Genomic DNA, 55,818 nt, shown 5'->3' on the forward strand with positions numbered 1-55,818 from the left:
GTTCGGCGAGGCGATCGTCAGCATTGCGACCAATTATCCGGCCGCCTTGGGCAGAGCGGTCCCGAAGGTCGCCGCGGGTGACTTCACCGGCGCGGTCGCCGAGTTCACCCCCATCTTCACCGGGCCGGTCTTCCAGGTGCTCGGGGTGTGGCCGCGTATCCCGGCTTATGTGCAAGACCAGTTCGAAGTCGCGGGGCTGGTCACGAGCTATGTCATGGGTACAGCTTGGTCGGCCACCATGGGGCAGGCATTGCGAGTGTTCACCCTGGTGAATGCCGTAACGGGCGTCCTCGATGAGCTCGCAATCGCGATTCCGGCAGGTGATCCCGGTCGGGCGGTCAACGCTGTCCAGCACGGCGTCGCCAATGTCGCCGACGCAGCGCTCAGCATTGCCAACGGGATCAGGGTGCACATCGACCGCGGCCGTATCAAGGTCCGTGACGCCCTCAACCCGCCCCCGCCTCCGTCCGCGACTGCAGAGCAGTCCAGCACACCGGCCCGTACGGATCTTGTGACGCTGTCGCTGCCGGCGGCGGCACCTGCCACGGAATCGCCGGTGGTTTCGGGCGCCGACGCAACCCCGCCATCGTCGCCTGCCGCCGTTGATACGCCCGAATCCGCGGCGTCGACGACGGAACCGGTAGCCGAAAAGGTCAAGGAAACAGTGAAACCCCTTGTCCGGCATAGTCGCATCGCGGTTCCCGGTAAGGGCGGGATCGACCGGGCCGGGTCCGATCGCTCCACCAAGCTGGCTTCCGATGTCAGCGACAAGATCTCATCGACCGTCAAGAAGGTCGATGAGGGGATCAAGAAGGCATTCGCCAAGCCTAAGAAGAAGGCCGCGTCCGGATCCCACGGCAGCGGGACCGGTTCAACCGGCGCGTCGGGGGACTCCAACTAGTTCGGTGAGCAGACGCGCAGGTACCCCAGATTTGCGGTGTGAGGGTACCTGCGCGTCTGCTCGCGCGGGAAAGGGCGACGGCGCGCGGTCACACCTGGTTACACCCTCACCGGAAGCTGAGCTCCCGTCGCCAGTTCTGCATAGCCGCGCATCAGCCGCACAGCGGTGGCGCGGTCGAGGTCCGGATCTCGTGCGACGATGCGGTACCCGAGGTAGTCCTCCATCGCCATGAGCGTCATGGCGATATCGCGGGCGGGGGACGTGAGTGTGAAAGCGCCGCCAGCGCAACCGGATTCGAGTACTTGCACGTAGAGATCCACCTGCCGGTGGTAGATGTGCTGGATGTCGCGGCGCTGGTAAAGCACGAATCCGGCGGCCAGTACAGCCCGCCAGATCGCCCGCCACTCGGCGTCTTCCGGTCCGGACGGCAGGCCGGCGGCGATCATGAACGCGATCTGATCGCGGGCATCCGCGGTGCGCTCCACCACGGCGAGCCGGTCGTCGTAGAACTTGCGGTCGGAGCGTTGCGCGAGCGCCGACAGCAGCTGGTCCATCTCCCGGAAGTAGTACCGCACGGCATTGGGGGTCAGGCCGAGCTCAGCTGCCACGTCGGCGATCCGCACTTTGGTCAGATCACCACGCTCGATCAACGTGATCGCGGCGTCGAGGATCTCCTCGCGTCGTTGAGCTTGTCGATTCGGCCGTCCCACGGGTCACATCCTTACCGGTTTTCGCCGATTAGTTGCGTCGAGCGGCATCCGCGACCATTATTTTCCAATCTTGAAAACAATTTCGCCACTACCTTCCGGGGGATGCATGCCTGACTGCTCCTCACGTCCACGCGCCCGCGACATCGGCGTCGTCATCGGTGAACACCCGACCGGTCCGAACAACGCCATCACCGACGTGGCCGGAGTGTCCGTCGGACACCACACGGTCCAGCGGTCCGGACCCAACCCGGTGAACACCGGTGTCACCGTCGTGGTCCCGCACCCCGGGATCTTCACCGAGCCGGTATTCGCCGGCGCACACCGGCTCAACGGCAGCGGCGAGCTCACCGGACTGGAATGGATCCGCGAATCCGGCGAGCTCACCACGCCCATCGGGCTGACCAACACCCACAGTGTCGGCGTCGTCCGCGACGCACTGGTCAAAGCACAGGTGCAGGCCCGCGGCGATGGGTTGTACTGGTCCCTGCCGGTGGTCGGGGAGACCTACGACGGGCTGCTCAACGACAGCAACGGCCACCACGTCCAGGCCGAGCACGTGTTCGCCGCACTCGCCGATGCCACGGCCGGGCCGGTCGGCGAAGGCAATGTCGGTGGCGGGACCGGAATGATCTGCCACGGCTTCAAGGGCGGCATCGGGACGGCTTCGCGGGTCACCGACACCGTGGCCGGCCCGTACACCGTCGGCGTGCTGGTGCAGGCGAATCACGGTCGGAGGGAACGTCTTCGGGTCAACGGTGTGCCGGTCGGGGAGATGCTGGGCCCCGAGCTCGTGCCCACCCCTGATCTGCCGATGCCCTACCCGGCCGGATCGGGCTCGATCATCGTCGTCGTCGCCACCGATGCGCCGCTGCTGCCGCATCAATGCACCCGGCTCGCGCAACGCTCCGCGCTGGCCGTCGGCCGGGTGGGCGGAACCGGTGAGCAGTACAGCGGCGACATGATGCTGGCCTTCTCCACCGGGAACCGCGGAATTCCGCCGTACGGGTGGGACGAGAACCCCGACGCCAACCGGCCCGAGATCGCAGTGCGCATGGTGGCGCCACAGCTGATGACCCGACTGTTCGACCTGGCGATCGAAGCCACCGAGGAGGCCATCGTCAACGCGTTGGTGGCCGCCGAGACCATGACGGCCGGGGCGGATTGACCGCCCATGCCCTCGACCACAACCTGTTGCACTCGGCGCTGGTACTGGAAGGTCACTGACCCAGATCGGCGGGTCCACACGGCCGGGGCAGGAACAGAGACCAGCACATGTTCGGCGGCTGCCAGGGATAGGGCGGGGGCGGGTTGTCGCCCTCCCACACGGTGGACGACACGTTGCCCTGTCCGCGGTTGACGTAGTGGTAGCTGTGGCAGACATTCCAGTCCCAACTCGGCCGGGCGTCCACCGGTGAGTTGAACCCGCCGCCGTAGCCGCCGAGTTCATCGCCGGGACACCACTGGTACGGGCCGGCGGCGTGGGCGGCACCCGCGCCCACCAGGCCGGTAAGGGCCAGGCCGCCGGATACGAGCGTCGTTGTCGCCAATCGCGAAGCTCGGTTCATGGTGGTCTCGTTTCGTCGGGCGCGGGTCGCTGATGCGCCCATCGTCGCCCCACCCAGGCGGCCCCGTATGGAGTAGCGGACTACCTCACTTCAGCCCCGGACCCGGGCCCGTAGCTCGTCGACGAAGGCGCGGGCCTCGTCCCACGTCGGCAAGAGCCCGGCGGCGCGGACCTGCTCCAGTGTCGGGGCGGCCGCGTCGCGGTCGGACAGCACCGGCTCGCTGACCGGCCAGTCGATCCCCAGATCGGTGGCCAGGATGGTGTGCTCCCGCTCCGGGCTGTACGGCGCCGAACACAGGTACATCACCGTCGAGCCGTCCTCGATCGACAGGAAGGCGTGGCCGAGGCCCTCCGACAGGTAGACCGAACGCCGACTGTGTTCATCGAGCAGCACCGAATCCCACTGCCCGAACGTCGGGGAACCGACCCTGACGTCGACCACCACGTCGAGCACGGCGCCGCGCACACACGTCACATACTTGGCCTGGCTGGGTGGCAGTTGGGCGAAATGCACCCCGCGCAGCACCCCCGCTGCCGACACGGAGCAATTGGCCTGCCGTACGTCGAAGCGGTGCCCGGTCATCTCGGTGAACCCGGCCTCGGTGAACCACTCGAAGAACAGCCCGCGCCCGTCACCGTGGAGTTTGGGCGTGATCTCCCAGGCGCCGGGGATCGTGAGCTCGCGCGCGGTCACTGGCCGCGCTCCGAATACGTGTCTTCAACTTCCTTTTTCAAGGGACCCCACCAGGATTCGTTGTTGCGGTACCAGTCGATCGTGGCTGCGAGGCCCTCGTCGAAATCGGTGTGTTTGGGCGCCCAGCCCAGTTCGTCGTGCAGGGTCGACGGGTCGATGGCGTAGCGCAGGTCGTGGCCCAGCCGATCGGTGACATGGTCGAAATCGTCCGGGTCGCGGTCCATCAACCGCAGCAGCGTGCGCATGACCGTGAGGTTGTTGCGCTCGCATTCTGAGCCGATCAGATACGTCTGCCCGACGCGGCCGTCGGTAAGGATCTGCCACACCGCACGGTTGTGATCGTCGACGTGGATCCAGTCGCGCACATTGGCGCCCGTGCCGTAGAGCTTGGGGCGCCTGCCGGTGAGGACATTGGTGATCTGGCGCGGGATGAACTTCTCGACATGCTGATACGGGCCGTAGTTGTTGGAGCAGTTCGAGATCGTCGCGCGCACGCGATACGACCGCACCCAGGCCCGCACCAACAGATCGGCGGCGGCCTTGGTGGACGAGTACGGGCTCGACGGGTTGTACGGCGTGCTCTCGGTGAACCGGCCCGGATCGTCGAGCTCGAGATCGCCGTACACCTCGTCGGTGGAGATGTGGTGCAACCGGACTCCGTGCGCGCGGACGGCCTCCAACACCGTGAACGTGCCGACGACGTTGCTGTGCAGGAACGGTTGCGGGTCCGCCAAGGCGTTGTCGACGTGCGTTTCCGCGGCGAAATGTACGACGGCATCGGCCTCGGCGACCAACTGATTCACCAGACTGGCGTCGGCGATATCGCCTTGCACCAACCGGATCTGGCCGGCCACCGGCGCCAGGGACTCCCGGCTGCTCGCGTAGGTCATCGCGTCGAGCACGGTCACCGACGTGGTCAGCGCCTCGCGGACAGCGAGGTGCACAAAGTTCGCGCCGATGAACCCGGCGCCGCCGGTGACCAGTAGCCGCATGCGCCAACCCTAACCGGCCGCAGCGTCAGCCTTTCAGGCCCAGCGGCCCGGCCAGCTCGGTCAGTGTCGGAATCAGTTTGTCCGGACCGCCGAGAACCTGGATCGCAACGTGGTCGGCGCCGTTGGCGACGTGTTGTTGCAGGCGTGCGGCGATGTCGTCGGCGGTTCCGTGCGCGACGACCGCGTCGATCAGCTTGTCGCTACCCGGTTTGGCGACATCGTCTTCGGTGAAACCGAGCCGGCGCCAGTTGTTGAGGTAGTTGCTCAGGTTCAGATAGAAGTCGACGGTCTCGCGCCCGATCGCGCGGGCCGCCGCAGCGTCGGTGCTCAGCACCACCTTGTGCTCGGGTGCCAGGAACACCGACTCGCCCAGCACGTCGCGGGCGTGTGCGGTGTGTTCGGGCGTCGTGAGGTAGGGATGCGCCCCGGCACTGCGCTGCGCCGAGAGCTTGAGCACCTTGTCGCCCAGTGCGGCGATCACCAGCCGGCTGGTCGGCACCTTGGCCGCATCCAGCGCATCGAGGTATTCCACCAATGCGTCATACGGCTTGCGGTATTCGTCTGTGTGCTCGGGATGCCCCACGCCGATGCCGAGCAGGAACCGGCCCGGATGCGCGGCCTCGATGCGGTGAAACGATTCGGCGACCGCATTGGCGTCCGCCGTCCAGATGTTGACGATGCCGGTGGCCAGCTGGAGCGTCTGCGTGCGCTCCAGAATGGGCTCGGCGAAAGCGAGGTCGGCGGCCGGGGAGCCGCCCACCCACAACGCGCCGTAACCCAGCTGCTCGATCTCGGCGGCCTGCTCGGGCTGGACTGCCCCGAAGGTCCACACCCCGTAGCGACCCAGATCCGGCTTGAGCGAGAGAGATTCGGTCATCTGAGCGTCCTTTTCCATTGCAGCCTGTCGGCGCTTCTAGGCCAGACCGAGAGGCCCGGCGAGTTCGGCCAGTGCGGGTACCAGTTTGTCCGGTGAGGTCAGCACTTGTACAGGCACGTGGTCGGCGCCGGCGGCGCGATGCTGCCGCAGCCGGGCGGCCACGTCATCCACCCTGCCATGCGCGACGACGGCGTCGATGAACCGGTCACTGCCCGGCTTGGCCAGATCCTCGTCGGTGAAGCCGAGCCGCTTGAAGTTGTTGAGGTAATTGGACAGGCCGAGGTAGATGTCGAGCGCCTTGCGACCGATGGCGCGCGCCTTGTCCTGGTCGGTGGTCAGGACCACCTTGTGCTCGGGGGCGAGAAACGCGTCGGGACCGATCAACTCGCGCGCCTGTGCGGTGTGTTCCGGTGTGGTCAGGTACGGGTGCGCGCCCGCGGAGCGGGCTGCCGACAGTTGCAGCACCTTGGGGCCGAGCGCGGCGACCACCCGGCGGTGCTGTGGCACGCCGTACTCATCCAGCTTGTCGAGATAATCGGTGAGCGCGTCGAGCGGTTTGCGGTACTCGCCGATCGCCTCACGGTGCCCGACCCCGATGCCCAGCAGGAACCGGCCCGGGTAGGCCGCCTCGATGCGGTGGAACGACTCGGCGACCGGGCCGGCCGCCGCGCTCCAGATGTTCACGATGCCGGTGGCCAGCTGCAAAGTGGTGGTGGCAGCCAGGATCGGATCGATCCACTCCAACTCGGCGGGCGGGGATCCGCCGGCCCAGATCGCGCCGTATCCCAGTCCCTCGATGTCGCGCAACTGCTCGGGCGACAGTTGTTGGAACTGCAGGTAGTGGCCGAACGCGCCGAACGTGCCGAGATCGGGCTTGGCGCCCGCCGTGGTCTGGGTCATGAACTCCTCAACTCACCTGTGCGCGGCGGCTATTCCGAACGGATCACGCTGATTCGGGATGCCCGGGGTGCGGGCCGGCCGGGGATACCGCCTCAGCTCGATCAGTCCGAATCCGCCGAGTACAGCGCGTCCGGCTCGGGGGCCTGCAAAGGCAACAGCACGATGAAGCGGGTGTTACCCGGTTCGGACACCACCCGCAGATCCCCGTGGTGCTTCTTCACCACGATCCGCCACGCCAGATCGAGCCCCAGCCCAGTGCCTTCGCCGAACGGCTTGGTGGTGAAGAACGGGGTGAAGATCTGGCCGATGTCCTCGTCGGAGATGCCCGGTCCGTCGTCGCAGATCTCCACTCTGATCATGTCGTCGGTCTCGCGGCCGGTGCGAAGCGTCAGGGTGCCATGACCTGCCATGGCCTGGATCGCGTTGTCGATGATGTTGGTCCACACCTGATTGAGATCGCCTGGGTAGCACTGCAATTCGGGCAGGTTGCGGTCGAGATCCTTGACCAGGGTGACCGGCTTGTCCTTGCCGATCTTGTCGCCGAACATCATCAAGGTGCTGCGCAGCAGTTCGTGGACGTTGGCGCTCTGGTACGACCCCCGGTCCATCTGCGAGTACTGCTTGGCGTCGGCCAGCAACGCGGAGATTCGCCTGCTCGCCTCGGCAATCTCGTTCATGCGCAGCTCGGTGTCGATGGTGTACTTCAGCCAGCCGAGGGCGCTCTGCAACGTCGCAGCGGTCTGCCCGTTTTCGAGGGCGTCGTCGACAGAGGCCGAGATGCGTTCCAGCCAGTCGATGTCGAGTCCGGCTTCGACGAACGTCGGGGCGTACTCCCAGGCGTACGCGATCTCGTGCGCTTCGAGCCAGTCTCCGACCTCGTCCTCACGGTCGGCGGTTTCCAGGGCGGTGAGCTCTAGTGTCTTGTGCTTGGCGACCTGTTCGGCCACCTCGTCCTGGATGGTCACCAGTAACCGCAACGCTTCCGGGGTGAACTTGCCTTCGGCCAGCATCGCCAGCTTGTGCCGCATCTTGCCGGCACCGTCGCGCAGGTCGGCCACGGCACGTGCGGTGGCCGCGGCCGGATTGTTGAGCTGATGGGTCAGTCCCGCGGTGATGTTGCCCAGGGCCAGCAGCTTCTCGCGCTGTTCGATGATCTGGCTCTGCCGGCGCCCGCCGACCTTGTGGCCCTCGAGCAGGTGCACCGCCATCGGGAACTGGGATTGCATGAACCCGGCGAACGCGTTCGCATCCAGGACGAACACCCGGGACGGTTTCGTCAGGCGCACCGACGCCTCGTAGATGTGCTCCTCCCCGGGGATATAGGCCGACCACGCGCCGAAATACACGCCGCGTTGCGAGGTGCGGTTGGTCTGGATGTCGACGCCGCCGGAGCGCTTCGACATCACCAGATCGCCATCGAGCAGCACGTAGAAGCAGGTGGCCGGATCGCCCTCGGTGACGATCGGCCCGGCCGGGAACGTCTCGATGCTGCCGGCCTGACACAACGTGTCGAGTTGAGCGTCGGACAGGTCCTCGAACAGGAACAGCGTCCGCAGTTCGTCCCGTATACAGGTCTCGCCCATATCCGTCCTCAACTCCTCAGACTTCGCCGGTGGTGCCGGCCATCACGCTTCTGCCAGGTAGCGGTGCACCAGCATGACCGCCATCGACCCTTCGCCGACGGCGGCAGCCACCCGCTTGGCGGACTCGGCACGCACGTCTCCTGCAACAAACACACCCGGCACACTTGTTTCCAGGTGATGCGGTGGACGTTCCAGGGTCCAGCCGCACACGTCGCGCAGGTCGGGCCCGGCGAGGATGAAGCCGTGGTCGTCGCGGGCCACCACGCCGTCGAGCCACTCGGTGCGCGGGGTCGCGCCGATGAAGCAGCACAGGCGCGTCGCAGGCACCTCCTCGTGCTCGCCGGTCTGCCGGTTCACCAGCTCGAGTCCCACCAGATGATCGTTCTCACCGATGGCACCGACCACCTCGGTGCAGGTCCGCACGTGGATGTTCGGCGTCTGCTCGATCTGCTGGATCAGGTAGAACGACATCGACGCTGCCAGCGACGGTCCGCGCACCAGCAGAGTGACCGACTTGGCCTCGCGCGACATGAACATCGCGGCCTGCCCGGCGGAGTTGGCGCCGCCGACGATGTACACGTCCTCACCGCGACATTCGGAGGCGTCCGACACCGAGGCGCCGTAGTACACGCCGCGGCCGACGTAGTTGTTCGGATTGTCAGGATCGGCGAAGCATCCTGGCACCGGGAGCTGGCGGTACTCGACGCCGGTGGCCAGGATGACCGCGCGGGCGCCGATGGTCTCGCCGTCGGCGAAGGTGATGGTGCGGGCCGCACCGGCGATGTCGAGAGCGACGGCTTCGCGGGTGGTGATCACCTCGGCCCCGAACCGCTCGGCCTGCCTACGGGCCGAGGTGGCCAGTTCGGCCCCCGACACCCCGGTCGGGAAGCCCAGGTAGTTCTCGATCCGCGAACTGCGACCGGCCTGCCCGCCGGTGGTGGTGCCCTCGATCAGCACCGTCCGCAGCCCCTCCGAGGCCCCGTACACCGCGGCGGCCAGACCGGCCGGGCCGCCGCCGATCACCGCGAGGTCGTACATGGTCAGCGATGGGGTGGTCGACAACCCCAGCATGTCGGCGAGTTCACCGTCACTGGGCTCGACCAGCGTCTCGCCCCCCTCGGTGATCACCACCGGCAGCAGCAGACCGTCCAGTCCGGCAGCGTCCAGGAGCTGACGGCCCATGGGCTCGTCGGTGGTGAACGCGCGGAATGTGTGCTGGTTGCGGGCCAGGAACTGGCGCACCTCCCAGGACCGCGAACTCCACTGGTGCCCGATCACCTTGGTGTGCGGGATGGCCCGGTCGCCGACGGCGTGCCAGGCCTCCAGCAGGCCGTCGACCACCGGGTAGAGCTTCTCCTCGGGCGGATCCCACGGCTTGAGCAGGTAGTGGTCGAGGTCGACCACGTTGATGGCGTCGATCGCGGCGGTGGTGTCGGCGTACGCCGTCAACAGCACACGGCGGGCCATCGGGTAGAGGTCCATCGCCGATTCGAGGAACTCGATGCCGCTCATCTGCGGCATCCGGTAGTCGGCGACGAACACCGCGACGGTGTCTCCGCGCAGCTTCAGCTCGTTGAGGGTCTCCAGGGCGTCCGGGCCGGATTCGGCGCGCACGATCCGGTAGCGCTCGCCGTAGTGGCGGCGCAGATCGCGGGCGACGGCGCGCGAGACCGCGGGATCGTCATCCACGGTCAGGATCACGGGTTTACGGGGCTGGGAGGCGGGGCCAGTCATCGCTACCAATTATGCGCCGCCAGTCCAGCGGATATCGGGCCAGGTCGCCACCTTCGCCCACGTCATCACCGCATCGACCGTGCGGACTTCCCGCCGCGGCGTCGCCCGACCGCCAACGCTCCACTGGTGCAGCACGTCCCGGGCCGGCTCCTAGAATCCGGTTCGTGACTGTTCTCGAATTCTCCGATTCGGTTGTTGTTGCACTTGACCCGGATTCGACCTACGCCCTGGTCTCCGACGTCTCTCGGATGGGGGAGTGGAGTCCGACCTGTAAGTCGTGCTGGTGGGACGACCCCGCGGCGGGTGCGATTGCCGGCGCCTGGTTCACCGGCCGCAACGTGACGCCGCAGCGCACCTGGGACACCCGCAGTCAGGTCGTCGTTGCCGATCCCGGTCGCCAGTTCACCTGGGAGGTCAACGACGGCTGGGTCCGGTGGGGCTTCCATCTCGAACCTGCCGAGGGCGGTACCAGGGTCACTCAAGCCTGGAACTTCTTGCCGAAGGGCATCGCCGGCTTCCACGACCGCTTCGGTGAGCGGGCCGACGACGAGATCGCAGCGCGCAGCGAGGCCGCACTGACCGGGATCCCGGAAACCCTCGCGGCGATCAAGGCCACCGCCGAGGCCGGTTGACCGTCAGTTGTCGGCGGTCTGCCCGTTGTGATTGAGCATCGACGCCACGTCGATGCCGGAGGCCTTGAGCGACTCCAGGATGTTGGCCACCGCCAGCGGGCTGATGCCGAGCAGACCACTGACTGCGTCCTGGGTGTCGCGTGACCCGCCGATGATCGACAGCCGCTCGATTTCAGCCAGGGGAGAGGCGGCCGCCTCGGTCGCCTTGACCACCGAGGCCAGCACGTCGGGCAGCATCAGCAGGCGCGCGGCGTCGGCCGTGTAGCCGTTGAGAGCCGCGGCGATCTCCTTCTTACCGTTGGCCTCGGCGAGCAGCTTGGCCTCGATACCGGCGGCCTCCGCCTGCTGCTCGACGCGCAACGCATCGGCCAGCTCCTTCTTACCGGCGGCCTCGGCAACCAGCTTGGCCTGCAGGCTGTCCGCCTCGGCTTGCTTCTCGACCCGCAGCGCGTCAGCGGCAGCCTTACGGGCGTCGGCCTCGGCCTGACCCTTGCGCCGCTCGGACTCGGCAGCGGCCTCGGCGGCCAGGATCGTGGACTGGCGCTGGCCCTCGGCGATCGCGATGTCGGCCTGTCGCTTCGCCTCGGCGGGGGCGATCACGTCGGCCTGCAACGCGGCCTGGGCCTGCTCGGCACGCCGCTGCTCCACCTCGATGCGGGCCTGCACCCGGGCTGCCTCGGCCTGCTCGGTGGCGATGCCGACGTCCTTCTGCGCGCGGGCGTTCGCCAGCGGGCCGGCCTGGTCGGCCTGGGCGTTCTCGGCTTCCGTCAACGCGCGCAGCCGGGCCAGCTCGACGTCGCGCTTCTGCGTCGCCGTCGCGATGGCGGTGTCGGCCTCGGCCTGAGCGACCGCGCCCTCCTGGCGGGCCTTCGCCGATTGGATCTGCGCATCGCGCTCGGCCTCGGCGGTGCCGACGGTCGCGTCGCGCTTGACCTCGGCGATCCGGCGCTGACCCAGCGACTTCAGGTAGTCGTTGGCGTCGGAGATGCCCGCGATCTTGAGGACGTCGACTTCCATGCCGATGCGCGCGAGGTCGCCGCCGGCCTCCTCGACGACACTGCGCGCCAGGGTGTCGCGGTTGGAGTTCAGGTCCTCGACGGTCATGGTCGCGGTGATGCCGCGCAGGCTGCCGGCAAGGATCTCGTTGATCTGCCGCTGCAACTCGTTGAGGTCGGAGGTCAGGAAGCGTTGCACGGCGGTCTGCACGGCCTCGTCGGCCGAGCCGATACGCACCAGCCCGACGGCTTCGACGTTGACCGGCACACCGTTGTTGGACAGCGCGTTCTGCAGGTTGATGCTGACGTTGAACGGTTCCAGGCTCATGATGTCCACCCGTTCGATGCCAGGCATCCGGAAGCGGGCCCCGCCGCGGACCACCTTGGGTGTGCCGCGCCCGGTGAACACGGCCACCTCGTTGGGCGGGACCTTGATGTAGTTCTTGACGTAGACCAACGGCAGCACCACCAGGATGAGGATCGCGGCGATGGCGACAAGGACGACGATGAACAGCAGGGACACTGTTGTGCCTTTCTCGGTGGGTCAGTGCTCGGGAACAGCTCAGGTTTCTGGAACAGCGACGACGTGGACGTAGTCCGGATCGATATCGGCGATGTAGACGCGGGTGGCCTTGGGCAGCGCATCGGCTTCGTCGCTCTTGGCCCGGGAGAACACGCGGTTGCCGTCGGCGTCGACGAAGGAGACCTCACCCCAGCCACCCGGCGGGACCTCGAGGGTGACCGTGCCGAGCAGACCGACATAGGAAGACCGGCCCCGGTGCGAGTTGGACTGCTGGCGGCGCATGTAGGGCAACAGCAGCCCGTTGAGGGTGAACACCAGCACGACGGCGCAGGCCGCGGCCAGGACTGCGGACCAGACGGCTCCCCGGCCCAGCCAGGTGCCGATCAGGCCTCCGGTGCCGGCACCGAGCAGAGCGACGGAAAGGCCGGTCAAGCTCAGGAAGGGCATCCCATCTCCGTGCCCGACATCGGCGAGCAGAAGCGCGGCCAGTACAGCGATGCCGCCGACGACGAACGCGGACAGGTACACAGCCATCACGTGCTCGTGGTCTCCGTTCTCCGGACGTGTGAATCAGTCCGTACCATTGTCTCCTGAGTCACGGACTCGCCGCGCACCAATCTTCGGCGAAGATCGGGCGGCCAGGGCTGATCAGCCGTGATTTTGGCCGTGGCCGTTGAGCGGGTATCGTGGACCAACGGTGCGACTTTCGCGCCGACTTTTTGCGTGCCCCGTCTTGGAACTGCTGAATATCTGCAATTTCGCTTTGATCCGGCTCACGTTGTGAAGTTGGCCGGCGGCAGCACCACCACGGGCTGCATTGCGACTGATGAAGCTACGAAACGAAAGCAAGGATCGCCGAAAAGTATGGCCAAGAAAGACGGTGCCATCGAGGTCGAGGGTCGCGTGGTCGAACCTCTGCCCAATGCGATGTTCCGCATTGAGCTGGAGAACGGACACAAGGTCTTGGCCCACATCAGCGGCAAGATGCGGCAGCACTACATCCGCATCCTGCCCGAGGACCGCGTCGTGGTGGAGCTCTCTCCCTACGACCTGTCCCGGGGCCGCATCGTGTACCGGTACAAGTGACCCGATAGAAGCCCGACCAGTAACGACGAGACCGGTGACGTGCGTGCCTGCACGCCACCAACAGAGCCAGAAGGATCGAACAGCCGTGAAGGTGAACCCGAGCGTCAAGCCCATCTGCGATAAGTGCAGGGTGATCCGCCGGCATGGGCGGGTCATGGTGATCTGCAGCGATCCCCGCCACAAGCAGCGGCAGGGCTGATGAGCGCTTGCGCGAAGAGCAATTAGTCGCGCTGTCGCCTCATCTCACCACAACTGAATGATGAACCCCCAGCACCACTGAGCGGATCCGCCGCTCATACGCGATGAGCATTCATCCACGTCCGGCACGGAGGCCGGACCCCGGGGAGCCCTTAGGGGCTGATGGGAACGGGCTGGGACCAGACCTCCGCAGAAAAAAGGAATGGCACACAATGGCTCGACTTGTGGGCGTAGATCTTCCGCGCGACAAGCGCATGGAGATCGCGCTGACCTACATTTTCGGCATCGGCCGTACCCGTTCGAACGAGATCCTCGCCGCGACGGGCATTGACAAGGACATGCGCACCAAGGACCTGACCGATGATCAGGTGTCCGTTCTGCGCGAATACATCGAAGGCAACCTCAAGGTTGAGGGTGACCTGCGCCGTGAGGTGCAGGCCGACATTCGCCGCAAGATCGAGATCGGCTGCTACCAGGGCCTGCGGCACCGCCGTGGCCTGCCGGTGCGTGGCCAGCGGACCAAGACCAACGCGCGTACCCGCAAGGGCCCCAAGCGCACCATCGCCGGCAAGAAGAAGGCTAGGTAACCCCGATGGCACCACCGAAGAAGGCCGCGGGCGCCAAGCGCGGTAAGACCACCCGTCGCCGGGAAAAGAAGAACGTCCCGCACGGCGCTGCGCACATCAAGAGCACGTTCAACAACACCATCGTCTCGATCACCGATCCCCAGGGCAACGTCATCGCCTGGGCGTCGTCGGGTCACGTCGGCTTCAAGGGTTCGCGCAAGTCGACCCCGTTCGCCGCACAGCTGGCCGCCGAGAACGCCGCCCGCAAGGCGCAGGAGCACGGCGTGAAGAAGGTCGACGTGTTCGTCAAGGGTCCGGGTTCGGGCCGTGAGACCGCCATCCGCTCGCTGCAGGCCGCAGGCCTCGAGGTGGGCGCGATTTCCGACGTCACTCCGCAGCCGCACAACGGCTGCCGTCCGCCCAAGCGGCGCAGGGTCTAGGTCGGCTCGGGAAAAGGATTAGGTAAAGATAATGGCTCGTTATACCGGACCCGCCACCCGCAAGTCGCGCCGTCTCGGCGTCGACCTGATCGGTGGAGATCAGTCGTTCGAGAAGCGCCCCTACCCGCCCGGTCAGCACGGCCGCGCGCGGATCAAGGAGAGCGAATACCGCACCCAGCTGCAGGAGAAGCAGAAGGCTCGCTTCACCTACGGCGTGCTGGAGAAGCAGTTCCGCAAGTACTACGAAGAGGCCAACCGCAAGGCCGGCAAGACGGGTGAGAACCTGCTCCAGATCCTGGAGACCCGGCTGGACAACGTGGTGTACCGCGCCGGCCTGGCGCGTACCCGCCGGATGGCCCGTCAGCTGGTCAGCCACGGCCACTTCACCGTCAACGGTGTCAAGGTGAACGTCCCGAGCTACCGGGTGTCGCAGTACGACATCATCGACATCAAGGAAAAGTCGCTGAACACGCTGCCGTTCGAGCTTTCCCGGCAGACCGCGGGTGAGCGTCCGATCCCGTCCTGGCTGCAGGTCGTCGGCGAGCGTCAGCGGGTGCTGGTGCACCAGCTGCCCGAGCGTGCGCAGATCCAGGTGCCGCTCGCCGAACAGCTCATCGTCGAGTTCTACTCGAAGTAATGAACTGACGCGGCCGGAGGCCGCAAATGTCGACGGTCGTTCGTCCGTTGACACCCAGACGGCATCAAATAGCGGGTGCCGAGAAGGAGAAACACAATGCTGATCTCTCAGCGACCCACACTGGCCGAGGAAACCCTCGCCGAGAACCGCTCCAAGTTCGTCATCGAGCCGCTGGAGCCCGGTTTCGGATACACGCTGGGTAACTCGCTGCGGCGCACGCTGCTGTCGTCCATCCCGGGCGCAGCGGTGACGAGCATCCGCATCGACGGTGTGCTGCACGAGTTCACCACCGTCCCCGGGGTGAAGGAAGACGTCACCGACATCATCCTGAACCTCAAGGGCCTGGTCGTGTCCTCCGAGGAGGACGAGCCCGTCACCATGTACCTGCGCAAGCAGGGTCCGGGTGCGGTCACCGCCGGTGACATCGTCCCGCCGGCCGGTGTGACGGTGCACAACCCCGACATGCACATCGCCACCCTGAACGACAAGGGCAAGCTGGAGGTCGAGCTCGTCGTCGAGCGCGGTCGCGGCTACGTCCCGGCCGTGCAGAACAAGGCGTCGGGCGCCGAGATCGGCCGCATCCCGGTCGATTCCATCTACTCGCCGGTCCTCAAGGTCACCTACAAGGTGGAGGCGACCCGCGTCGAGCAGCGCACCGACTTCGACAAGCTGATTCTCGACGTCGAGACGAAGAACTCGATCAGCCCGCGTGACGCCCTGGCGTCGGCCGGCAAGACCCTGGTCGAACTGTTCGGTCTGGCACGGGAACTCAACGTCGAGGCCGAGGGCATCGAGATCGGGCCGTCGCCGGCCGAGGCAGACCACATCGCCTCGTTCGCGCTGCCCATCGACGATCTGGACCTGACCGTCCGCTCGTACAACTGCCTCAAGCGCGAGGGTGTGCACACGGTGGGCGAGCTCGTCGCCCGCACGGAGTCCGATCTGCTGGACATCCGCAACTTCGGCCAGAAGTCCATCGACGAGGTGAAGATCAAGCTGCACCAGCTGGGTCTCTCGCTCAAGGACAGCCCGGCCACGTTCGATCCGTCGGAGGTCGCCGGTTACGACGCCGCCACCGGTACCTGGACTGCGGACGCCGGCAGTTACGACCTGGACGACACCCAGGACTACGCCGAGACCGAACAGCTCTAAAGAATTACCGTCCCGGTCCTACCTGATACGGGGGCCGGCCCCATTTAGGAGATAGTCGCAATGCCCAAGCCCACAAAGGGTGCCCGCCTCGGCGGATCGTCCTCACACCAGAAGGCGATCCTCGCCAACCTGGCCACCTCGCTGTTCGAGCACGGCCGCATCAAGACGACCGAGCCCAAGGCCCGGGCGTTGCGTCCGTACGCCGAGAAGCTGATCACCCACGCCAAGAAGGGTGAGCTGCACAACCGGCGCGAGGTGATGAAGAAGATCCGCGACAAGGACGTCGTGCACGTCCTGTTCGCCGAGATCGGCCCCTTCTTCGCTGACCGTGAGGGTGGCTACACCCGGATCATCAAGGTGGAGGCACGTAAGGGCGACAACGCCCCGATGGCCGTCATCGAGCTGGTGCGGGAGAAGACCGTGACCTCTGAGGCAGACCGCGCTCGTCGTGCCGCAGCCGCGCAGGCCAAGGCCGCCGAGGCGGAAGCTCCCGCTGAGGAAGCTGCGGAGGACGCCGAGGTCGAGGCGACCGAAGAGGCCGCCGCCGAAGAGGCTCCGGCTGACGAGGCTCCGGCCGAGGATGAAGCCAAGTCCTAACCAGGCATTGAACGACATGCCCGCCATCGATTCCGGTGGCGGGCATGTTCGTTTGCGCCTGGACATCGCCTATGACGGCACTGATTTCGCGGGCTGGGCGGTGCAGGTCGGCCAGCGGACCGTGGCCGGGGTGATCGACGAGGCGCTCTCGACGGTGTTCCGCACGCTGGTGGTGACGCGCACCGCGGGCCGTACCGATACCGGCGTGCATGCCACCGGCCAGGTCGCCCATGTCGACGTTCCGGTCGATGCCGTGGCGCACGCCTATCCGCGGACCACCCACTCAGGTGACGCTGAGTTCACTCCGCTGGTGCGGCGATTGGCTCGGCTGCTGCCGACAGACGTCCGGATCCGCGACATCGTGCGGGCGCCCGTGGGTTTCGATGCCAGGTTCTCGGCACTGCGCCGGCACTACACCTACCGGCTGTGCCTGGCCCCGTATGGGGTCGAGCCGGCCGAAACGCGGTTCGTCACACCGTGGTCGAAGCCGTTAGACCTTGATGCGATGGCTGCCGCATCGCGGGAGTTGTTGGGGCTCAACGATTTTGCCGCGTTCTGTCGTCACCGCCCCGGGGCCACCACGATCCGTGACCTGCAGCGGCTGGAATGGGTGCGTGATGGGCATTATGTGACGGCGTATGTCACCGCGGATGCGTTCTGCTGGAACATGGTCCGCTCGCTGGTCGGCGCGATGCTGGCGGTGGGAGAGGGCAGGCGGTCACCCGAGTGGACCGCCGGGCTACTGGGTGAGACGAGCCGGTCCAGCGATTTCGCCGCTGCGCCTGCGCGCGGGCTGACGCTCGTGCGGGTCGACTACCCGCCCGATGATCAACTGGCCAGCCGGAACACGATCACCCGGGACGTGCGTACGCTCTGAGGCCCCCAGACCCCAGGCCCTCAGAGTCGGGCGGCGACGAACTTGGCTGCCTGCGCCACCATGCCCGAGCGGATGTAGCCGGGCGCCAGATGGTCCTGCCACCCGGCCCGCCAGGTGTATGGACTGCTCGGATTACAGATCGGGTCGTCGCTATGACACAGATCGATAGTGCGACTCTGATACGTCGGGTTCAACAACGTGATCGGACCGGCCCAGTTTGCGCCATTGCCGAACAATGCCACCGCCGCAATGTGTTGGTCGGTGCCACGCGGTAACGGACTGCTGAAGGTGAACGCCGAAACCGGCATGGCCAGAACGAGATCGGTGGCGGCGGCACCCAACGAATAGCCGCCCAGCACGAGCTTGGTCCTCGGACAATTGCGGGTCATCCACTGCACGTGCCGGCTCATGTCGTTGGCGCCCACGTCGACCTGGGTATCCGCCGGGTAATTCACCGGATAGAAACTGATATTCGGACCTCGGAGGGCTCGCAGCGTCTTGATGAATGCGGTGCCGACCTGACCGGGGCCTGGGGGTTCCATCCGGCCGCGGGCGAACACCACCTCCGCCGGCGGGCACACGGCGCCATGGGCGGCGCCAATCATGCTGGGCGCTACCGCCATCGGCGTCACGACGGCAGACAGGGTGGTGATGAGCGCGGTGAACATCCGGCGGACAATCACGCATTCGATGGTATTGACGGCCACGTCGAGAATAGGTGCCGGTCAGGCAACGATCCGGCGACGAACCATCGATCTCAGCGCGCGGTCGGCGTCAATTCAGCCGACCCGCTACGAAATCCGCGGCCTGGTTGACCATTCCGCCGTCGATGTAGGCACCGGCCAGGTGATCAGGCCAGTTGTTCTTCCAGGTGTCGGGGTCGGCCGGATTGCAGATCGGGTCGGCACCGTGGCACAACTCGATGGTCCGGTCGGCGTAGACCGGGCTGAAGCGTGTGATGGGACCCACCCATGCGGCGCCGTTGCCGAACAGGGCGACCGCGGCGATGTGCCCGTCGGCGCCCGCGGGGAGCGGTGTCTTGAAGCCGAAGCCGGTGAACGGGACGGCAAGCACGACGTCGGCGACTGCCGCGCCCAACGAGTACCCGCCGACCACCAACCGGGTGTCCGGGCAGTTGTTCATCATGTACTGGATGTGGCCGCTCATGTCGTTGGCGCCGATGTCGACTTCGCTGTCTGCCGGGTACCGAACGGCATAGACACCGATGTTCTTGTTGGTCTTGGACCGCAGGGCGCTCACGAACGCGTTCCCGAGCGTGCCGACCCCGGCGGGCTCGGTACGGCCGCGGGCGAAGACCACCTCGACCGGAGGACACGAGGCGGCGTTGGCCACGGCCGGCGAACCGGGCAGGGCAGCGGAGACGACCGGCAGGACGGCGAAGGCCACCGCGAGGACGGCGGCCACAACGATCCAGCGCTGCAGCAGCCGGGCTACGTGGCTTTGGGCGGGAAGTTCGACCACCTCAGCGATGGTAGCGGACGCGGGCTACAACAGTCCGGCGACGAAGTTCGCGGCGTCGTTGGCCGCACCTTCGTAAGCCCGGTGTGCCTGCACACTGTCGCCGTCGCCGCAGATCGGATCGCCGGGGTTGCACAGGTCGATGGCGCGGCCTCCGTATACGGGACTGGAGGTCAGCGGCAGTCCGAGTTTGGCCGACGGGTTGCCGAAGACGGCGACCGCGGCGACGTGCTCGGGGACATTCGGCGGCAGCGGTGCGTTGAAGCCGACGGCCGGGAACGGAACGGCGGCGATCACGTCGATCACTGCGGCGCCCTGGGAGTAGCCGCCCAGCACCAGCCGGGTGGCGGGGCAGTTGTCCACCATCCACTGGATGTGGCCGGAGGCATCGTTGGCGCCGCCGGCCGCGGCCAGGAAGTCGAAGCTGGCCGGATAACTCACCGCGTAGGCGCCGACCGAACGGCCGCCGACCTTGTTGCGCAGCGAACTGACGAACGCATTGCCGATCCGGCCGAGACCCGGGGTGTCGTTGGTGCCGCGGGCGAAGACCACCTCGATGTCGGGGCAGTCGGCGGCTTTGGCCAGGGGAAGGCCTACGCCGAGCCCCGCGGTGGGGGTGGGCGCCAGAGCCGGTGCGACGACGGCAGCAGCAGCGGTGAGCGCTGCTGCCGCGAACACGGTGCAGCGACGAACAAGATCAATGGCCACGCCAAATCCTAACGTCTGTGTTGGCTAGACGATTCCTGCGACGAAGTTGACGGCCTGATCTGCCATGCCGACGTAGTCGCTGTGCGCGAAGGGGTTCCGGCCGCGTGAGCAGATAGGGTCCCCGTCCTTGCAGATGTCGATGGCCTTGCCACCGAACACCGACGAGGTGATCGGGATGCCGAATTTCGTCGACGGGTTGCCGAATACGGCAACGGCAGCGACCTGGGGCACGAGGTCGCCCGCGAGCGGCGGCGCGGATCCGATCTCCCCGACCCTGTTTCCGAGCGGCGGGATGCCTGCCAGCATGTCCACGACCGCGGCGCCCTGTGAGTAGCCGCCCAGTACGACCTTGGTGGACGGGCAGGAGGACGCCAGCGTGGCGATGCGGTTGGCAGCGTCGTTGGCGCCGTCGGCGGCGGCCAGGAAGTCGTAGCTGGCCGGGTAGTTCACCGCGTAGGTGGCTACGGAGCGGCCGCCGAGTCGCGAGCTCAGCCCGTCGGCAAAGGCCTGACCCGGCCGCCCCAGTCCGGGCGCGTCATTGGTTCCGCGGGCGAAGATCACCTCGACGTCGGAGCACGGTTCGGCCGTGGCGGGTGCGGCGAGCGCAAGCGGGAAAGCTGCGCTGACCAGGGTTGAGACAATCGCGGCCACCCGGGCCGACTTCCGGAGGAGACTCACGGGCAACATAGTCACACAAAATGGTTAGCCGCGGCTAATCGTTTGCCCGTTCGGACGTCTCCTGCAGGGCCATATCGGGCCAGGTCGCCAGCTCGATCTGGGTGGGCGTTTCCGGGTCCGCCTGCTCACCGCGGTCGCCCTGGCGGGCCACTGCCAGACCCACCAGTACCACCGCGCCGCCGATCGCCTGGCTCACCGACATGGCCTCGCCCAGCATGATCCAGGCGATGAGGACCGCGAACAGCACCTCGGACAGCCCGACCAGCGAGGCAAAGCGCGGCTTGAGCCTGGCGATCCCGACGATGCCCAGGGTGTACGCCAGGGCAGTGGGGATCAGGCCGAGCGCGATCACCGGTACCAGCCACGCGGTCGTGTGTCCGGCGATGGTCACGGGGTGGGTCGTGAAGGTCAGAGGCATGATGCCGGTGACGCCGAGAAGTGTCACGGCCGCAGTGCCGACGACCAGGCCGCCTGCGGCCAGGCTGATGGGGCTGAGCCCGTCTCCGTCGGTGCTGGCCTTGTTGGACATCATGAAGTAGCAGGCGGCGCACACGGCGGCGGCCAGGCCCCAGCTCACTCCGGCGAGGTTGATCTGGGCGCCGCTGAACACGTCGAGCACCAGAACGATGCCGGCGATGGCGACCGCCACGCCGCCGAAGGTCATCGCGCTGGGCCGGTGCCGGGTGCTGGCCCAGACCCAGCCGACCACGAGGATCGGTGCGGTGTACTCGAGCAGCAGGGCCACGCCGACGGACAGGTGTGCGACGGCGTTGTAGTAGCAGAGTTGCGCGCCCGCGATCGGGATCAGGCCGTAGCCGACGACGGTCTTGGCATGGTCGAGCACCTCGCGGATCCAGCCGGGCCGGACGACGCTGGCGAAGGCGGCCATCATGAGCGCCCCGCCGGCGAGTCGGGCCGTGACGGCCGCGGTGGGGCTCCAGCCGGATTCCATCAGGGCTTTGGCGAACGGGCCCGATGAGCCGAACGCCAGCGCGGAGCTGACGGCGAACAATAGGCCTATCCGGAAGTGGTTATCGGCGGTCGTGCGGTCGAGCTGGGCTTCGGCAGTCATCGGTACACCTCCCCTGGGGCATGTCATGAGTAAAGTGCATTATGGTAATGACGGTGGTGGTGACGCTACGGCGACAGGGGGTCATGAGTCAAATGCTTTTTACCTATGACACGGAGCTCACGCTCCGGGCCGCGATGGTGTTGGTGAACACCGATCGGGTAGAAGGCGAACAACTGTCCGACCAGGCAGCGCTGAACGCCTACCTGGATGAGTTCGGTTGGACCGGCCGGCGCGACCGCGACGACGCCGAACTCGGGGCGGTGCGCGGGCTGCGCGAGCGCGTGGGGGAGATCTGGGCGGTGGCCGACGACGAGGAGGAGACGGTCCGTCGGGTCAATGCCCTGCTGAGCGATACCAAGGCGGCGCCGTGGCTGACCCGGCACAAGGAGATGCCGGAATGGCACCTGCACCTGGCGTCGGTCGACGACCCGTTGGCGCAGCGGATGGGCGCCGAGATGGCGATGGCGCTGGCCGACCTGATCCGCGGCGGCGAACTGCGCCGCCTCAAGATCTGCGCGGCGCCGGACTGTGAGGCGGTGCTGACCGACCTGTCGCGCAACCGCTCCCGCCTCTTCTGCGACACCGGCAACTGCGGTAACCGCCAGCACGTCGCGGCCTACCGGCAGCGTCAGCGTGCCGAGTAGCGCGCTGTGTAAATCGGTGTAATCACGCCGCTCCCGGCCGGGTTAGGTTGATTGCCGGGGGCATATGGCACGGCGATCGGTCACTCGGTTACAGCTCAGCGGGCATCGATTCCTGTTGCGGCGCATGGCACACGCGTTGGTTCGCGGTGACGCGCGGATGCTCGACGATCCGCTGCGCGCCCAGGCGGTCGCCTACGGTGCGGGCTGTGCACTGACGGCCGTCGCGATCGCGGTGGGTGCGGTGCTCGCGCTGGTGCGCCCCGGCTCGGTGCCGGGCGATGCGCCGATCCTGATGGCGCGCGACACCGGCGCGCTGTACGTCCGTATCGACGACACCGTGCACCCGGTGCCCAATGTCGCCTCGGCCCGGCTCATCGTTGGTACACCGGCGAATCCGGTGGTGGTCAACGATGCTGCATTGGCGAAGTTCCGGCGCGGGCCGCTGGTGGGCATCCCTGGCGCCCCGGCCCGGCTCGGTCGACCACTGAGCGTCGACGAATCGGACTGGGCCATCTGCGACGGTACCGAGCCGGCCGAGACGGTACTGCTGGGCCGGTCCGACCCGGGGATGGTGACGTTGAGTAGCGGTCAGGCGCTGTTGGTGTCAGAGCGCGCGGTCGGGGCGACGTCGTACCTGTTGGCCGACGGATGGCGCGCCCGGGTGGATCTGCGCGACATCGCGGTGGTGCGGGCACTGCATCTGGAAGGTGTGGCAGCCCAGCCGGTTTCGCAAGCCCTGTTGGATTCGGTGCCGGAAGCGCCGCCGTTGCAGGCGCCGTCGATTGCGGGCCTGGGAAACCGAGGGCCGGCCGCGCTGGGCGGACTCGCGGTGGGCACCGTGGTGCGCGTGGTGCGCGCCGGCCCTGCGGAGTTCTATGTGGTGCTGACCGACGGCCTCCAACGCGTCGGCCGGGTGGCGGCCGACGTCATCCGCTTCAGCGTGGCACAGTCGCATGGCGAACCGCCCCTGGTCCCGGCCGATGCGGTGGCCGACGTGCCGGTCGCTGACAGCCTCGCGGTGGCCCGGTTCCCGGAACGGGTATTGCCGCGGGCACGCGCGGTGGTGTGCGCCCGCTGGGATCCGCGACAGCCCCGGTCGGATACGAATACCAGTGTGGCCATGGCTGATTCGCTGCCTGATCACAGTGTGCAGCTGGCACAGGCCGATGGCGACGGGCCGAATGTCGACCGCGTGCAGATCCCGGACGGCCGCAGCATTCTGCTGCAGGCCGGAGGCGTGGCACCCGACGCCATCGATGGTGGGCCGCTGTATTTGTTGAACGATCTCGGTGTCCTGTTCGGCGTCCGCGACGGGGCGACCGCCGAAATGCTCGGCCTGGGGACCAACGCTGTTCCTGCGCCGTGGCCGATGCTGGCCATGCTGCCCCGGGGCCCCGAACTGAACCGCGACGCGGCCTCAGTCGTGCGAGACGCGCTGCCCGGCGTCCGAGCAGCGCCGTCGTAACCGCCTGGCCGCCAGCGCCAGTGCGGTCAGAACCGTCGCGCCGACACACACGGCGGCGCCGCCGAAGGCGATGCGTTGGGGCCGGGGATCGATCGCAACCCGAGCGGCCGGCGCCACCGAGGCCGGAGCGGTCGGCACGGATGCAGACGACGGGGTGCCGCCGCTGACCGCGGCCAGGGCGTCGACGACACCGTTCCCGACCAACGGATTCCAGCCGTCGGCCGGGGTACGTGCGGTGTCTTCGATACGGCGCATCACCTCGCGCGCGCTCAGCTGCGGGAACCGGGCTCGCACCAGGGCGGCAAGCCCGGCCACCACGGGCGCGGCATAGCTGGTTCCCGAAATCGGGGCAACACGGCCGATCGAGTCGATCAACCGCTCGCCGTCGGGGTGTAGCGACACGAGATTCTCACCGGGCGCAGCCACGTCGACCCAAGGGCCCGCCAGGCTGAAGACCGATGCGGTGCCTTCGGATCCGACCGAACCCACGCACAACACCAGGTCGTCGTACCACCCCGGGCTGGATACCGAGCGGACGCTGTTCCAGTCGGGCTCGCCAGCTGGCCCGACGGGGCCGTCCTGCTGCGTGCAGCCCGCGCCGACGTTGCCGGCCGCGGCCACCACCACGACGTTGCGGACATCGACGGCATAGCTCAGCGCGGCGCCGAGGGCACGGTCGTCGGGTGCGGCGCTGGCTGACACGCAGGCGGGAGACGAGATGTTGATGACGGTTGCACCGAGGTCGGCCGCGGTGCGCACCGCCATGGCAAGGGTGTTGACGTCACCGACGCCGGTCGAGCCACCGTCCGCGGCGAACTTGTTGCTCGACTGCCGGATAGCCAGGATAGCGGCGTCGGGTGCGACCCCGCTGAAGCCGGCACTCGGTGCGGCACCGGCGATTCCGGCAACGATCGTGCCGTGGCCGTCGCAATCGACGGTGCCGTCGCCGCGGGACACATAGTCGCCGCCTCCAATCAGGTGCGGCAACAGTCGGTGCCGGGCGACACCGGTGTCGATCACCGCGATCTTCTGGCCCGCGCCGCGGGTGAGCGGCCATACCGATTCCAGGCCCAGCGGGTTGCCCGGCGCGGTGGTGGTGGTGTCGGCCGGGGATTGGTAGCAGGGTTGGCGCTGCTCGGTTCGCTCGACGGGCCCCGGCGGCGCCGGCCGAGGCAGCAGGGTCGCATCGACAGCCGGCGGTACGACCGCCGCTGCCGGCGCGATGGACAGCAGCGGAAGCCCGGCAATCAGCGCCGCGGCCAACGGGCCTGACCGGTTCACCTCAGCGCCAGGTCGCGAACGACATCGAAAGCGCCGGCGAGCCAACACGCCAGCGGCACCACCGCGGCCAGCGCGCCGTATTCGAGGGCGTCGGCGACGCGGGCCACCACGGGGCTCTGGATCGTGACCGGCCAGACGACGGCGATCCCGGCGCCGACGGCGAGAAATCCGGTCCAACTGGCCCCTGCTGGAAGCCAGGCCACCACGAGAATGAAAGCCGCGGTGAGCGAGAGGAATCCGGCGGTACTCGTCGCGGTGCGGCAATGGCCCGACGCATAGGTGCGTGAGCGCAGCAGCAGCGCCAGGCCAACGGCCGCGGCGAACGCGACTTCGACGGCCGTGACCCGTGGCGGGCCGGCGAAGGTGAGGATTGCGGTTCCCAGCGCGGCCGCGGCCGCGCAACCGACGACCAGGCTCACCAGGTGCCGATGCCCGACAAGCGCACGTGCGCCGGCGTCGAAGGTGGAGCTGTTCGATACGGCGCTCTCGGCGCCGGGGTACTCGGGTACCGGCGGCGTCAGGCCGGCCAGGGCAATGGACAGCCGCGGGGTCAGCGGTAACAGGCCCACGCCGAGCGCGCTGACCAACGAACCCAACGCCGGTGTGGCCAAGGGCCACATCGCGGCGCAACCAGTCGCGACGGCGACCACCCCGGCGACCGTCGAGATCGCAAGAAGAACGTCTGTGCCGCAACCGGATACGCGCATCAGCACCGCAGCCAGCGAGCCGGCAGCCGTCGCGGCCAGGAAGAAGTTCGCGGGAGCCGGCCCGGCCGGAACGACGAGGAAACCGAGGACCGCCACGTGCGCGAGGGCTGCGACGTTGAGCGTCGCCACCTTGGCCGAGCTCAGACCGAAACGTGGTGCGGCCACGGCCACGGCGGTGACAGCTGCTGCCACCGCCGCGGCCGCGGCGATGCGGTCCAACCCCTGACTGGCGAGCCTGGCCCAGGTCAACGCCACGACGCCCAGAGCGCAGGCCCACAGGCAGGCGGCGACCCGCAGTCCGGCGGGCAGGGCGTCCTCTATGGCGTCCACCGTCAGTGCGGCAGGCAGCGACCAATCAGGCGTGGGATTGTCGCGGGCACCGGCCAGGACCAGCAGATCGCCATCGTGAACGTCGTTCTGTAACAGGGTTGCCGACTCGTCCAGGCTGTGCCCACCCAGGTGTACCAAACGCCAGCGCCGCGGCGTCCCGTCGCCGGCACCGAGCGCGTCGACGATCCACGGCAGCAGTTCACCAACGGTCATCGCGACGGGCAGGGACAGGTCGACGGTGGCATGCCCCGCCTCGTCAGGCGCGCCACAGTGAATCGACACGTAGCGCAACGAATCCGGCATCGCATCACCCCCCCGGTTGACGCCGATACGTGTCACGGTAACGGACTCGACGAGCCCCGTTGTGCACCAATTTTTCCGGTGCACACCGGGAACCTGACGGGCCCTGCGCGCGTCCAAATGTCGATGGAACCCATCCGCGCACCGCACGCCTCTCACGAGCTCCCCGTAGCGGAGTCGCCGACTACAGAGGTGGTGATCGACGCACCGCCTGCGCTGCCACGTGACAACCCGGTCAGCCCGCTGACCAGGTTGTTGCCGCTGCTGGTGGTTGTCGCGGCGGGCGGCATGGTCGCGGTGTACGTCGCTTCTGGCGCTGCCGCCACACGTGGTCCGGCCGCCCTGATGTTCCCGATCATGATGGCCATCTCGGCGATCGGCACGGCCGCCTACAGCATGAAGAACGGTGGTCGCGCCCAGCAGCTCCACCGTGATCGTGGTGAGTACCTGCGTTACCTGGACGGGATCGACGCCGCGGCCGGTGAATCCGCCCGTGCCCACTGGCTGCGCCTGCACACCGCGCATCCCGAGCCGGGATGCTTGTGGACGCTGGCCGGTGGCGAGCAGATGTGGCGTCGCAGTCCCGATGGCCCGGGGTTCTGTGAGGTGCGGATCGGCGTGGGGGACCGGCCGCCGTCCACCACGCTGATCGCCGGTGGCAACGACCCCGGACGTGAAGCCGATCCGGTGACGGCATCGGCTCTGGCACAAATGATCCTGCGTAGGTCGACGGTGGCAAGCGTTCCCGTGACGGTGAACTTGCGTGGTTTCGGGCACGTGATGGTGGGCGGGACGACCGACGGGGCGCGGGCCTTGCTGCGCGCGGTGATCTGCCAGCTGGCCACGGCACACAGTCCGCGATACGTCCGTATCGCCGCGGTCGTCGACGTGTCAACGGCGGGAGATTGGGAATGGCTGAAATGGCTCGGCCACCACTGGCATCCCGCCGGCCACGGTGGACCGGTCGCGCTACGGCTGCGCACACTGACAGAGCTGCCCGCGGCGGAGCCTCCGGTACACACCGTCGTCATCGTCGATTCCACCACTGCCGGCCCGGCAGGGTCGGTCGCCGGTGCGGGCGTGACCGTACTGACTGTCGCGGCTCATTCCGGAATCGCCACCGCGGACCTGCATCTGGAACTCGACGCTGACACGGTGCGATTCGGTGACGGCTCGGCGCGGCCCGACCGGATGAATCATGAGCAGGCCGTCACGTGTGCCCGGTGGTTGGCGCGATGGCCGTGTGCGCCGGTGCCCGAGGCCTCCGGCTGGCCGAAGCTGATCGGGATCGACGGCCCGGATCGCTTCGATCCGCCGAGCGTTTGGACAACATCGGATCCGCAGCGGTTCCTCCGGGTTCCCGTCGGCCGGTGTGGCGACGGGAACCCGCTGCACCTCGACCTCAAGGAGGCGGCGCACGGCGGCATGGGCCCGCACGGGCTGTGTGTCGGTGCCACCGGTTCGGGGAAGTCGGAGTTCCTGCGCACGCTGGTGCTGGGACTGATCGCCACGCATCCGCCCGAAGCGCTCAACCTTGTCCTCATCGATTTCAAGGGCGGGGCAACGTTTCTCGGCCTGCACCGGTCGCGTCATGTCAGCGCGTTGATCACCAACCTGGCCGAGGAGGCGCCGCTTGTCGCCCGGATGGCCGATGCGCTGGCCGGGGAGATGAACCGCCGTCAGGAACTGCTTCGGGCGGCGGGAAACCTGGCCGGCATCGCGGAGTACCGGCGTCGCTCGGATCTGCCGGCCCTACCTGCGCTGCTGATCGTGGTGGACGAGTTCTCCGAACTGCTGCAGCAACACCCGGATTTCGCCGAGTTGTTCGTGGCGATCGGCCGACTCGGGCGGTCGCTGGGCATGCATCTGCTGTTGGCCAGCCAGCGCCTGGACGAAGGCCGGCTGCGGGGGCTGGAGAGCCATCTGTCGTACCGGGTATGTCTGAAGACTTTCTCGCCCAGCGAGTCCCGATCGGTGCTCGGAATCGCCGATGCCTATGAGCTGCCGAACACGCCAGGCGCGGCATACCTGAAGACACCGTCCGGCGAGATCCTCAGATTTCAGACCGCGTTCGTCTCGGCGACCGGCTCATTGACCGAGCAATTGCCGGCGGTTCAGGAGACACCGGGGGCCCGGCGTTTCGCCCCGACCTGGATGCCGACCGACCGCGGCCCCTCCACATCGGCCACCACGACCGTGCTGCAGCAGGTCGTCGATCGGCTGGCCGGGTACGGCACACCGGCACACCGGGTCTGGCTGCCTCCGCTGCCGTCTGCCATCCCGCTCAGCGACGTCCTGTTGTCGGATCCCGATCCACTCGGCGTCGCGATCGGACTGATCGACCGCCCCTTCGAACAACGCCGAGACCGACTGATGCTGTCGTTGGGCGGCGCGCGAGGCAACGTGGCGATCGTGGGTGGTCCCCAATCCGGAAAATCCACGGCTGCCAAAACTTTGGCGGTGGCACTGGCCGCCACTCACCATCCCCGGGACGTGGCGATCTACTGTCTCGACTTCGGTGGCGGAACGTTGAGTGCACTCCAAGCCCTGCCGCACGTCGGCGCGGTCGCCGGACGTGCCGACACCGACCTCGTCCGGCGCACCGTCGCCGAGATGCACACCCTGGTCAACGACCGCGAGGCGCGGTTCACGGCCCTTGGCATCGGTTCCATGGCCGACTACCGGGCACGCCGTGACGCCGGGGAGATCGATGATCCCCGGGGCGATGTGTTCCTGATCATCGACGGCTGGTCGACGTTCCGTGCCGAGTTCGATGCGCTGGAGCCGTCGATCACCGCGCTTGCCGTGCAGGGGCTTTCGCTTGGCATCCATGTCGTGGCGACTGCGTCGCGGTGGGGTGAGTTCCGTCCCGCGTTCAAGGACCAGCTGGGAACCCGCATCGAGTTGCGGCTCGGCGATCCGGCCGAGTCCGAGATGGACCGCAAACGCGCCCGCCAGTTGGCCCAGTGCGCACCCGGGCGTGGACTCACCCAGGACGGCCGTGAGTTGTTGATCGCGTTGCCCCGGCTCGATGGCACGCCGTCCGACACCCGCATCGGTGCGGCGCTGGCACGGGTCGGGGATACTCTGCGGGCCCAGTACGGCAAGGCCTGCGCGCCGGATGTCCGGCTCCTGCCGGCGCGCGTGGGTGGGCAGGAACTGTGCCCAGTGTCGCGCATCAGACCCGCCACCGAGGTACTGCTGGGGCTCGGCGAACGCGAACTCAGGCCGGTGTTGGTCGATTTCAACGCTCAGCCCGATCTGGTGATCATCGGTGACACCGGATGTGGCAAGTCCACCACGCTGCGCGCGCTGTGCTGCGACCTGGCGGCGGGCAACGACCCGGCGAGCGTGCAGCTGCTGATCGTGGATTTCCGCCGCGCGCTGCTGGGTACGGTGGAATCGGAGCATCTGGCGGGCTACGCTGCGTCGGTCGTGGCGCTGGACGCGGCGCTTCCGAGAGTGCTTGAGACACTGAAGAACCGGATGCCGGGACCCGAGGTCACCCAGCGGGCGCTTCGCGAACGCTCGTGGTGGACCGGACCCGAACTCTATGTCGTGGTGGACGACTACGACCTGGTGGCCGGAGGCGGGTCGAATCCGCTGTCACCGCTGTTGAATTACCTGCCGCACGCGCGTGACCTCGGACTGCACCTGCTGCTGGCCCGCCGTTCCGGCGGCGCGGCGCGGGCGATGTTCGATCCGGTGCTGTCCGCGGTCAAGGACCTCGGCTGCATGGGCCTGATGATGAGCGCGGGTCCCGACGACGGCGTGCTGCTGGGATCGGTACGGCCGATTCGCCTTCCACCTGGGCGCGGCACGCTGATCACCCGTGCGGCACCCGATCAGCTGGTCCAGGTCGCCCTGCCCGGAGGAGGCGATGCGCGGTGAGGTCGGCCGTCGTAGAGGTGGGGCCGGTGACCGTGCGCGGGCCCGGCCTGGTGGCGGGCGACCTCGCCGCAGTCGCGGTGGCCGGTATCGACGACGAGATCGCCCTCGTCGACGACGAACCGGTTGCGGTGTCGGATCTGTGGGCCGAGGTTCTCGACGCGGCCGGTGCGGGGGCGCGGGCGCTCACCCTGGTGTGTCCGACGTGGTGGACAGCCGACCGGTGTGACCGCGTGCGGGATGCCGCGCCGGGTTCTCAAGCGGTTGTGATGCAGCGGGTTCAGGCCCTGAGTGCATCCCTGCCTGGTGAGTCCTCGGTGGTGGTCGAGGTCGCCGACGAGCTCGTCATGGTGTCCGGCGTGAATGCCGGTGGCGTCGCACTGGCCCGCCACGCCGAAGGCGATCTGAATCCCGACGCGGTGGTACGTGCAGTGCTGGCGATCGCAGGCAGGTCGGCAGAAGTGGTTGTCGACGCTCCGGCAGAGGTGGCCGGAGCTGTGCCGTTGGGCAACGCGGTGGTGGCTGCGCTTCGCCGTCGTGGCGTGGTGGTGACTGTGGCCGACGCCCGGACCTGGCGCGACACCCTTGTCGCGCCGGACACCACGGTCGACGAGCGGATCGAAGAGCGGACGGGCAGGCGGAGATGGACTGGCAGGGGCGCGATATGCGCGACAGCGGCCGTGGCGTCGGTGCTCGGTGGGATCGTGTTCGCCGCCAAGGGTGGGCCCGCGGACGTTCCATCGATGACGGTTCTCGTCGAGGGCCGGGTAGGTATGCAGATTCCGGCTGATTGGACCGTGCGACGGGTCACTGACGGGCCGGGATCGGCTCGGGTTCAGGTGGTTTCGCCAAATGACCCGCAGGTGATGATTCATCTGACCCAGTCCGGTGTCGGCGACGGCACGGTGGCCGACACGGTGGCCCGCGCCCTGCAGGAGCAACCTGCGGGCGTGTTCGTCGATTTCGATCCGTCCGCGGTCGTCGCTGCCCGGCCGGTGGTCGGCTACCGGGAGGTCCGTACCGGTCGGGAGATCCGGTGGGCGGTGTTCGTCGACGGTGCCGTACGGATCGCGGTCGGGTGCCAGAGCGCACCGGGACGCGATGAGGCCGTGCGCCCGGCCTGTCAGGCGGCAACCAGGTCCGCGCATGCGGTGTTCTGAAATTGGGTGGAACCAAACCGGGCCGCGCTGCGTCGAATTGTTATATCCCGCAAGACAAGACCGGAAGGCCAGAAACTATGCCACCAGGACTGACGGGGCCGCTGGGCACCGATTTCGAGGTTATGACGAGCGTGGCCGGCCGGATCGACGTGCTCAACGACGACGTCCGGGCCATGCTGCAGACCTTCATCGGAAAGATGAGCAGTGTGCCACCGTCGGTATGGGGTGGCGTGGCCGCGGTGCGGTTCCGCGGCGTGGTGGACCGTTGGAACGGCGAATCGTTGACGCTGCACACCACATTGGGCCGGATCGCCGAGACCATCCGGACCAACGAGCGCACGCTGCGCGCCGCTGCCGACACTCACGCGCAGCGGCTCGACGCCGTCGGCAACGGCATCTGATCGGCGCCGACCATGGATCACGTGCTGTCATACGACTTCGGCGAGATCGAGTACACGGTTCGCCAGGAGATCCACACCACCTCGAGCCGGTTCAACGCAGCCCTCGATGAATTGCGTTCGCAGATCGCGCCTTTGCAGCAGGTCTGGACTCGTGAGGCCGCGCAGGCCTACGCCGTCGAGCAGGTCCGCTGGAACCAGGCCGCGGCGGCCCTCAACGAGATCCTGTTCTCCCTGGGCAACGCGGTGCGCGACGGTGCCGACGAGGTGGCCGCCACCGACCGGAGCGCGGCCAACGCATGGGGAGTCTGAGGCCGGTCAACCCAGAAGACATGTGCGGTCCCGTTCGGTGGAGAGGACCGAGCGGGACCGCACACTTTCTCGTCTAGCGGCCTGAGCCGGAGTCGCCTCCGCGACGGGGACGGCGGGGGCCACCACCGCGCTGTCCGCCGCCTGCGCCGGCACCGGAACGGGCTGCGGGCGCACCGCCGCCGTTGCGGGTGGACCCGTTGGGGCGGTTGCGCTGCGGCTGTCCGGACCTACCGGGCTGGCCGGACTTGCCCGGCTGGCGTCGCGGTGCCGGAGCGGCCTGGGCCGGCTCGAGACGGATCGGATCACCGAAAACCCGGTCCCCGGGGGCGATCTCACGAAGCACCGGATGGTCGATGCCGTTCACGCGGGTGATCGTCGGCTTGACCCCGGCCTTTTTGGTCAGGGTGCGCACGTCGGAGACCTGCGCGTCGTGCATGAGCGTCACCACGGTGCCCTCGTTCCCGGCGCGGGCCGTACGGCCGGAGCGGTGCAGGTAGGCCTTGTGCTCGACCGGCGGGTCGGCGTGCACGACGAGGCTGACATCGTCGACGTGGATGCCGCGGGCGGCAATGTCGGTGGCGACCAGCACCCCGGCCGACCCGTCGGAGAATGCCGTCAGGTTGCGGGTGCGGGCGTTCTGGGACAGGTTGCCGTGCAGCTCAACTGCCGCTACGCCGCGCGAATTGAGTTGGCGAGTCAGGTTTTTCGCGCCGTGCTTGGTGCGGGAGAAGACGATCGTGCGTCCCGGCGCAGCGGCCAGGTCGGCCACCACGTTGATCCGGGCGGCGTTGTCGACGTGCAGCACGTGGTGCACCATCGCGCTCACCGGTGACTGTGCCGAGTCGACGCTGTGCACCACCGGGTCGTGCAGGTAGCGCTTGACCAGCACATCCACCCCGGCGTCGAGCGTGGCCGAGAACAGCAGGCGCTGGCAGTTTTTCGGGGTGCGGTCCAGCAGGCGCTTCACGCCGGGCAGGAAGCCGAGGTCGGCCATGTGGTCGGCCTCGTCGAGCACGGTGACCTCGACCGCGGACAGGTCGGCGTGGCCGGACCGCATGTGGTCTTCGAGCCGGCCGGGGCAGGCGATCACGATGTCCACGCCCCCCCTGAGCGCGGAGATCTGCGGGTTGGCGCCCACGCCACCGAAGATGTTGACCGACCGCAGGCCGGTGGCCTTGGCCAGCGGGGCCAGCGAGGCCTCGATCTGGGTGACCAGTTCGCGGGTCGGCGCCAGGATCAGCGCGCGGGGCCGGTTCGGTGCCCGGCGGGTGCCGCTGGTCGACAACCGCGCCACCAGGGGCAACAGGAACGCGTAGGTCTTGCCGGACCCGGTCCGGCCGCGGCCGAGCACATCGCGGCCTTTGAGGGAATCGGGCAGGGTCGCTGCCTGGATCGGGAAGGGGGACTCCACGCCGTTTCCGGCGAGGGTGGCGACGATCTCGGCGGGCAGGCCGAGCTCGGCGAAAGTAGGCACGGCGGTGCCAGGGGTCTCTTGGACAGACAAAATGAAAGCTCCGAAAATAGAGGGCGGTCGTCCTGCCCGGCGCGAGTGACATCTCGCGGCGCTCGGTGTGACGATCGAGAAGGCGGCAAAGGCAGAACAGACAAGCCGCCGTGCCCCAACTATACGGGTAGGGGGGTCGATTCCCCGATTTCGAGTGCCTGACCAGCGGGTGGTATCCATCACAGGTTGGGCTGGTCAACTATCCTGGCGGACACGCGTGAACGCCATGCCGATGGCCCGACGCGGGGAGCGTGATTGCCGTGGCCGCATCGAGAAGCGGGGGAGGCCGGATGTCGACCCGGGCACTGCCCGCGAAGGTGCGCGCTATCCATGACCTGTTCATCGGGGGCCAGGTAGACGCCGCTGCCCTCGATTCCACCCCGGTGCGCCGCGTCATCGTGGAGAGCTGGCAGCGCAGCCTGGCCACGGGTGTGGACCCTGATCTGGGCACCCGGGCGGCGGCGGCCGCGGCGGCGCTGACCGAGCTGCGCAACACCCATCCGCTGGCGCCCACGCTGCCGCTGATCCGTCGACTCCTGGTCGACGATGCCGTCGCTTCCGGAGTGCTGGTGGGCATCACCGCGGCCGACGGCACCCTGCTGTGGGTCGAAGGTGACCCCGGCGTGCGCCGCAAGGCCGAGGCGATGAACTTCGTGCCCGGGTCGGATTGGAGCGAACGGGTGGCCGGGACGAACGCGCCCGGAACCGCGCTGGCCTTGGACCGCGAGCTGCAGATCCTGGGGTCCGAGCACTTCTCCCGCACCGTGCACTCCTGGAGTTGCACCGCTGTGCCCGTGCACGACCCGGCCACCGGAGTGCTACTGGGCGCCATCGACCTGACCGGTGGGTCCGCGGTCGCGACGCCGCAGACATTGGCGCTGGTCAGGGCCACCGCCGTCGCCGTCGAGAACCAGCTGGCCCTGCTGCGGTTCACCCAACCCGCCGCTTCGGCGGTGGCCGAGGGGGCCCGGTTGACCGTGCTGGGCGCCGACCGCCCGCGCTGGCAGGCGCCCGATGCCGCAGGCCGCCCGCAGTCCAGTGCGCTGACCGGCAGGCACGCCGACATCCTGGCCCTGCTGATCCGGCACCCCGAGGGGCTGAGCGCCGATCACCTGGCAATGCTGCTCGACGACAAGGACCTCGACGTGGTCACCGTGCGGGCCGAGGTGTCGCGGCTGCGCCGGGTGATCGGCAGCACTTACATCGAGTCGCGGCCCTACCGCCTGTTGGCGCCGGTCGCCAGCGATATGGGTGACGTGTTCGACGCACTGCAGGCCGGGAATGTCTCGGCCGCCCTGGGCGCGTATTCGGGGGCGTTGTTGCCGCAGTCGGTCTCACCTGCCATCGCGCGGCTGCGCACCGAGCTGAGGGCCAGCCTGCGCGAAGCGGTGCTGACCGGGGGTGAGTTGGGCCTGTTGCGGCGGTGGTTGGCACTGCCCGACGGCCGTGACGATCGGCAGGGTTGGCGGGTGTTGCACGACCACGCCCAGGCCGACCCGGTGGCCCGAGCGCAGGCCCGTGGTCATCTGGCCGGGATCGACGTCGAACTGGGCTGACTGTCGGTCCACGGTCGTACTGAATTTGTCGGCTCGCCGACGCCGCAACGTTGCTTTTGATCAGTGCAACTGTGCTGCAACGTACTGCTGACTACCTTTAGTGACTACCGACACATTTCGGTGTCCGAATGCAGGAGATTGCCATGACTGTTTATGCACGTCCGGGTGCCGAAGGCGCCCTGATGTCGTTCGAGGCCCGCTACGACAACTTCATCGGTGGACAGTGGGTCGCGCCCGCCGAGGGCCGCTATTTCGAGAACCCGACGCCGGTCACGGGTCAGGTGTTCTGCGAGGTGGCCCGCTCCACCGAGGCCGACGTCGAGAAGGCCCTGGACGCCGCGCACGCGGCCGCGCCTGCGTGGGGCAAGACCTCTCCGGCCGAGCGGGCCGTCATCCTCAACAAGATCGCCGACCGCATCGAGGAGAACCTCGAGGCGGTGGCGCTGGCCGAGTCGTGGGACAACGGCAAGCCGATCCGCGAGACGCTGAACGCAGACATCCCGCTGGCGGTCGACCACTTCCGGTATTTCGCCGGTGTGCTGCGGGCCCAGGAAGGTTCGCTCTCGCAGATCGACGAGGACACTGTCGCCTACCACTTCCACGAGCCCCTCGGCGTCGTCGGCCAGATCATCCCGTGGAACTTCCCCATCCTCATGGCGGTCTGGAAGCTGGCCCCGGCACTTGCCGCGGGCAACGCGGTGGTGCTCAAACCCGCTGAGCAGACCCCGGTTTCGGTGCTCTTCTTGATGTCGGTGATCGGTGACCTGCTCCCCGCCGGTGTGATCAACGTGGTCAACGGGTTCGGTGTCGAGTGCGGCAAGCCTCTGGCCTCCAGCAACCGGATCGCCAAGATCGCCTTCACCGGTGAGACCACCACGGGCCGGCTGATCATGCAGTACGCCAGCCAGAACCTGATTCCGGTGACTCTGGAGTTGGGCGGCAAGAGCCCGAACATCTTCTTCTCCGATGTGCTGGCCGACACCGACGATTTCCAGGACAAGGCCCTGGAGGGGTTCACCATGTTCGCCCTGAACCAGGGCGAGGTGTGCACCTGCCCGTCGCGGTCGCTGATCCAGGCCGACATCTTCGACGAGTTCCTGGAGCTGGCCGCCATCCGCACCAAGGCGGTGCGTCAGGGTGACCCGCTGGACACCGAGACGATGATCGGTGCCCAGGCCTCCAACGATCAGCTGGAGAAGATCCTGTCCTACATTGAGATCGGGAAATCCGAAGGTGCCCAACTGATCACGGGTGGTGAGCGGGTCGACCTCGGTGGCGATCTGGGTGGCGGGTTCTACGTGGCGCCGACGATCTTCACCGGCAACAACAAGATGCGACTCTTCCAGGAGGAGATCTTCGGTCCCGTCGTGGCGGTCACCTCGTTCACCGATTACGACGACGCCATCTCGATCGCCAACGACACCCTCTACGGCCTGGGCGCCGGTGTGTGGAGCCGCAACGGCAACACCGCCTACCGCGCGGGCCGCGACATCAAGGCCGGCCGGGTGTGGACCAACTGCTACCACCAGTACCCCGCGCATGCGGCGTTCGGCGGCTACAAGCAGTCCGGCATCGGACGGGAGAACCACAAGATGATGCTCGACCACTACCAACAGACCAAGAACCTGTTGGTGAGCTACGGGAACAAGGCCCAGGGCTTCTTCTAGGCCCCCCTGATCCACCGTCGAACGTGAGCTTGTGTGCGAAAGGCCCGCAACTTTCGTATCCAAGCTCACGTTCGCGGTCTACCTGAAGGGACATACATGACATCCCTGCCACTGCCGACCGCGCAGAAGGTGATCGATGCCGCCGCCCTCAAGGCGGAGGACATCGGCCAGCCGATGAATATCGCCGTGGTCGATGACGGAGGTCATCTGGTGGCGTTCGTGCGCATGGACGGTGCGATCAAGGCCAGCATCGACATCTCGATCCGCAAGGCGCGCACCGCGGTGATGATGAACCTGCCCACCAGCGCCCTGATGGACGTCTGCCAGCCGGGCGGTGAGTTGTACGGCCTGGAGCAGACCTCGGGTGGTCTGGTCGTGTTCGGCGGCGGGATACCGCTGGAAGTCGACGGTGTCGTGGTGGGCGCGGTCGGGGTCAGTGCCGGCAGCGTCGAGCAGGACGTGGCGGTGGCCACCGCCGGGGTCACGGCAATTTAGCCGAAGCCGGGGTCACGGCAATTTAGCCGGCCCTATGAGCTGGTGAGACCGTCCGGAAAAACACAGTCACCGCAGTAGCCGCCACCGGGAACTTGGTAGAACAGGCAGCAACTGCGGCGCCGGAACCGTTGTCCGGCAAGGTCCGAGGTTCCGCGCAGCGGTTCGATGGCGATCAGCGCGTCGATCAGGTCGTGGCCGCCCGCCTGTGCGTCGGGACGGGACTGCGCCAGCACGGTGACCGCGCCGTTGGCCGCTGAGGCGATGTTGCCCCACATCACCTGTGGTGGGAGGGCGACCGCCCGCCGCATCGTTGCGTTCAGCAGGCGCAAGACGTTTCCGATCAGCGAGTCGGCGATGAGGGCAGCGGCTCGCCGCGGATCGGATTGCGTCACCCACTCGACGCCGGCCGCTCCGAGGGCCGGCCGGTGGGATGAATCCTGTTGCCAGAACAACGAATCCAGGGTCAGCACCGGCACAGTGCCCAGGCAAACCGCGGCGCCGACGGCAGGGGACAGCAGTCGCGCGGTGATCGACAGGTGCACCGAGGACGCCGCGGCCTTGACCGGGACGTCGGCTTCGTCGATCGCGAAGCCGGAGGCCGTCGCAGCCCGGGTGCGCATCGTGTACTCGTGCAGGTCGGCCTGATCGCCGCACAGGGACGCGATCGGTCGCCAGCTGGCGGGATCGGCCGCCGGGAGGGCAAAGAACTCGCCCAGCGCCGCGAGCGCGTCAGATTTTCCAGCGTCCATCGTCCGGTCAGGTTAGCCGTACTGACCTGCGGCGCAACCTTCATGCAACGTGATGCAGCGCACAATTGGGTCGCGTTGTGTCGCACGTCGGTGGGACAACCGCCCGAGCCAGTTGGAGTAGTGAATGACGGAACCGATCCTCGACCCTTCGGCCGATTACCCGCTGAGCGTCCATCGCCCGGATCTGCTGTTCACCCCCAACGGCACACCGATCGGCGGGATCACCATGGACGCGGTGATGTCTGGTGAGGTCGCCGCCTCCGATCTGCGCATCACCCCGCAGACACTGCGGCTGCAGGCGCAGATCGCCGAAAAGGTGGGGCGCCGCCAGCTCGGCTCCAATTTGCGCCGCGCCGCGGAGATGACCGCGATCAGCGACGAGCGGGTGCTGCAGATCTACAACGCGCTGCGGCCCAACGCCTCCACCAAGGCCGAGCTGGACTCGATTGCCGACGAGTTGGACACCAAGTACGGCGCGGCATTGCTGGCCGGGCTCGTCCGTGAGGCCGCCGACGTGTACGAGCGTCGCGACATCCTGGCCACCAGCGAATAGGAGACATCGGTCATGAGGGCAGTTTCATCCGCGGCGGCGCAGAACTCGACAGCCGGCCAGCGCAGGCAATCCGAGCGCACCAGGGTCCTGGAGGACCGGCCGGTCAACCTCGACGGCTTCGTCGAGGAATGGCCTGAGGTGGGCATGGTCGCGCTGGACAGTGCATTCGACCCCGCGCCCAGCGTGCGCGTCGTCGACGGGGTGATCGTCGAGATGGACGGCCGGGCCCGCGCCGATTTCGATTTCATCGACCAGTTCATCGCCGACCACGCCATCGACGCTGCGACCACCGAACAGGCCATGGCGATCCCGGCGGTCGAGATCGCCAGGATGCTGGTCGACCCGCACGTGACCCGCGAGCAGGTGGTCGAGGTGACCACGGCACTGACCCCGGCCAAGCTGCTCGAGGTCGCCAAGACCATGAACATCGTCGAGATCATGATGGGAATGCAGAAGATGCGGGCCCGTCGTACGACGGCCAACCAGGCGCACTGCACCAGCGCTCGCGACAACCCACTGCAGGTGGCCTGCGAAGCCGCCGAGGCGTCGCTGCGCGGATTCTCGGAAGTGGAAACAACTTTGGGTTTGGTGCGCTACGCCCCGCTGGTGGCGATGGCGCAGCAGATCGGCAGCCAGGTCGGCTGTGGTGGACGCCTGACCCAGTGCGCCCTCGAAGAAGCCACCGAACTCGATCTCGGCATGCGCGGTATCACCGCCTATGCCGAGACCATCTCGGTCTACGGCACGGAGTCGGTGTTCGTCGACGGCGATGACACCCCGTGGTCGAAGGCCTTCCTGGCCGCGGCGTATGCGTCGCGTGGCATCAAGATGCGGTTTACCTCGGGCACCGGTTCCGAGGTGCAGATGGGCAACGCCGAGGGCCGCTCCATGCTGTACCTGGAGATCCGGTGCATCCTGGTCGCGAAAGGCGCAGGGGTGCAAGGCCTGCAGAACGGTTCGATCTCCTGCATCGGCGTACCGGGTGCGGTACCGGCGGGCATCCGGGCGGTGGCGGCGGAAAACCTGATTGCCTCCGCGGTGGATCTGGAATGCGCTTCTGGCAACGACCAGTCGTTCTCACACTCACCGATGCGCCGGGTGGCGCGGTTGTTGCCGCAGCTGATGCCGGGCACCGATTTCATCTGCTCGGGTTACTCGGCGACACCCAACTACGACGACATGTTCGCCGGATCCAACGTTGACGCCGAGGATTACGACGACTTCAACACCATCCAGCGGGACCTGCAGATCGACGGCGGGTTGCGCCATGTCAACGAGGCCGAGATTCTCGCTGCCCGGCACCGGGCGGCCAAGGCTCTGCAGGCGGTGTTCGCATACCTTGATCTGCCCGCCATCTCCGATGCCGAGATCGAGACGGCCGTGTATGCGCACGGCAGCCGCGAGTTGATCCCGCGCGATGTCCTCGAAGACCTCAAGGGCGCACAACAGGTGATGGACCGCTGCGTGACCGGTCTTGACCTGGTGAAGGCACTTGAATCGACGGGTTTCTCCGATGTCGCCGAGAACCTGTTGGCCGTTCTGCGGCAACGGGTCTCGGGCGACTTGTTGCAGACGTCGGCGATCATGACGCGCGATCTCCAGCCATTGTCGGCGGTAAACGACCGCAATGATTACGCGGGTCCGGGCACCGGCTACCGCCCCACGGGCGCGCGCTGGGAGGAGATGAAGCGGCTACGTCACGTGACGAGCGCCGAGAACCCTGAGCTGGAGGTCGAGTGACATGTCGGCAGTGAATGGTCAGCGGACACTGACGTTCACCGGCGAGCGGCCGGCAGAACCCGGGAAGCGCTCCGATGAAGTGGTGCTGGCGATATCGCCGGCGTTCGCGGACTTCTTCAGCCAGACCATCGTCGGCGTGTCCCATGCCGAGGTGATCCGCCAGATCCTGGCCGGTATCGAGGAGCAGGAGGTGGTTGCCCGCTGCATTCGGATCCGGCACAGCAGTGACCTCGCCGTGGTCGCGCACACAGCGGCCAGGCTCAGCGGGTCGGGCATCGGCATCGGCATCCTGTCCCGCGGCACTTCGATGATCCATCAGCGTGACCTGCCGAGGTTGTCCAGTCTTGAGCTGTTCCCGCAGAGCCCGCTGATGACGTTGGAAACCTATCGTCGCATCGGGTCGAACGCCGCCCAGTACGCCAAAGGCGAGTCACCCGAACCTGTTCCGACGCTGAACGATCAGATGGCCCGGCCCCGCTGGCAGGCCAAGGCGGCGTTGTTGCATCTGAAGGAGACCGAGCAGATCCGCAAACAGGATCGCCCGGTAGAGGTGACGCCGGCGTTCGCCGAGCTGACTCCTGAGGCACTGGGCACCTGATGGCGTTGACTGTTGTCGGTGTCGACATCGGCAACTCGACGACCGAGGCCAGTGCCGCGGTCGTCGCGACTGACGGCTCGATCCGGTTCCGTGGCGCGGCGCTGACCCCGACAACGGGCGTCAAGGGCACCCCGCGCAATGTCGATGGGGTGGCCCAGGCGGTGGTTCGTGCGCTGGAGGCGAGCGCGATGCCGCTGGCCGACCTGGACCTCGTCTTGCTGAACGAGGCCACCCCGGTGATCAGTGGCATGGCGATGGAAACCATCACCGAAACCATCATCACCGAGTCGACGATGATCGGCCACGACCCGCGCACCCCGGGCGGTCGTGGTCTCGGTGTGGGCGTCACCGTCGCATTCGACGCCCTCGCCCAAATTCTTTCCGGCACCGAGGTGATCGTGGTGGTGCCGAAGGAGGTCGACTTCGAGGACGCGGCACGCGGGATCAATGCGGCGGCGGCACGCGGCCTCACGGTGCGCGGGGTGATCCTGGGCAACGACGACGCGGTGCTGGTGGCCAACCGGCTCGACTCCGTGATCCCGGTGATCGACGAGATATCGCGCATCGATGCGGTGCCGCTGGGCATGCTGGCCGCCGTCGAGGTGGCCGCGCCCGGCAACTCGATCCGGACCCTGTCCAATGCTTATGGGCTGGCGACGATCTTCGACCTGAATGCGGCTGCGACCAAGGTGATCTCCCCGGTGGCCAGGGCGCTGACCGGCAACCGCTCGGCGGTGGTGGTGCGCACCCCCTCGGGCGATGTCGCTGATCGCAGTATCCCGGCTGGATCGCTGGAGCTGTCCGGTGTCCACAAACGGGCATCGGTCGACGTCTCCCGTGGTGCGCCGGAGATCATGAGCGCGGTCGAGCGGGTCGCTCCCTTGGCGGATGTGGCGGGGGAGGCCGGCACCAACACCGGGGGCATGATCGCCAATGTTCGGCACAGCATGGCCGAGCTCTCCGGTCATGCGCTCGCCGACGTGTGCATTCAGGATCTGTTGGCGGTGGATACCTTTGTACCGCAGGAGGTTCGCGGCGGGGTGGCCGGAGAGGTGGCGCTGGAGAACGCGGTCGCGCTGGCCGCCATGGTCCGGACGCGCGAAAGCGGAATGCGAGCGGTGGCCGACGAGGTTCGCTCCCGGTTGCGGGCTGCCGGGGCCGAAGGTGTCGAGGTGAGGGTCGGCGGTGTCGAGGCCGAGATGGCGGCGTTGGGTGCGCTGACCACGCCGGGAACCGACAAGCCACTCGTGGTGCTGGATCTCGGTGGTGGGTCGACTGATGCCGGACTGATCGAGGTGGGCGGCGGGATCATTGCCGTGCACCTGGCCGGCGCCGGCGATCTGGTCACCAAGCTGATCGACGCCGAGCTCGGTCTTGACAACCTGGAATTGGCCGAGGACATCAAACGATCACCGCTGGGCAAGGCGGAGAGCTTCTTTCATGTCCGGTTGGAGAACGGCAGCGTGATGTTCTTCGAGAAGCCGCTGCCCGCCGCATCGTTCGCGCGGGTGGTCACGCTGGCCGAGTACGGCATGAATGCGATCCCCACCCGGCATTCCATGGACCGGGTCAGGCTGGTGCGCCGAGCGGCCAAGGAGCGGGTCTTCGTGGTCAACGCGCTGCGCGCACTGCGGGCGATCGCGCCCGGTGGTGACCTGCGTCAGATCGGGTTCGTGGTGCTGCTCGGTGGGTGCGCGCTGGACTTCGAGATTCCCGAACTCATCGCGGATGCCCTTGCCCCCTTCGGAATCGTCTGCGGCACAGGCAATGTGCGTGGGTCAGAAGGTCCGCGGAATGCGGTGGCCACCGGTCTGGTGGCGTCGCACGCTCGGCTGGTCGAAGCGGATGTCCGTGCATAGCCGTGGTCAACCCGATCGTCCCGCGATCGTGGTGTTGAGTTCGGGCAGCCGGGATGTCGAACGCGACGTGCTGGCGGGCATCGAGGAAGAAGGCGTTCCGTACCTGCTGGTTCCGGGCGAGGCCGAGGTGCCGGCGGCCGAACTGGCGCGGCGCGCGGCGCTCAGGTCGCCGCTGGATGTCGGGGTGGGCGTCTGCTCCCGAGGTGAAGTGTGCGTGCGGCATGCCAAGCTGTCAGATCCGTTGCCCGAGCTGTCTTCTGGTGAAGGTGCCGGTGCTGCGGTTGTCCGGGTTCTCGGGCACAACGCGGCCCGGATCGTGGTCGGTATTCCGCTCAAACCCGACGATTGACAACGAAATTGGTCGTTGGGGTAGACACCGCCGCGTAGTGGGGCAATAATCTTCGATTAAAGGTTGAGTTTCATACCTTTGGAAGAACAACTCGCCGGAGATCTGGTGTCGGCCCGCCGGTGTTGCCGGGTTAAAGGTCGGCCACCGCTTGCAAGGCCGTCATGAGTCGACGGCATCACATACGTGAGTTACGAAAACGTTGTCAATGAAGGAGTTTGACATGGCGGGTGTGGAAGAACACCTGGAGAGCGCTGACTATCTGAAGAAACGTCAGCTCAAATCCGGAAGCGCGGGGTGGCTACTGCTGGCCGGCCTCGGCGTCAGTTACGTGATCTCCGGCGACTTCTCGGGCTGGAATTTCGGCCTCGCCCACGGTGGCTTCGGAGGTCTGCTGATCGCCGTGGTGGTGATCGCCGCCATGTACTTCTGCATGGTGCTGGGTCTGGCCGAGCTGTCCTCGGCGTTGCCCGCGGCAGGCGGCGGCTACACGTTCGCCCGCCGCGCGCTGGGGCCCTGGGGCGGTTTCGCCACCGGCACCGCGATCCTGATCGAATACTCGATCGCACCGGCAGCCATCGCCACCTTCATCGGCGGTTACGTCGAATCGCTCGGCCTGTTCGGCATTCACAAGGGCTGGTGGGTCTACCTGGCGGCGTTCGTCATCTTCATCGGGATTCACCTCGCCGGTGTCGGTGAGGCATTGCGGCTGATGTTCGTCATCACCGCGGTCGCGCTGCTGGGCCTGGTCATCTTCGCCGTCAGCGCCATCGGCAGCTTCGACGTCGCCAACCTGACCAACATCGCCCCCGACGCCGCCGCAGCCGGCGCGTCGAGCTTCCTGCCGCACGGTTACCTGGGCATCTGGGCCGCCATCCCGTTCGCCATCTGGTTCTTCCTGGCCGTCGAAGGCGTCCCGCTGGCCGCCGAGGAGACCGCCAACCCGGAGCGCAACGTGCCGCGCGGCATCATCGCCGCGATGTCGGTCCTGATCCTCACCTGCGTCACGGTGCTGTTCCTGACCACGGGAGCCGGTGGCGCGGAAGCGATGTCGACTGTGGACGATCCGCTGGTGCAGGCCCTCGGCGGAACCGGGTTCGCCGCCAAGGCGGTCAACTACATCGGCCTGTTCGGGCTGATCGCGAGCTTCTTCTCGATCATCTACGCCTACTCCCGGCAGACGTTCGCGCTGTCGCGGGCCGGCTACCTGCCCACCCGGCTGTCGGTGACCAACAAGCGCAAGGCTCCGACTCTGGCGTTGATCGTCCCGGGTGTCGTCGCGTTCCTGCTGTCGCTGACCGGGCACGGCGACCTGATCCTCAACATGGCAGTGTTCGGCGCGGCGCTGAGCTACGTGCTGATGATGATCAGCCACATCGTGCTGCGGGTGCGCGAGCCCAACATGCCACGGCCGTACCGCACGCCCGGCGGCACCGTCACCACGGGCTTCGCCCTGGTCATCGCGGTCGTGGCGCTCATCGCGACCTTCGTGGTCAGCCCGGTGGCCGCGGGCCTGTGCCTGGCTGTGTTCTGCGCGTTCATGCTCTACTTCGCGCTCTACAGCCGCCACCGCCTGGTGGCGAACTCGCCCGACGAGGAGTTTGCGATGCTCGCGGAGGCGGAGAGTGCCCTGAAATGAAGTACCACCAGCAGGTCTCGGGGGTGAACTACGGCTTCGACGGTCTGGTCGAAGTGATGGCCAAGGCCACCCCGCTGCGCTCCGGCGATCAACTCGCCGGCTGCGCGGCCGAGCACGACGGTGAACGCGCCGCGGCCGCCTGGGTGCTCGCCGACCTGCCGCTGGACGTCTTCCTCAACGAGGAACTGGTGCCGTACGACACCGACGAGGTGACCCGGCTGATCATGGACAGCCATGACCGCCAAGCCTTTTCGGAGATCTCGCACCTGACCGTCGGTGGGCTGCGGGACTGGCTGATGGACACCGCGGCGCATGATCACAGTGCCGAGCGGCTGGCCGCCGTCTCTCCGGGGCTGACTCCGGAAATGGTGGCGGCGGTCAGCAAGATCATGCGCAACCAGGACCTGATCGCGGTGTCGGCCGCCGCGGAGGTGACGGCGGCGTTCCGGACCACCGTCGGCGCCCGCGGCACCCTGGCCACCCGGCTGCAGCCCAACCACCCCACCGACGACCCTCGGGGGATCGCGGCGGCGGTGCTCGACGGGCTGCTGCTGGGCTGCGGTGACGCGGTGATCGGGATCAACCCGGCCACCGATTCGCCGCAGGCCACCGCCGATCTGCTCTATCTGCTCGACTCGATCCGCACGCGCTACGACATTCCCGCCCAGTCGTGCGTGCTGTCCCATGTCACCACCACGATCGGGTTGGTCGAGGCCGGGGCGCCGGTGGACCTGATGTTCCAGTCCGTCGCGGGCACGGAAGGGGCCAACTCCGCATTCGGGGTGAACCTGCAGCTGCTGCGGGAAGGCAACGAAGCGGCGCGCAGCCTGGGCCGCGGCACCGTCGGTGACAACGTCATGTACCTGGAGACCGGGCAGGGTTCGGTGCTGAGCTCCGGCACGCACCTGGGGGTCGGCGGGAAGCCCGTGGACCAGCAGACGCTGGAGACCCGCGCCTACGCGGTGGCCCGCGACCTGCAACCGCTGCTGGTCAATACGGTCGTCGGGTTCATCGGACCGGAGTATCTGTACGACGGCAAGCAGATCATCCGGGCGGGACTGGAAGACCACTTCTGCGGCAAGCTGCTGGGCCTGCCGATGGGGGTGGACGTCTGCTACACCAACCACGCCGAGGCCGACCAGAACGACATGGACACCCTGTTGACGTTGTTGGCCGCGGCGCGGGTGGCGTTCGTCATCACCGTGCCCGGCGCCGACGACGTCATGCTGGGTTACCAGAGCCTGTCGTTCCACGACGTGCTGACCGCCCGGCGCACGCTCGGGCTGCGGCCCGCACCCGAATTCGAGGCGTGGCTGCGCAGCGTCGGCATGGTCGACGACGCCGGCAAGCTGACCCCGTTCGACCTGGAGCGTTCGGTGCTGCGGTCGCTGACTTCGGCGGAGCCGTCATGAGTCCCAATGAGATTGCGGTTCAAGAGTTCTGGGATGAACTGCGCAAGACGACCCAGGCCAGGATCGGGCTGGGCCGGGCCGGCGACGCGCTGCCCACCCGCCGGGTGCTCGAGCTGGCCGCGGCGCATGCCGCCGCCCGCGACGCCGTGCACGTGCCGCTGGACGTCGAGACCCTTGCCGACAAGGTCCGGGCAGTGGGTATCGGCGAGCCGACCGTGGTGACCAGCCGCGCCACCTCACGCGACGAGTATCTGCGCCGCCCGGATCTGGGCCGGGAGCCCGCCGACGGTATGCAGGTGCCCGATACCCCGGCCGACATCGGCTTCGTGCTGGCCGACGGGCTGTCGCCGACTGCCCTGGATCGTCACGGCGCGACACTGCTCGCGGCGTTGGTAGCCGAGTTGCAGGACCGCTACACCCTGGCCCCGCCGGTGATCGCGACGCAGGCACGGGTGGCGCTCGGGGACCACATAGGGGCACAGGCGCGCATCCGAACTCTGCTCGTGATCATCGGGGAGCGGCCCGGCCTGAGCGTCGCCGACAGTCTCGGCATTTACCTCACCCACCTGCCGATGCCCGGCCGCACCGACGCCGACCGCAACTGCATCTCCAACATTCACCCGCCCGACGGCCTGGGTTACACCGAAGCCGCACGGGTGGTGGCCGGCCTGGTCGACGGTGCGCTCGCGCTGGGCCGCTCCGGCGTCGACCTGAAGGACACCTCTCGGACCTCGGCGCTCGACCCGAACAGCATGACCCAGCTCAACTGATCCAGGAGTCTCAATGACCAAGCGTGCCGTCCTGTCTCTGCTCGCCGCGACGACCGTCGCCGTCACCGTCGCAGGGTGTGGTTCCGGCGGCGACTCGGCGGAGCCGTCGGCCACTCAGACACCCGCCGCGAGCTGTCGCACGCTGGCCGAGAATCCCGGTTGGTACGGCGACAACCGGGACCGGATCGACGCGATGCTCGCGGAGTTGGGGACCTGCGGGGCCAACGGCTCGGTGGCCGATGGCGCACCGCTGGCGCTGTTCGACTGGGACAACACCGTGGTCAAGAACGACATCGGCGATGCGACGTTCTTCTGGATGGTGCGCAACGGCAAGCTGCGGGCACCCGCCGGGGGCGACTGGTCGAGCACCAGCCCCTACCTCACTCCGCAGGCCGCGGCGGCCCTGGCCAAGGCGTGTGCCACCGCCACGCCGGGCCAACCGATGCCGACCAACACCGATCTCGGCTGCGCCGACGAACTGCTGTCGGTCTACACCGACGGTGAGACGCGTGCCGACGAGCCGGCGTTCGCCGGGTTCAACGCCCGCCGGTTCGAACCGTCGTATGCCTGGGCCGCGCAGATGCTGGCCGGCTGGCCCGAATCCGAGCTGAGTGGTTTCGCCGAGGCCGCGCGCAAGGAGAACCTCGACGCGCCCGAGGGCGCGGAGCAGAAGGTCGGTAGCGGTGACGAGACCGGCTGGGTGCGTTATTACCCGCAGATGCGCGATCTGGTGGAAACCCTGCGCGCCAACGGTTTCGACGTTCGCATCATTTCCGCGTCGGCGGAGCCGGTGGTGCGCGTGTGGGCGGCCGATCTCGGTTTCACCCCGGACAAGGTGATGGGGGTACGGACCGAGCGTGACGGCGACGTCCTGACGTCGAAGCTGGTGCCGTGCGGCGGCGAGACGGCCATCCCATACATCGAGGGCAAGCGGTGCCGGGTCAACGAGGACGTCTTCGGCGTCAAGGGGCCCGCCGCGTTCGAACAGCAGCCCGAGGCGAAACGCGCGGCCTTCGGCGCCGGGGACTCCGACACCGATGTCACGTTCCTCACCGATGCGACGGCCCTGCGTCTGGTGCTCAACCGCAACAAGACCGAGTTGATGTGCACGGCGTACGACAACTCCGACGGTCGCTGGCTGGTCAATCCGATGTTCATCGATGCCAAGAAGAAGCAGGGCGACCCGTACGAGTGCACGACGGAGGGCTACATCGAGCCCAGCGGTAAGGAAGCCCCGCTGCACCGTCCCGACGGAACTGTGGTGCCCGACCAGCAGGACGGGGTGTCCTGACGCCGTGAGAATGCTGGCGTAGAGCTCGGAGTTTCCTGGCCCAGCAATTCCACAGGCCGGTGGCGGGGTGCCCTACAGAATTCGGGCGTCACATATGCGCCATGAGCACATACGAGGGGCAGCTGAAGCTCAAGGGGCACAGCCGGATACAGGTAACGGGCATGTTACTTGGTGTCGCCGCCATCTCGGCGATGGCGGCGTTCGCGTTTGGTCATCCCGAGGAAATGCCTGCGGGGCAGGGCAACCCGCTCGCCGGATCCGGTGATGCCCCGACGAACACGGTTTTCACTCAACCCGTGGTCGGCACGATGAAACTCGGCAGCACGGCTACGGCTACCACCCCTCCGGTTGCGAAATAGGGGGTGGCACAAGCCATGTCATCGCGTGTTCTCGGGCCGGTGGTCGCCGCTGCCGCACCGTTGGCGTCGCTCTTGGTGAGTGGGGTTGCCTACGCGTCGTCACCCGATGTCGTCGGGCAGAAATACAGCGACGCATCGGGCACGCTCAGTGGAGCCGGCTACTCGCCGGTGGTGGAAACGACGGTCGGTGACCGCGAATCCTGGTCGGACTGCGTCGTCACGCATCAACAGGACCGCAACGTGCAGCCGCCGCCCAACACCGGAGGCTCGGCCACCAAGCAGACGCTCGTTTCCCTCGATTGCGACAAAGCAGTGGCGTCGGCCACCGCACCCGGAAACTCGGCCGCCAGCCCGGAGGGGCGTGCGGCGATCCAGGCTGCGCAACAGCAGGCCGCACAGGAACAGCAGCAGGCCGAGAAGAAGCACTAGGGCCGCAGGCGTCTGACGAACGACCGTCGTCACGGCAGGCCGGCCTCCTCTGAGGGCAATGCCGCCGGGCCGGTGATGTTCGGGTGCGCCTTCGGTGTCGCCATGGCAGCGGGTGCCCGCATCCCTGTGGTGGTTGTCGCGCCCAGAGCCATGGACGCCGAGGTCACGGTCGGGGGCGCCGGGGGTGCGTGGAACGCCACCGACGAGCTGTGTCTGGCCGACATCACGCTCAACCAACCCAGAGTCACGAACGCGGCTCCGCCGGCAATCGCCGCGATCGCTCGGATGCTGGTGTGTCTTGTGGCAGCCATGGTGCTGAGCCCTTCGTTCCGCTGATGTCCGGCTTCGGCTGCGAGCCATCTGGCATCCAGTCGACGCCTGGACCCTGGGAGTTGGGATACGTCTGCGATGTGAGTTCTCTTGGAGAGCAGTGCACGAGGTGTCGACCGGGACCGGGCTTTGCGGCGATGCGTCCGCGACGGCCCCCACACGGGCGTTTTGACCTGCCCGGATATCGGACGGTAAGCTGCTCCGTTGGTGTGTGCTGCCCTTCGGGGCAAGCGGGTCCCGGGTCAACGTCGGTCGCCGGGAAAACCGAGTACATGCGCCGCGACCGGCACCTGGGACATCCTGGGATCCGTAACCCGAGTTGATACTCGAATATAGAAGAGGTAAGCGCTGTGCCTACGTACACGCCTAAGGCGGGTGACACCACGCGTTCGTGGTACGTCATCGACGCCCAAGACGTGGTGCTCGGCCGGCTCGCCGTCGAAGCAGCCAAGCTGCTCCGCGGCAAGCACAAGCCGACATTCACGCCGAATGTCGATGGTGGCGACTTCGTCATCGTCATCAACGCCGAGAAGATTGCCGTCAGCGGCAACAAGCTCACCAAGAAGTTCGCTTACAGCCACTCGGGTTACCCGGGCGGTCTTCGCAAGCGCGCCATCGGTGACCTGCTGCAGAAGCACCCGACCCGCGTCGTCGAGAACGCGATCCTCGGCATGCTGCCCCACACCAAGCTTGGTCGGCAGATCCAGAAGAAGCTCAAGGTCTACGCCGGTCCGGATCATCCGCACGCCGCGCAGCAGCCGGTTCCGTACGAGATCAAGCAGGTGGCCCAGTGACCGAAACGATTGAGAACGGCGACACCGTCGAAGCCGTGACCGAAACCGTCGAGGTGGAGCACGAGGTGGAGCAGGAGCACCGCGAGCCGGTCATCATCGACCGTCCGATCCAGACCGTCGGCCGCCGCAAGGAGGCCGTGGTGCGGGTGCGCCTGGTGCCCGGCACCGGCAAGTTCAACCTGGACGGCCGCACGCTGGAGAACTACTTCCCGAACAAGGTGCACCAGCAGCTGATCAAGGCCCCGCTGGTGACCGTCGACCGTGTCGAGCACTTCGACATCTTCGCCCACCTCGATGGTGGCGGCCCCTCGGGCCAGGCCGGTGCCCTGCGCCTGGCCATCGCCCGTGCACTGATCCTGGTGCAGCCGGAGGACCGGCCGGCCCTCAAGAAGGCCGGGTTCCTGACGCGTGACCCGCGTGCCATCGAGCGCAAGAAGTACGGCCTCAAGAAGGCCCGCAAGGCGCCTCAGTACAGCAAGCGCTGATCTGTCGCCTTTTGGCCGAACGAACCCGCCGGGTGTGTCTCGTACACACTCGGCGGGTTTGTTTTTTGCCTGCTGATGCGCGCGTCGGTTTTCCACGTCTGGGCTGTTGGCGTGCGATTTTGACGACCCTGCGGTAGAAACCGGCATCCTCATCCACAAACTTTTTCCAGATTCGAGGTTTGGGGACGGACCCTGCGTGGAAGACCACTGGGCGGAGAGCCGGGGCCGCTTTGTGTCAGCAGGGTTGTGCCCGCAGGACCTTCCTGCCACCGGTGGACGTCGTTCTGACGTCGGGGGACCGGGTGCTGCTGTCCCATCGGAAGGAGCAATTGTGGGGAACTTCGCGAAGACAGCGTCTGCGGGCGCGGTGGTCGGTGGATCGCTGCTGTTTACCGTCGGCCTGGGTATCGCCAATGCGGCGCCCGAAACTGCCGGAGACGGCAAGGTCAACCTCACCCTCGGCAACGTCTCGGTCCTGGAGAACGTCGACGACGCCGCGGCCGCGCAGATCGCCGCGGGGGTGTGCGAGAACACCGACACGGCATCGTTGACCACCGCGGTTCAGGGGGTCGATGCGAACAGCACCGACCACGTGGTCTGCACCAACAACCTCGGGACCATCTCGTTCAGCCAGAACGGCACCACTGAGCGCCCGGGTGAGGTCTCGCAGGGGACCGAGCCGCACAGCCTTGCGCCGACGACGGCACCCCCGATGGCGCCGGAAGGCAGCCACTCGTCGTCAGACACCGGCCCCAGCTAGCGATTTGTCGCCGATCACCGCCCGTGCCCGATCTGCGGGCGGTGATCCGGTGGGTCTCGAACGGGTATCAATCCGGCTCCGGGATGGTCGCTGACCTCGTCGGTTGTGTTTACGGCCGCCGATTATGAGAAGTTTAAGGGCATGGGTCGACTGTTCGGCACCGATGGGGTGCGCGGGGTCGCCAATCGCGATCTGACTGCTGAACTGGCAGTGGCACTCGGTTCGGCGGCTGCGCGGCGTCTCGGTAATTCCGCAGGGCTCGGCCGTCGACTGGCCGTGGTGGGTCGTGATCCGCGGGCCAGTGGCGAGATGCTGGAAGCCGCGGTGATTGCGGGTATCACCAGCGAGGGTGTCGACGCCCTGCGGGTCGGCGTATTGCCGACGCCTGCGGTGGCGTATCTGACCAGTGCCTATGACGCGGATTTCGGGGTCATGATCTCCGCATCGCACAATCCGATGCCCGACAACGGCATCAAGATCTTCGGTCCGGGCGGGCACAAGCTCGACGACACCGCTGAGGACCAGATCGAGTCGCTGGTTATCGATGAGCCGCTTGCGCGAAGAGAATCTGGCACGGCTGGGCCAGGGCTGCGCCCGACGGGGGCCGGCATCGGCCGGGTGCTGGACGCCGAGGACGCGTTGGATCGTTATCTGCGGCACGCAGGCAAGGCCATGACGGCGCGGCTTGACGGGCTGACCGTCGTGGTCGATTGCGCACACGGTGCGGCGTGGGCGGCTGCTCCCCGGGCCTACCGGTCCGCCGGAGCCAACGTCATTGCGATCAATGCCGAACCCAATGGCCTCAACATCAACGACGGCTGCGGATCCACCCACATGGAGGTGCTGCAGGCCGCTGTCCTCGAAAACGGCGCCGATCTGGGACTGGCTCACGATGGCGATGCAGACCGGTGCCTGGCAGTGGACGCCGCGGGCCAGGTCATCGACGGCGACGCGATCATGGTGGTGCTGGCGCTGGCCATGCAGGAGGCCGGCGAGCTGGCCTCGGACACGCTGGTGGCCACGGTGATGAGCAATCTGGGATTGCACCTGGCCATGCGGGCAGCCGGTATCGAGGTCCGCACCACCGGTGTCGGGGACCGCTACGTGCTGGAGGAACTGCGGGCCGGCGAGTTCTCCCTCGGTGGTGAGCAGTCCGGCCACATCGTGCTGCCCGGCTTTGGCACGACCGGCGACGGCATCGTCACGGGCCTGCGGCTGATGTCGCGGATGGCCCAGACGCGCACTACCTTGGCGGCGCTTGCCGAGCCGATGCGCACATTGCCGCAGGTACTGATCAATGTCGCGGTCGATGACAAGGCGGCGGTGGCGAAGGCGCCGTCCGTGCAGTCCGCCGTGGCCCAGGCCGAGGCCGAGCTGGGTGACACCGGCCGGATCCTGTTGCGGCCCTCGGGTACCGAACAGGTGGTTCGGGTGATGGTCGAGGCGGCCGATGTGAACACGGCCCGGATGGTCGCGGTTCGGGTCGCCGATTCGGTCAGCGGCCAGTCGGCCTGAGGGAACCGTGCAGTCCCCGGCTGCGTCTAAACCGGGCATGGGAGATGTAACTGCCGCCAGTCTCGACGGTGCGGCGCTGGCGTCGGTGGCCGCCGGATACGACGCCGTTGCCGCCGATCTCGATTCAGTGGTGCGTGACCGCCAGCGCGGGCGGGTGTTCGACGGTGCCTCCGCCGGGCACGCCCACGTTGCCGGCGGAGACGCGGTGCGGACCGCCGTGGACGAGGTGACGGACGGGCTGCGTCGGTGGTCGCGGGCCAGTGCCGAGGTTGCGGCCGTGCTGCGCAGCGCGATCGATCGGTACACGGTGGCCGACGCGCACGCTGCGGCCCGGGTGGGTTGAGCCGTGGCGGCAAGCCTCGATGTCGCGGCCCGGTTGGATGAGGGACAGGCTGCTGTCGACACGGTCGCCGAATACGTCTGGGCCTGCCACCTGCTGGGTTTCGGCCACGCCGATCTGACCCGCTACCGCTATCAGGTGCGCGACTGGTACGCCGCCGAGGACGGCCTCGACCTGCGGATGCTGGACGCCGAATGCACATCATTGGTCGCCGCTGCTGCTGCGGCGGAGCAGGCATTGCGGCTGCAGGACAACCACTTCCTGAATCTGTCGCGGGCCTGGCAGGGCGCCGGGGCTCGGGCGTCGATGGATTTCCTCGCCCGGCACGCGACCTCGGCGGCACAGGTCTCCGCCGGGATCCGTGGCGCCGCGGCCACATTGACCCGGCTGCGCGACAACCTGTGGGATGCGGTGGACGCCAAGGTCTCCGCCGCGCTGCAGATCGAGGAGCGCCAGGCCGGACAACGCGGCACCTGGCTGGCGGCCGCGCGGGCGGTGAGCACCGGTGTGGGGGACCGATCAGTAGCCAGTGAACTGATCGACACGCAGGTGAAACCCTTTGTGGCCAACGACATTGGCGGGGACTGGTTGACGGCGATGCGCAGTACCACCCGGGCGGTTGCCGATGCGTACGCGCAGGCGCTCACCGCGTTGCGCGCCGAGGTGCAGCCGGTGTTCGGCATCCCGGGCGAGCTGGGGCCGGTCTGGGTCGCGCCGAGTCCACCGCCCGCTGCCGGCGCCACCGCAGCCCTGTCGGCACCCGGGCTCACTGCGGCCCCGGCGAGCATGCCGCCATGGCCGACAACTCCCAGTGCAGTACCCGCGGCGATGTCTGCGGCTCCTGCCTCGATGCCGGCCATGCCGGCCCCCTGGCCCCCGCTGGGTGCCGAGCCGACCGGTCCGGCTACGGCGCCGGTCGAGTCGGCGGCTCCGTTGCCCGCTTCGCCAGCAGGATTGGGCCAGGGCCTCGGTGGCGGTGGCCTGCCTGGTCTGGGTGGCATGCCTGACATCGGTTCCGGCTTGGCCGGCTCCGGACAACAATTGGCTGATCTGTTCGGTGGGCTGCTCGGGTCGTCCGCAGACAGTTTGCCCGACGATATCGGCGAGCTGCCGGACGATGATGTCGACGATCCGGATCCGGCGGCGGATGAGACGGGCGAGGACGCCCATGAAGGCGCCGACGACGAAGGCGCGGACGCCGACGCGGCAGAGGATACCGACGGCGTCGACGAAGCCGCCGGGGCCGAAGCTGGCGAACCTGGCGCCGATGTCGTGGAAGAGACTGAGCCGCAGAGTGTTCCGCTAGGGGCCGAGCCGGTGCCCACAGTTGTCGACCCGCTCCCTCCCGTGGCGGAACCCGGACCACCGGCCGAACCCCTTGCCGCGCCGGCCGGTGAGACCCCGTGTGCGATCGCCGCGGATGAGTTACCCCAAGTCGGTGAGTAGCCGCACCCCGATGCGGGATTCGGATGTGGCAGGCGCGGCTAACAGCTCGGAACCCTCGATCGGGTGAGGATCGGCGCCAGTCGACTGATGCTGTCGTGGATAACCGTCTCGCCGAGTATGCCGTATCCGATCACCAGGGCGGGTGGTGCTGAATCCGGGTCGGCCCAATTCCACCGGGCACCGTCCAGGCGCAGGCCCTGTTCGCGTGCGGTGGCAACGATGGCGTCCTCGTTCGAGTCGCTTGGCAGCCGAAGATAGACGTGCAGGCCCGCGTCGATGCCGGTCGGCTGTGTCTGAGGCATCCATGTGTTGATCGCCGCGAGCATGGCATCGCGTCGCCGGCGATAGACCGGGCGAACGCGCCGCAGGTGGCGCGTCAGCCCGCCGGTACCGATGAAGCGGGACAGGGCGAGTTGCTCAAGCACGGAGTTGCCCATGTCGTCGTACAGCTTCTCGGCGGCGACAGACTCCACCAGCCGGGGCGGCAGGGCCATCCACCCGAGCCGCAGGGCGGGAGTCAGCGTCTTGCTCACGCAGCCCGCGTAGGCCACGTGATCGGGGTCGAGTCCCTGTAGGGCGCCGACAGGACTTCTGTCGTAACGGAATTCGGCGTCGTAGTCATCTTCGATGATCAGTGCGTCCCGGTTGTTCGCCCACGCGATCAGCGCCGCCCTGCGGTCCGCGGCGAGCACGACACCGGTCGGGTACGCGTGGGCGGGTGTCACCAGTACCGCGCCGACGTCGAGTTCAGCCAATCTGTCGACGTCGAGGCCGTACTCGTCGACCGGTACCGGCTCCACGTGCAGCCCGGCGCGTGCGATGGCGTCGCGGTGAAATCCGAAACACGGGTCCTCGACTGCGATGGCGCGGCATCCGCGCGCTCGCAGCGCCCGGGCCAGCAGCACGATCCCCTGGGTGATTCCCGCCGTGACGATCATTCGATCGGGGGCGGCTGCGACACCCCTTACCCGAGCCAGGTAATCGGAGAGGGCTTCGCGTAAGGGGTGGGTCCCGAATGGGCCGGGATAGCCGAGCTGCGAGTTGGGTACCTCGGCGAGCGCGTTGCGGTAGTGCCGCAGCCATTCGGTACGCGGAAACAAT

At 67.6% G+C, this 55,818-nt stretch carries 57 protein-coding genes and 1 pseudogene (2 of these 58 running past the window's edge); 37 read left to right on the top strand and 21 right to left on the bottom strand.

The window, feature by feature from the left end; translation table 11 throughout:
* A protein-coding gene (locus HBE63_RS01680) for a hypothetical protein (RefSeq protein ID WP_166902723.1) crosses the window boundary here: on the top strand, positions 1–901 show its 3' portion. It extends 293 nt beyond the left edge of the window; the window shows 901 of its 1,194 coding nt (coding positions 294–1,194); its start codon lies beyond the left edge, outside the window; it ends in the stop codon at positions 899–901.
* 98 nt (positions 902–999) lie between these two features.
* On the opposite strand, the gene HBE63_RS01685 is transcribed toward HBE63_RS01680, so the two are convergent.
* A complete protein-coding gene (locus HBE63_RS01685; protein ID WP_166902725.1) occupies positions 1,000–1,611 on the bottom strand; it encodes a TetR/AcrR family transcriptional regulator in 612 nt (203 codons plus the stop codon).
* Between the two features lie 106 nt (positions 1,612–1,717).
* On the opposite strand from HBE63_RS01685, the pseudogene HBE63_RS01690 reads away from it, so the two are divergent.
* A pseudogene (locus HBE63_RS01690) lies at positions 1,718–2,835 on the top strand (P1 family peptidase).
* Here HBE63_RS01690 and HBE63_RS01695 read toward each other — a convergent pair.
* The 7 genes from HBE63_RS01695 to HBE63_RS01725 form a co-directional block, all read right to left on the bottom strand.
* Positions 2,829–3,176, bottom strand: a complete 348-nt coding sequence (locus HBE63_RS01695; RefSeq protein WP_243858436.1) for a hypothetical protein — start codon at positions 3,174–3,176, stop codon at positions 2,829–2,831. The pseudogene HBE63_RS01690 and the gene HBE63_RS01695 sit on opposite strands and share 7 nt — an antisense overlap.
* A gap of 90 nt (positions 3,177–3,266) precedes the next feature.
* Positions 3,267–3,869, bottom strand: a complete 603-nt coding sequence (locus HBE63_RS01700) for a dTDP-4-dehydrorhamnose 3,5-epimerase family protein (RefSeq protein ID WP_166902729.1) — start codon at positions 3,867–3,869, stop codon at positions 3,267–3,269.
* The gene (gene rfbB / locus HBE63_RS01705) at positions 3,866–4,861 is read right to left on the bottom strand and encodes a dTDP-glucose 4,6-dehydratase (protein ID WP_166902731.1); all 996 of its coding nucleotides are present in this window, start codon (positions 4,859–4,861) and stop codon (positions 3,866–3,868) included. Before rfbB ends, HBE63_RS01700 begins: the two co-directional genes overlap by 4 nt.
* 25 nt (positions 4,862–4,886) lie before the next feature.
* Positions 4,887–5,738 (bottom strand): LLM class F420-dependent oxidoreductase, encoded by an 852-nt coding sequence (locus HBE63_RS01710; protein ID WP_166902733.1) that lies wholly within the window; start codon positions 5,736–5,738, stop codon positions 4,887–4,889.
* Positions 5,739–5,774: 36 nt separating this feature from the next.
* Entirely contained in the window at positions 5,775–6,638 is an 864-nt protein-coding gene (locus HBE63_RS01715) for an LLM class F420-dependent oxidoreductase (RefSeq protein ID WP_166902735.1), read from the bottom strand.
* Between the two features lie 101 nt (positions 6,639–6,739).
* The gene (locus HBE63_RS01720) at positions 6,740–8,221 is read right to left on the bottom strand and encodes an ATP-binding protein (RefSeq protein ID WP_166902737.1); all 1,482 of its coding nucleotides are present in this window, start codon (positions 8,219–8,221) and stop codon (positions 6,740–6,742) included.
* Positions 8,222–8,263: 42 nt separating this feature from the next.
* Positions 8,264–9,955, bottom strand: coding sequence for an FAD-dependent oxidoreductase (locus HBE63_RS01725; RefSeq protein WP_166902739.1), 1,692 nt, complete (start codon positions 9,953–9,955; stop codon positions 8,264–8,266).
* 164 nt (positions 9,956–10,119) lie between these two features.
* Here HBE63_RS01725 and HBE63_RS01730 point away from each other — a divergent pair, with 164 nt between their 5' ends.
* A complete protein-coding gene (locus HBE63_RS01730; RefSeq protein ID WP_166902741.1) occupies positions 10,120–10,587 on the top strand; it encodes an SRPBCC family protein in 468 nt (155 codons plus the stop codon).
* A gap of 3 nt (positions 10,588–10,590) precedes the next feature.
* On the opposite strand, the gene HBE63_RS01735 is transcribed toward HBE63_RS01730, so the two are convergent.
* Together HBE63_RS01735 and HBE63_RS01740 are read right to left on the bottom strand one after the other, a co-directional pair.
* The gene (locus HBE63_RS01735) at positions 10,591–12,105 is read right to left on the bottom strand and encodes a flotillin family protein (RefSeq protein ID WP_166902743.1); all 1,515 of its coding nucleotides are present in this window, start codon (positions 12,103–12,105) and stop codon (positions 10,591–10,593) included.
* Positions 12,106–12,144: 39 nt separating this feature from the next.
* The gene (locus HBE63_RS01740) at positions 12,145–12,639 is read right to left on the bottom strand and encodes a hypothetical protein (RefSeq protein WP_208301279.1); all 495 of its coding nucleotides are present in this window, start codon (positions 12,637–12,639) and stop codon (positions 12,145–12,147) included.
* Between the two features lie 330 nt (positions 12,640–12,969).
* On the opposite strand from HBE63_RS01740, the gene infA reads away from it, so the two are divergent.
* From infA to truA, 8 genes are all read left to right on the top strand, one after another.
* A complete protein-coding gene (gene infA / locus HBE63_RS01745) occupies positions 12,970–13,191 on the top strand; it encodes a translation initiation factor IF-1 (RefSeq protein WP_003418601.1) in 222 nt (73 codons plus the stop codon).
* A gap of 85 nt (positions 13,192–13,276) precedes the next feature.
* Positions 13,277–13,390, top strand: coding sequence for a 50S ribosomal protein L36 (gene rpmJ, locus HBE63_RS01750; RefSeq protein WP_003879483.1), 114 nt, complete (start codon positions 13,277–13,279; stop codon positions 13,388–13,390).
* Positions 13,391–13,601: 211 nt separating this feature from the next.
* A complete protein-coding gene (gene rpsM / locus HBE63_RS01755) occupies positions 13,602–13,976 on the top strand; it encodes a 30S ribosomal protein S13 (RefSeq protein WP_166902746.1) in 375 nt (124 codons plus the stop codon).
* A 5-nt stretch (positions 13,977–13,981) separates the two neighbouring features.
* Complete coding sequence (gene rpsK / locus HBE63_RS01760) at positions 13,982–14,395, top strand: 30S ribosomal protein S11 (RefSeq protein WP_004571524.1); 414 nt, start codon at positions 13,982–13,984, stop codon at positions 14,393–14,395.
* A 31-nt stretch (positions 14,396–14,426) separates the two neighbouring features.
* Positions 14,427–15,032, top strand: coding sequence for a 30S ribosomal protein S4 (gene rpsD / locus HBE63_RS01765; RefSeq protein ID WP_166902748.1), 606 nt, complete (start codon positions 14,427–14,429; stop codon positions 15,030–15,032).
* Between the two features lie 96 nt (positions 15,033–15,128).
* The gene (locus HBE63_RS01770; protein ID WP_166902750.1) at positions 15,129–16,184 is read left to right on the top strand and encodes a DNA-directed RNA polymerase subunit alpha; all 1,056 of its coding nucleotides are present in this window, start codon (positions 15,129–15,131) and stop codon (positions 16,182–16,184) included.
* A gap of 60 nt (positions 16,185–16,244) precedes the next feature.
* Entirely contained in the window at positions 16,245–16,781 is a 537-nt protein-coding gene (gene rplQ, locus HBE63_RS01775; protein WP_166902752.1) for a 50S ribosomal protein L17, read from the top strand.
* Complete coding sequence (gene truA / locus HBE63_RS01780; RefSeq protein ID WP_371814885.1) at positions 16,765–17,658, top strand: tRNA pseudouridine(38-40) synthase TruA; 894 nt, start codon at positions 16,765–16,767, stop codon at positions 17,656–17,658. The genes rplQ and truA overlap by 17 nt, the downstream gene beginning before the upstream one ends.
* A 20-nt stretch (positions 17,659–17,678) precedes the next feature.
* On the opposite strand, the gene HBE63_RS01785 is transcribed toward truA, so the two are convergent.
* From HBE63_RS01785 to HBE63_RS01805, 5 genes are all read right to left on the bottom strand, one after another.
* The gene (locus tag HBE63_RS01785) at positions 17,679–18,350 is read right to left on the bottom strand and encodes a cutinase family protein (protein ID WP_371815072.1); all 672 of its coding nucleotides are present in this window, start codon (positions 18,348–18,350) and stop codon (positions 17,679–17,681) included.
* 82 nt (positions 18,351–18,432) lie between these two features.
* Positions 18,433–19,104 carry a cutinase family protein gene (locus tag HBE63_RS01790; protein ID WP_371815073.1) on the bottom strand — a complete coding sequence of 224 codons (672 nt, stop codon included), beginning with the start codon at positions 19,102–19,104 and terminating at the stop codon, positions 18,433–18,435.
* A 60-nt stretch (positions 19,105–19,164) separates the two neighbouring features.
* On the bottom strand, positions 19,165–19,845 hold the full coding sequence (locus HBE63_RS01795; protein WP_166902756.1) for a cutinase family protein: 681 nt from the start codon (positions 19,843–19,845) through the stop codon (positions 19,165–19,167).
* 24 nt (positions 19,846–19,869) lie between these two features.
* Complete coding sequence (locus tag HBE63_RS01800) at positions 19,870–20,532, bottom strand: cutinase family protein (RefSeq protein WP_208301391.1); 663 nt, start codon at positions 20,530–20,532, stop codon at positions 19,870–19,872.
* Positions 20,533–20,557: 25 nt separating this feature from the next.
* The gene (locus HBE63_RS01805) at positions 20,558–21,595 is read right to left on the bottom strand and encodes a DMT family transporter (RefSeq protein WP_166902758.1); all 1,038 of its coding nucleotides are present in this window, start codon (positions 21,593–21,595) and stop codon (positions 20,558–20,560) included.
* Between the two features lie 92 nt (positions 21,596–21,687).
* On the opposite strand from HBE63_RS01805, the gene HBE63_RS01810 reads away from it, so the two are divergent.
* Positions 21,688–22,239 carry a CGNR zinc finger domain-containing protein gene (locus HBE63_RS01810; protein WP_166909243.1) on the top strand — a complete coding sequence of 184 codons (552 nt, stop codon included), beginning with the start codon at positions 21,688–21,690 and terminating at the stop codon, positions 22,237–22,239.
* A 124-nt stretch (positions 22,240–22,363) separates the two neighbouring features.
* Positions 22,364–23,704, top strand: a complete 1,341-nt coding sequence (gene eccB / locus HBE63_RS01815; protein ID WP_243858438.1) for a type VII secretion protein EccB — start codon at positions 22,364–22,366, stop codon at positions 23,702–23,704.
* Here the strand turns inward: eccB and mycP are convergent.
* Together mycP and eccD are read right to left on the bottom strand one after the other, a co-directional pair.
* Positions 23,657–24,985, bottom strand: coding sequence for a type VII secretion-associated serine protease mycosin (gene mycP / locus HBE63_RS01820; RefSeq protein WP_166902762.1), 1,329 nt, complete (start codon positions 24,983–24,985; stop codon positions 23,657–23,659). The two genes, eccB and mycP, sit on opposite strands and share 48 nt — an antisense overlap.
* Positions 24,982–26,325, bottom strand: coding sequence for a type VII secretion integral membrane protein EccD (gene eccD, locus HBE63_RS01825; RefSeq protein WP_166902764.1), 1,344 nt, complete (start codon positions 26,323–26,325; stop codon positions 24,982–24,984). The genes mycP and eccD overlap by 4 nt, the downstream gene beginning before the upstream one ends.
* 123 nt (positions 26,326–26,448) lie before the next feature.
* On the opposite strand from eccD, the gene eccCb reads away from it, so the two are divergent.
* From eccCb to HBE63_RS01845, 4 genes are all read left to right on the top strand, one after another.
* Complete coding sequence (gene eccCb / locus HBE63_RS01830) at positions 26,449–30,213, top strand: type VII secretion protein EccCb (RefSeq protein WP_166902766.1); 3,765 nt, start codon at positions 26,449–26,451, stop codon at positions 30,211–30,213.
* Positions 30,214–30,239: 26 nt separating this feature from the next.
* Positions 30,240–31,370: a type VII secretion-associated protein gene (locus HBE63_RS01835; RefSeq protein WP_243858440.1), complete on the top strand. Its 1,131-nt coding sequence runs from the start codon at positions 30,240–30,242 to the stop codon at positions 31,368–31,370.
* A 77-nt stretch (positions 31,371–31,447) separates the two neighbouring features.
* Entirely contained in the window at positions 31,448–31,771 is a 324-nt protein-coding gene (locus HBE63_RS01840) for a WXG100 family type VII secretion target (RefSeq protein WP_166902770.1), read from the top strand.
* Between the two features lie 12 nt (positions 31,772–31,783).
* The gene (locus tag HBE63_RS01845) at positions 31,784–32,080 is read left to right on the top strand and encodes a WXG100 family type VII secretion target (protein ID WP_166902772.1); all 297 of its coding nucleotides are present in this window, start codon (positions 31,784–31,786) and stop codon (positions 32,078–32,080) included.
* 73 nt (positions 32,081–32,153) lie between these two features.
* On the opposite strand, the gene HBE63_RS01850 is transcribed toward HBE63_RS01845, so the two are convergent.
* Complete coding sequence (locus HBE63_RS01850; RefSeq protein ID WP_166909245.1) at positions 32,154–33,554, bottom strand: DEAD/DEAH box helicase; 1,401 nt, start codon at positions 33,552–33,554, stop codon at positions 32,154–32,156.
* A 320-nt stretch (positions 33,555–33,874) separates the two neighbouring features.
* On the opposite strand from HBE63_RS01850, the gene HBE63_RS01855 reads away from it, so the two are divergent.
* The 3 genes from HBE63_RS01855 to HBE63_RS01865 all read left to right on the top strand — a co-directional run bounded on the left by HBE63_RS01855 (position 33,875) and on the right by HBE63_RS01865 (position 37,302).
* Complete coding sequence (locus HBE63_RS01855; RefSeq protein WP_166902773.1) at positions 33,875–35,140, top strand: GAF domain-containing protein; 1,266 nt, start codon at positions 33,875–33,877, stop codon at positions 35,138–35,140.
* A gap of 143 nt (positions 35,141–35,283) precedes the next feature.
* Positions 35,284–36,807 carry an aldehyde dehydrogenase gene (gene adh, locus HBE63_RS01860; RefSeq protein WP_166902775.1) on the top strand — a complete coding sequence of 508 codons (1,524 nt, stop codon included), beginning with the start codon at positions 35,284–35,286 and terminating at the stop codon, positions 36,805–36,807.
* Between the two features lie 96 nt (positions 36,808–36,903).
* Positions 36,904–37,302 carry a heme-binding protein gene (locus HBE63_RS01865; protein ID WP_166902777.1) on the top strand — a complete coding sequence of 133 codons (399 nt, stop codon included), beginning with the start codon at positions 36,904–36,906 and terminating at the stop codon, positions 37,300–37,302.
* A 32-nt stretch (positions 37,303–37,334) separates the two neighbouring features.
* On the opposite strand, the gene HBE63_RS01870 is transcribed toward HBE63_RS01865, so the two are convergent.
* On the bottom strand, positions 37,335–38,051 hold the full coding sequence (locus HBE63_RS01870; RefSeq protein ID WP_166902779.1) for a (2Fe-2S)-binding protein: 717 nt from the start codon (positions 38,049–38,051) through the stop codon (positions 37,335–37,337).
* A 124-nt stretch (positions 38,052–38,175) separates the two neighbouring features.
* On the opposite strand from HBE63_RS01870, the gene HBE63_RS01875 reads away from it, so the two are divergent.
* The 11 genes from HBE63_RS01875 to HBE63_RS01925 all read left to right on the top strand — a co-directional run bounded on the left by HBE63_RS01875 (position 38,176) and on the right by HBE63_RS01925 (position 49,047).
* Positions 38,176–38,604, top strand: a complete 429-nt coding sequence (locus HBE63_RS01875) for a diol dehydratase small subunit (protein WP_166902781.1) — start codon at positions 38,176–38,178, stop codon at positions 38,602–38,604.
* Positions 38,605–38,616: 12 nt separating this feature from the next.
* Complete coding sequence (locus HBE63_RS01880; RefSeq protein ID WP_166902783.1) at positions 38,617–40,344, top strand: propanediol/glycerol family dehydratase large subunit; 1,728 nt, start codon at positions 38,617–38,619, stop codon at positions 40,342–40,344.
* Position 40,345: 1 nt separating this feature from the next.
* Complete coding sequence (locus HBE63_RS01885; RefSeq protein WP_166902785.1) at positions 40,346–40,942, top strand: propanediol/glycerol family dehydratase medium subunit; 597 nt, start codon at positions 40,346–40,348, stop codon at positions 40,940–40,942.
* Positions 40,942–42,801 (top strand): diol dehydratase reactivase subunit alpha, encoded by a 1,860-nt coding sequence (locus HBE63_RS01890; RefSeq protein ID WP_166902787.1) that lies wholly within the window; start codon positions 40,942–40,944, stop codon positions 42,799–42,801. The genes HBE63_RS01885 and HBE63_RS01890 overlap by 1 nt, the downstream gene beginning before the upstream one ends.
* On the top strand, positions 42,794–43,150 hold the full coding sequence (locus tag HBE63_RS01895) for a glycerol dehydratase reactivase beta/small subunit family protein (protein ID WP_243858442.1): 357 nt from the start codon (positions 42,794–42,796) through the stop codon (positions 43,148–43,150). The genes HBE63_RS01890 and HBE63_RS01895 overlap by 8 nt, the downstream gene beginning before the upstream one ends.
* 220 nt (positions 43,151–43,370) lie before the next feature.
* Positions 43,371–44,786, top strand: a complete 1,416-nt coding sequence (eat, locus tag HBE63_RS01900) for an ethanolamine permease (protein ID WP_166902791.1) — start codon at positions 43,371–43,373, stop codon at positions 44,784–44,786.
* Positions 44,783–46,198, top strand: coding sequence for an ethanolamine ammonia-lyase subunit EutB (locus tag HBE63_RS01905; protein ID WP_166902793.1), 1,416 nt, complete (start codon positions 44,783–44,785; stop codon positions 46,196–46,198). Before eat ends, HBE63_RS01905 begins: the two co-directional genes overlap by 4 nt.
* Positions 46,195–46,968, top strand: coding sequence for an ethanolamine ammonia-lyase subunit EutC (eutC, locus tag HBE63_RS01910; RefSeq protein WP_166902795.1), 774 nt, complete (start codon positions 46,195–46,197; stop codon positions 46,966–46,968). The genes HBE63_RS01905 and eutC overlap by 4 nt, the downstream gene beginning before the upstream one ends.
* A 13-nt stretch (positions 46,969–46,981) precedes the next feature.
* Positions 46,982–48,259: an HAD family phosphatase gene (locus HBE63_RS01915; RefSeq protein ID WP_208301280.1), complete on the top strand. Its 1,278-nt coding sequence runs from the start codon at positions 46,982–46,984 to the stop codon at positions 48,257–48,259.
* A 101-nt stretch (positions 48,260–48,360) separates the two neighbouring features.
* The gene (locus tag HBE63_RS01920; protein WP_243858445.1) at positions 48,361–48,618 is read left to right on the top strand and encodes a hypothetical protein; all 258 of its coding nucleotides are present in this window, start codon (positions 48,361–48,363) and stop codon (positions 48,616–48,618) included.
* Positions 48,619–48,633: 15 nt separating this feature from the next.
* Complete coding sequence (locus tag HBE63_RS01925; protein ID WP_166902797.1) at positions 48,634–49,047, top strand: hypothetical protein; 414 nt, start codon at positions 48,634–48,636, stop codon at positions 49,045–49,047.
* Between the two features lie 29 nt (positions 49,048–49,076).
* Here the strand turns inward: HBE63_RS01925 and HBE63_RS01930 are convergent, their stop codons facing one another.
* On the bottom strand, positions 49,077–49,358 hold the full coding sequence (locus HBE63_RS01930) for a hypothetical protein (RefSeq protein WP_166902799.1): 282 nt from the start codon (positions 49,356–49,358) through the stop codon (positions 49,077–49,079).
* 369 nt (positions 49,359–49,727) lie between these two features.
* Between HBE63_RS01930 and rplM the strand changes: the two genes are divergently transcribed.
* The 6 genes from rplM (at position 49,728) to HBE63_RS01960 (ending at position 54,717) form a co-directional block, all read left to right on the top strand.
* Positions 49,728–50,171, top strand: coding sequence for a 50S ribosomal protein L13 (gene rplM, locus HBE63_RS01935; RefSeq protein ID WP_166902801.1), 444 nt, complete (start codon positions 49,728–49,730; stop codon positions 50,169–50,171).
* A gap of 35 nt (positions 50,172–50,206) precedes the next feature.
* Positions 50,207–50,656: a 30S ribosomal protein S9 gene (rpsI, locus tag HBE63_RS01940; protein WP_243858815.1), complete on the top strand. Its 450-nt coding sequence runs from the start codon at positions 50,207–50,209 to the stop codon at positions 50,654–50,656.
* 331 nt (positions 50,657–50,987) lie between these two features.
* Positions 50,988–51,416, top strand: a complete 429-nt coding sequence (locus HBE63_RS01945; protein ID WP_166902805.1) for a hypothetical protein — start codon at positions 50,988–50,990, stop codon at positions 51,414–51,416.
* 141 nt (positions 51,417–51,557) lie between these two features.
* Complete coding sequence (gene glmM / locus HBE63_RS01950) at positions 51,558–52,931, top strand: phosphoglucosamine mutase (RefSeq protein WP_166902807.1); 1,374 nt, start codon at positions 51,558–51,560, stop codon at positions 52,929–52,931.
* 37 nt (positions 52,932–52,968) lie between these two features.
* Positions 52,969–53,274, top strand: coding sequence for a type VII secretion target (locus HBE63_RS01955; RefSeq protein ID WP_166902809.1), 306 nt, complete (start codon positions 52,969–52,971; stop codon positions 53,272–53,274).
* A gap of 3 nt (positions 53,275–53,277) precedes the next feature.
* Entirely contained in the window at positions 53,278–54,717 is a 1,440-nt protein-coding gene (locus HBE63_RS01960) for a hypothetical protein (protein WP_166902811.1), read from the top strand.
* Positions 54,718–54,755: 38 nt separating this feature from the next.
* On the opposite strand, the gene HBE63_RS01965 is transcribed toward HBE63_RS01960, so the two are convergent.
* Positions 54,756–55,818, bottom strand: the 3' portion of a protein-coding gene (locus HBE63_RS01965; RefSeq protein ID WP_166902813.1) for a PLP-dependent aminotransferase family protein. It continues 380 nt past the right edge of the window; the window shows 1,063 of its 1,443 coding nt (coding positions 381–1,443); its start codon lies off the right edge, out of view — the gene reads right to left on this strand; its stop codon occupies positions 54,756–54,758.

The sequence above is a fragment of the Mycobacterium sp. DL440 genome, assembly GCF_011745145.1.
GTDB lineage: Bacteria > Actinomycetota > Actinomycetes > Mycobacteriales > Mycobacteriaceae > Mycobacterium.

Excerpts from the sequence above, each read along its gene's own strand:
- HBE63_RS01695 (WP_243858436.1), bottom strand. The coding sequence starts at position 3,176 with ATGAACCGAGCTTCGCGATTGGCGACAACGACGCTCGTATCCGGCGGC.
- rfbB (WP_166902731.1), bottom strand. The coding sequence starts at position 4,861 with ATGCGGCTACTGGTCACCGGCGGCGCCGGGTTCATCGGCGCGAACTTT.
- HBE63_RS01710 (WP_166902733.1), bottom strand. The coding sequence starts at position 5,738 with ATGACCGAATCTCTCTCGCTCAAGCCGGATCTGGGTCGCTACGGGGTG.
- HBE63_RS01715 (WP_166902735.1), bottom strand. The coding sequence starts at position 6,638 with ATGACCCAGACCACGGCGGGCGCCAAGCCCGATCTCGGCACGTTCGGC.
- HBE63_RS01720 (WP_166902737.1), bottom strand. The coding sequence starts at position 8,221 with ATGGGCGAGACCTGTATACGGGACGAACTGCGGACGCTGTTCCTGTTC.
- HBE63_RS01725 (WP_166902739.1), bottom strand. The coding sequence starts at position 9,955 with ATGACTGGCCCCGCCTCCCAGCCCCGTAAACCCGTGATCCTGACCGTG.
- HBE63_RS01740 (WP_208301279.1), bottom strand. The coding sequence starts at position 12,639 with ATGGCTGTGTACCTGTCCGCGTTCGTCGTCGGCGGCATCGCTGTACTG.
- infA (WP_003418601.1), top strand. The coding sequence starts at position 12,970 with ATGGCCAAGAAAGACGGTGCCATCGAGGTCGAGGGTCGCGTGGTCGAA.
- rpsM (WP_166902746.1), top strand. The coding sequence starts at position 13,602 with ATGGCTCGACTTGTGGGCGTAGATCTTCCGCGCGACAAGCGCATGGAG.
- rpsK (WP_004571524.1), top strand. The coding sequence starts at position 13,982 with ATGGCACCACCGAAGAAGGCCGCGGGCGCCAAGCGCGGTAAGACCACC.
- rpsD (WP_166902748.1), top strand. The coding sequence starts at position 14,427 with ATGGCTCGTTATACCGGACCCGCCACCCGCAAGTCGCGCCGTCTCGGC.
- HBE63_RS01770 (WP_166902750.1), top strand. The coding sequence starts at position 15,129 with ATGCTGATCTCTCAGCGACCCACACTGGCCGAGGAAACCCTCGCCGAG.
- rplQ (WP_166902752.1), top strand. The coding sequence starts at position 16,245 with ATGCCCAAGCCCACAAAGGGTGCCCGCCTCGGCGGATCGTCCTCACAC.
- truA (WP_371814885.1), top strand. The coding sequence starts at position 16,765 with ATGAAGCCAAGTCCTAACCAGGCATTGAACGACATGCCCGCCATCGAT.
- HBE63_RS01800 (WP_208301391.1), bottom strand. The coding sequence starts at position 20,532 with ATGTTGCCCGTGAGTCTCCTCCGGAAGTCGGCCCGGGTGGCCGCGATT.
- HBE63_RS01805 (WP_166902758.1), bottom strand. The coding sequence starts at position 21,595 with ATGACTGCCGAAGCCCAGCTCGACCGCACGACCGCCGATAACCACTTC.
- HBE63_RS01810 (WP_166909243.1), top strand. The coding sequence starts at position 21,688 with ATGCTTTTTACCTATGACACGGAGCTCACGCTCCGGGCCGCGATGGTG.
- eccB (WP_243858438.1), top strand. The coding sequence starts at position 22,364 with ATGGCACACGCGTTGGTTCGCGGTGACGCGCGGATGCTCGACGATCCG.
- eccD (WP_166902764.1), bottom strand. The coding sequence starts at position 26,325 with ATGCCGGATTCGTTGCGCTACGTGTCGATTCACTGTGGCGCGCCTGAC.
- eccCb (WP_166902766.1), top strand. The coding sequence starts at position 26,449 with ATGGAACCCATCCGCGCACCGCACGCCTCTCACGAGCTCCCCGTAGCG.
- HBE63_RS01840 (WP_166902770.1), top strand. The coding sequence starts at position 31,448 with ATGCCACCAGGACTGACGGGGCCGCTGGGCACCGATTTCGAGGTTATG.
- HBE63_RS01845 (WP_166902772.1), top strand. The coding sequence starts at position 31,784 with ATGGATCACGTGCTGTCATACGACTTCGGCGAGATCGAGTACACGGTT.
- HBE63_RS01855 (WP_166902773.1), top strand. The coding sequence starts at position 33,875 with ATGTCGACCCGGGCACTGCCCGCGAAGGTGCGCGCTATCCATGACCTG.
- adh (WP_166902775.1), top strand. The coding sequence starts at position 35,284 with ATGACTGTTTATGCACGTCCGGGTGCCGAAGGCGCCCTGATGTCGTTC.
- HBE63_RS01865 (WP_166902777.1), top strand. The coding sequence starts at position 36,904 with ATGACATCCCTGCCACTGCCGACCGCGCAGAAGGTGATCGATGCCGCC.
- HBE63_RS01870 (WP_166902779.1), bottom strand. The coding sequence starts at position 38,051 with ATGGACGCTGGAAAATCTGACGCGCTCGCGGCGCTGGGCGAGTTCTTT.
- HBE63_RS01875 (WP_166902781.1), top strand. The coding sequence starts at position 38,176 with ATGACGGAACCGATCCTCGACCCTTCGGCCGATTACCCGCTGAGCGTC.
- HBE63_RS01880 (WP_166902783.1), top strand. The coding sequence starts at position 38,617 with ATGAGGGCAGTTTCATCCGCGGCGGCGCAGAACTCGACAGCCGGCCAG.
- HBE63_RS01885 (WP_166902785.1), top strand. The coding sequence starts at position 40,346 with ATGTCGGCAGTGAATGGTCAGCGGACACTGACGTTCACCGGCGAGCGG.
- HBE63_RS01890 (WP_166902787.1), top strand. The coding sequence starts at position 40,942 with ATGGCGTTGACTGTTGTCGGTGTCGACATCGGCAACTCGACGACCGAG.
- eat (WP_166902791.1), top strand. The coding sequence starts at position 43,371 with ATGGCGGGTGTGGAAGAACACCTGGAGAGCGCTGACTATCTGAAGAAA.
- HBE63_RS01905 (WP_166902793.1), top strand. The coding sequence starts at position 44,783 with ATGAAGTACCACCAGCAGGTCTCGGGGGTGAACTACGGCTTCGACGGT.
- eutC (WP_166902795.1), top strand. The coding sequence starts at position 46,195 with ATGAGTCCCAATGAGATTGCGGTTCAAGAGTTCTGGGATGAACTGCGC.
- HBE63_RS01915 (WP_208301280.1), top strand. The coding sequence starts at position 46,982 with ATGACCAAGCGTGCCGTCCTGTCTCTGCTCGCCGCGACGACCGTCGCC.
- HBE63_RS01920 (WP_243858445.1), top strand. The coding sequence starts at position 48,361 with ATGAGCACATACGAGGGGCAGCTGAAGCTCAAGGGGCACAGCCGGATA.
- HBE63_RS01925 (WP_166902797.1), top strand. The coding sequence starts at position 48,634 with ATGTCATCGCGTGTTCTCGGGCCGGTGGTCGCCGCTGCCGCACCGTTG.
- HBE63_RS01930 (WP_166902799.1), bottom strand. The coding sequence starts at position 49,358 with ATGGCTGCCACAAGACACACCAGCATCCGAGCGATCGCGGCGATTGCC.
- glmM (WP_166902807.1), top strand. The coding sequence starts at position 51,558 with ATGGGTCGACTGTTCGGCACCGATGGGGTGCGCGGGGTCGCCAATCGC.
- HBE63_RS01955 (WP_166902809.1), top strand. The coding sequence starts at position 52,969 with ATGGGAGATGTAACTGCCGCCAGTCTCGACGGTGCGGCGCTGGCGTCG.